The 40881-nt window shown below is 38.4% G+C and carries 37 protein-coding genes and 1 pseudogene (1 of these 38 cut by a window edge); 17 read left to right on the top strand and 21 right to left on the bottom strand.

Translation table 11 applies throughout. The features are described from left to right. Positions 1-163 carry the end of a hypothetical protein gene (locus G508_RS0111725; RefSeq protein ID WP_026705501.1) on the top strand. The gene continues 203 nt to the left of window position 1, outside the view, so the window shows 163 of its 366 coding nt (coding positions 204-366); the start codon falls outside the window, past its left edge; it ends in the stop codon at positions 161-163. 57 nt (positions 164-220) lie between these two features. Continuing rightward, the gene (locus tag G508_RS0111730; RefSeq protein ID WP_026705502.1) at positions 221-580 is read left to right on the top strand and encodes an ankyrin repeat domain-containing protein; all 360 of its coding nucleotides are present in this window, start codon (positions 221-223) and stop codon (positions 578-580) included. Positions 581-628: 48 nt separating this feature from the next. On the opposite strand, the gene G508_RS0111735 is transcribed toward G508_RS0111730, so the two are convergent. The 8 genes from G508_RS0111735 to G508_RS0111770 all read right to left on the bottom strand — a co-directional run bounded on the left by G508_RS0111735 (position 629) and on the right by G508_RS0111770 (position 9945). Then, positions 629-1978, bottom strand: a complete 1350-nt coding sequence (locus tag G508_RS0111735; protein ID WP_026705503.1) for a DEAD/DEAH box helicase — start codon at positions 1976-1978, stop codon at positions 629-631. A gap of 86 nt (positions 1979-2064) precedes the next feature. Further along, positions 2065-2433: a response regulator transcription factor gene (locus G508_RS0111740; RefSeq protein ID WP_026705504.1), complete on the bottom strand. Its 369-nt coding sequence runs from the start codon at positions 2431-2433 to the stop codon at positions 2065-2067. Between the two features lie 13 nt (positions 2434-2446). Beyond that, positions 2447-4645: a DUF4838 domain-containing protein gene (locus G508_RS0111745; protein WP_035694626.1), complete on the bottom strand. Its 2199-nt coding sequence runs from the start codon at positions 4643-4645 to the stop codon at positions 2447-2449. Positions 4646-4648: 3 nt separating this feature from the next. Further along, complete coding sequence (locus G508_RS0111750; RefSeq protein ID WP_026705506.1) at positions 4649-5908, bottom strand: YaiO family outer membrane beta-barrel protein; 1260 nt, start codon at positions 5906-5908, stop codon at positions 4649-4651. 2 nt (positions 5909-5910) lie between these two features. Then, the gene (locus G508_RS0111755) at positions 5911-7338 is read right to left on the bottom strand and encodes a glycosyltransferase family 2 protein (protein ID WP_026705507.1); all 1428 of its coding nucleotides are present in this window, start codon (positions 7336-7338) and stop codon (positions 5911-5913) included. Further along, positions 7335-8330, bottom strand: coding sequence for a HEAT repeat domain-containing protein (locus tag G508_RS0111760; protein ID WP_157486000.1), 996 nt, complete (start codon positions 8328-8330; stop codon positions 7335-7337). The genes G508_RS0111755 and G508_RS0111760 overlap by 4 nt, the downstream gene beginning before the upstream one ends. A 188-nt stretch (positions 8331-8518) precedes the next feature. Further along, positions 8519-9283, bottom strand: a complete 765-nt coding sequence (locus G508_RS0111765; protein WP_026705509.1) for a TIGR02757 family protein — start codon at positions 9281-9283, stop codon at positions 8519-8521. Continuing rightward, complete coding sequence (locus tag G508_RS0111770) at positions 9280-9945, bottom strand: ABC transporter ATP-binding protein (protein ID WP_026705510.1); 666 nt, start codon at positions 9943-9945, stop codon at positions 9280-9282. The genes G508_RS0111765 and G508_RS0111770 overlap by 4 nt, the downstream gene beginning before the upstream one ends. A 145-nt stretch (positions 9946-10090) precedes the next feature. Between G508_RS0111770 and msrA the strand changes: the two genes are divergently transcribed. Both msrA and G508_RS0111780 read left to right on the top strand, forming a co-directional pair. Further along, complete coding sequence (gene msrA, locus G508_RS0111775; RefSeq protein ID WP_026705511.1) at positions 10091-10735, top strand: peptide-methionine (S)-S-oxide reductase MsrA; 645 nt, start codon at positions 10091-10093, stop codon at positions 10733-10735. Positions 10736-10783: 48 nt separating this feature from the next. Next, positions 10784-11080, top strand: coding sequence for a hypothetical protein (locus G508_RS0111780; RefSeq protein WP_026705512.1), 297 nt, complete (start codon positions 10784-10786; stop codon positions 11078-11080). 63 nt (positions 11081-11143) lie between these two features. Here G508_RS0111780 and G508_RS0111785 read toward each other — a convergent pair whose 3' ends face one another. The 6 genes from G508_RS0111785 to G508_RS0111815 all read right to left on the bottom strand — a co-directional run bounded on the left by G508_RS0111785 (position 11144) and on the right by G508_RS0111815 (position 17002). Then, positions 11144-11467 carry a DUF6787 family protein gene (locus G508_RS0111785; RefSeq protein ID WP_026705513.1) on the bottom strand — a complete coding sequence of 108 codons (324 nt, stop codon included), beginning with the start codon at positions 11465-11467 and terminating at the stop codon, positions 11144-11146. A 29-nt stretch (positions 11468-11496) separates the two neighbouring features. Next, a complete protein-coding gene (locus tag G508_RS0111790) occupies positions 11497-11925 on the bottom strand; it encodes a DUF6146 family protein (protein ID WP_026705514.1) in 429 nt (142 codons plus the stop codon). 119 nt (positions 11926-12044) lie between these two features. Next, complete coding sequence (locus tag G508_RS0111795; RefSeq protein ID WP_026705515.1) at positions 12045-13007, bottom strand: D-2-hydroxyacid dehydrogenase; 963 nt, start codon at positions 13005-13007, stop codon at positions 12045-12047. A 287-nt stretch (positions 13008-13294) separates the two neighbouring features. Next, positions 13295-14365, bottom strand: coding sequence for a 3-phosphoserine/phosphohydroxythreonine transaminase (gene serC / locus G508_RS0111805; protein WP_026705516.1), 1071 nt, complete (start codon positions 14363-14365; stop codon positions 13295-13297). 126 nt (positions 14366-14491) lie between these two features. After that, entirely contained in the window at positions 14492-15910 is a 1419-nt protein-coding gene (locus tag G508_RS0111810) for a T9SS type A sorting domain-containing protein (protein WP_026705517.1), read from the bottom strand. A 33-nt stretch (positions 15911-15943) separates the two neighbouring features. After that, positions 15944-17002 carry an acyl-CoA reductase gene (locus G508_RS0111815; RefSeq protein ID WP_026705518.1) on the bottom strand — a complete coding sequence of 353 codons (1059 nt, stop codon included), beginning with the start codon at positions 17000-17002 and terminating at the stop codon, positions 15944-15946. A 118-nt stretch (positions 17003-17120) separates the two neighbouring features. Here G508_RS0111815 and G508_RS0111820 point away from each other — a divergent pair, with 118 nt between their 5' ends. Further along, complete coding sequence (locus G508_RS0111820; protein ID WP_026705519.1) at positions 17121-17471, top strand: 4Fe-4S dicluster domain-containing protein; 351 nt, start codon at positions 17121-17123, stop codon at positions 17469-17471. Between the two features lie 51 nt (positions 17472-17522). Here the strand turns inward: G508_RS0111820 and G508_RS0111825 are convergent, their stop codons facing one another. Further along, a complete protein-coding gene (locus tag G508_RS0111825; protein ID WP_026705520.1) occupies positions 17523-18062 on the bottom strand; it encodes a hypothetical protein in 540 nt (179 codons plus the stop codon). A gap of 226 nt (positions 18063-18288) precedes the next feature. On the opposite strand from G508_RS0111825, the gene G508_RS0111830 reads away from it, so the two are divergent. From G508_RS0111830 to G508_RS0111870, 8 genes are all read left to right on the top strand, one after another. Next, positions 18289-19449 carry a hypothetical protein gene (locus tag G508_RS0111830; RefSeq protein ID WP_026705521.1) on the top strand — a complete coding sequence of 387 codons (1161 nt, stop codon included), beginning with the start codon at positions 18289-18291 and terminating at the stop codon, positions 19447-19449. 83 nt (positions 19450-19532) lie between these two features. Beyond that, positions 19533-20627 carry a redox-regulated ATPase YchF gene (gene ychF / locus G508_RS0111835; RefSeq protein ID WP_026705522.1) on the top strand — a complete coding sequence of 365 codons (1095 nt, stop codon included), beginning with the start codon at positions 19533-19535 and terminating at the stop codon, positions 20625-20627. Positions 20628-20717: 90 nt separating this feature from the next. Further along, positions 20718-21386 (top strand): hypothetical protein, encoded by a 669-nt coding sequence (locus G508_RS0111840; protein ID WP_026705523.1) that lies wholly within the window; start codon positions 20718-20720, stop codon positions 21384-21386. Between the two features lie 30 nt (positions 21387-21416). Next, complete coding sequence (locus G508_RS0111845) at positions 21417-21944, top strand: NADPH-dependent FMN reductase (RefSeq protein ID WP_026705524.1); 528 nt, start codon at positions 21417-21419, stop codon at positions 21942-21944. Positions 21945-21947: 3 nt separating this feature from the next. Next, positions 21948-22622, top strand: a complete 675-nt coding sequence (locus tag G508_RS0111850; protein ID WP_026705525.1) for a TIGR02117 family protein — start codon at positions 21948-21950, stop codon at positions 22620-22622. Between the two features lie 74 nt (positions 22623-22696). Further along, positions 22697-23686 (top strand): transglutaminase domain-containing protein, encoded by a 990-nt coding sequence (locus G508_RS0111855; RefSeq protein ID WP_026705526.1) that lies wholly within the window; start codon positions 22697-22699, stop codon positions 23684-23686. A 346-nt stretch (positions 23687-24032) separates the two neighbouring features. Then, positions 24033-25886, top strand: a complete 1854-nt coding sequence (locus tag G508_RS0111865; RefSeq protein WP_026705528.1) for a DNA topoisomerase IV subunit B — start codon at positions 24033-24035, stop codon at positions 25884-25886. Positions 25887-25989: 103 nt separating this feature from the next. Beyond that, the gene (locus tag G508_RS0111870; protein WP_026705529.1) at positions 25990-28695 is read left to right on the top strand and encodes a DNA gyrase/topoisomerase IV subunit A; all 2706 of its coding nucleotides are present in this window, start codon (positions 25990-25992) and stop codon (positions 28693-28695) included. A 61-nt stretch (positions 28696-28756) separates the two neighbouring features. Here the strand turns inward: G508_RS0111870 and G508_RS0111875 are convergent, their stop codons facing one another. The 6 genes from G508_RS0111875 to dinB form a co-directional block, all read right to left on the bottom strand. Next, positions 28757-29167, bottom strand: coding sequence for a hypothetical protein (locus G508_RS0111875; protein ID WP_026705530.1), 411 nt, complete (start codon positions 29165-29167; stop codon positions 28757-28759). Between the two features lie 309 nt (positions 29168-29476). After that, positions 29477-30859: an exonuclease domain-containing protein gene (locus tag G508_RS0111880; protein WP_026705531.1), complete on the bottom strand. Its 1383-nt coding sequence runs from the start codon at positions 30857-30859 to the stop codon at positions 29477-29479. Positions 30860-30890: 31 nt separating this feature from the next. Then, complete coding sequence (locus G508_RS0111885; protein ID WP_026705532.1) at positions 30891-31517, bottom strand: alpha-ketoglutarate-dependent dioxygenase AlkB family protein; 627 nt, start codon at positions 31515-31517, stop codon at positions 30891-30893. Then, positions 31504-31950 (bottom strand): DUF1810 domain-containing protein, encoded by a 447-nt coding sequence (locus G508_RS0111890; RefSeq protein WP_026705533.1) that lies wholly within the window; start codon positions 31948-31950, stop codon positions 31504-31506. The genes G508_RS0111885 and G508_RS0111890 overlap by 14 nt, the downstream gene beginning before the upstream one ends. Positions 31951-31969: 19 nt before the next feature. Further along, positions 31970-35032, bottom strand: a complete 3063-nt coding sequence (locus tag G508_RS0111895) for a DNA polymerase III subunit alpha (RefSeq protein WP_026705534.1) — start codon at positions 35030-35032, stop codon at positions 31970-31972. Between the two features lie 8 nt (positions 35033-35040). Beyond that, positions 35041-36249, bottom strand: a complete 1209-nt coding sequence (gene dinB, locus G508_RS0111900; RefSeq protein ID WP_026705535.1) for a DNA polymerase IV — start codon at positions 36247-36249, stop codon at positions 35041-35043. 97 nt (positions 36250-36346) lie between these two features. Here dinB and G508_RS19845 point away from each other — a divergent pair, with 97 nt between their 5' ends. The 4 genes and pseudogenes from G508_RS19845 to G508_RS20410 all read left to right on the top strand — a co-directional run. Then, positions 36347-37114 (top strand): XRE family transcriptional regulator, encoded by a 768-nt coding sequence (locus G508_RS19845; protein ID WP_084625969.1) that lies wholly within the window; start codon positions 36347-36349, stop codon positions 37112-37114. A 537-nt stretch (positions 37115-37651) separates the two neighbouring features. Next, complete coding sequence (locus tag G508_RS19585) at positions 37652-39310, top strand: helix-turn-helix domain-containing protein (RefSeq protein ID WP_051197586.1); 1659 nt, start codon at positions 37652-37654, stop codon at positions 39308-39310. Positions 39311-39589: 279 nt separating this feature from the next. After that, positions 39590-40075, top strand: a complete 486-nt coding sequence (locus tag G508_RS0111915; protein ID WP_026705537.1) for a T9SS type A sorting domain-containing protein — start codon at positions 39590-39592, stop codon at positions 40073-40075. 69 nt (positions 40076-40144) lie between these two features. Continuing rightward, a pseudogene (locus G508_RS20410) lies at positions 40145-40881 on the top strand (hypothetical protein); the annotation flags it as partial.

A 40881-nucleotide genomic window follows, 5' to 3' on the forward strand; every position in this document is an offset into this window, starting at 1 on the left:
TCAAAAAACTATCGACGAAGTTATTGCAGAGAATTTAAAAGTTATCGAAAGTAATCCATTCGAAACTGAATTTTCAGCAATTGAAAATCTAAAACGTCAAAAGACAGTTGAAGAAACCATTACAGAAGACCTAAAAATAATCGAAGAAATGGACTCACTGTAATTAAATCAAAATTAAAATCAAATAATCAATACTCATTAATCATTAAAATCAATCATCATGAAAAAATCAATCGTTTATTTAAGTTTGGCACTTGCCCTTTCTGTTAATGCATTTGCATCAGATTACAGTTCAACACCATTTTATGCTACAAATCCACTTGGTGTAGCCATCAGTAAAGGAGATTCTGAAACTGCTAAAAAAATCATTGAATACGGTGGAGATGTAAATCAAACCTATAACGGAATGACGCCGTTAATGATCGCTTCTCGTTACAACAATGTAGAAATGATCAAGCTTTTGCTTTCAAAAGGAGCCCGAATCGATACAAAAGATGAAAAAGGAAATACCGCTTTGAAACACGCGGAATTATCAAGTGCAAATGATGCAGTTGAGTTCTTGAAATCTTACAAGAAATAAGAAAATTTAATTGAGTTAGTTAGTTGAAGATAAAAGGTAAACGAAAGTTTACTTTTTATCTTTTCTTTTTTTATCCCTAGTCTTCAGCATGTTTCGATTTACAGAACCTGAAGTTTTCTTTTTGGTTTTTGATGGACCACCAAGATTGACCTTTTTATTCTTTTTTGCCTTTTCATGAAAAGCACCATCGCCATCAAGTTTCACTTTTTTCATTAAAAACTTGATAGGTTGCTTGTCTTTTTCAGGACCAATCAATTGAGTGGAAATTTCAACTTCTTCGGGGAAAGTTTCGATACCAAGTTCAGTATTCATCAACAATTCTACCTCAATTTTAAATTCCTCTTCTCTCGGAGTAAAGAAACTAATGGCAGTTCCAGTAGCATCAGCACGACCGGTTCTACCAATTCTATGCATATATAATTCTGGAAGTTCCGGCATTTCAAAGTTGATAACATGTGAGATATTCGAAATGTCCAAACCTCTAGCCATAATATCCGTAGTAATGATTCCGCGGAGGTTTCCTTCTTGAAATGATGCCATCGTACTCAAACGGTAATTCTGAGATTTATTGGAGTGGATTACACCAAATTCTCCTTCAAAATCAGCTTCAATTCGTTCATGAAGCATGTCGGAAATCTTTTTATTGTTGACGAAAACCAAAATACGATCCATTGTTTCATCTGTTTTCAAGAGATATTTCAACAGGTTAATTTTTGTGTTGAAATTAGGAACGTTATAAGTAATTTGAGTAATGTTCTCTAGTGGAGTTCCAGATTCGGCAAGTGTTACTTCTTCCGGGAAATCAAAATAATCATTCAAAACAGCATCCACTTCATCCGTCATGGTGGCCGAAAATAGTATGTTTTGACGCTTTCCTTTCATCATCGCCAAGATGGCTGTCAACTGTGTTCTGAAACCAAGATTTAACATCTCATCAAATTCATCGATGACTAATTTTTGAGTTTCGTCAAAGCGAATAACGGCATCCAAAGCCAAATCCATTACACGTCCTGGAGTTCCTACCAAGATATCAATTCCTTCGTAAACGGCTTTCTTTTGTGTGTTGATGTTGACACCACCATAAATTCCAAGACTTTTAACCGACATATATTTGGTCAGTTTTTCAACTTCTTCCACAACCTGAACCACAAGTTCACGTGTTGGAACCAGAATCACAATTTTTGGAGTATTGGTTGGTGTAAATTTGTATAATTTCAGCAATGGCAACAAATAGGCAAAGGTTTTACCCGTTCCTGTTTGGGCAATACCCATCATATCCCTTCCGGACATGATTACCGAAAAAGATTTTTCCTGAATTGGAGTAGGAGTAGTGAACCCTAATTCGTCAATTGCTTTTTGTACGGATTTTGGAAGATTGAATTGCTCAAAAGTAGTCATTTGCCTTAATTTTCTGCAAATATACGTTTTTTGAAAGGAACCTAAGAATTAAGTACTCCGAATGGACATTTTAGAAAAATGACTTGTCAATTAAACAATCGTTTGACTCTCAATATCAATTCGTTAGGGTTAAAAGGTTTTGCAACAAAATCATCAGCTCCAAGCTTAAACGCTTCAACAACAGTTCGTTCCTCTTCTCCCAAAGCCGAAAGTACAATTACTGGCATATTGGGGAAATTTTCCTTGATGTAGTTCACCACTTCCAGACCTGATTTGTAGGGTAGCATCACATCCGTTAAAACCATATCGGGTTCGATTATCGGAATTCGTTCTATAGCATTTAGTCCGTCTTTGGCTATAGTAAGTTGGTAGCCTTCTTTTTTGAGGACGAACTGGAGTATCTTGATCATCAGTTCATCGTCTTCTACGATTAATATTTTCTTAGGATTGCTCATTTGGGGTTTGCAATTATTTTTTTAATAATTCAATTTCGTCTAGCATTACCATTGGTTTTTTATTTTTTCGCTTTCGCCAAAATGGTAAGTCTTCCTGATTTTGAATCAAAATTCTAATTGTAGTAAACATACTAAAACTTTCACTATAAAACCCTAATTGTTTGCTATTGTTGGTATAATTTTCTGTTAAATCATTGATTTCACGTTTTTCAATTTCTTTCCATTTACCTTTATATAAACCTAACAGTGTGACTTTTTTTGGAATAAAAACCCAATGCCGTTGATCTTCTAGAAAATTAATATTCAGGTGATTAAAGTCTAAATTGTTTGTTTTTATTTCAATCTCGGGATCGGTTCCATACCATCCAATCCAGTTGATATTGAAATCTTTATACCCTCGGTTTCCATCCACTAGTCCATCACTTCCCTTTCCTTTAAACTCTTCAGCAGGTTCAGTTAAAAAAATCACTTCGAGGTTTTCACCCAAATGAGAGGTTGTGTTTTTAATGATTTCTAACCAATCTTTCAAATATTGATCTGGAGAAACCCCTTCTTCACCTAATTCATAAATTCCCAATTGATTGCATTGGGTTACAAAATCTTGAACTCTGTCGGTAAGACCATTTCGCACTTTTTTTTGTCCATTTTCATCCGTAACAAACATTCCGTGTGGATCTTTTCCATAAAATTTTGATTGTTCAAAATAAACATATTCAAGAGCCAAACGTAGCTTTGAAACTCGTTTTCTCAGTTCAACATCATCGTTAACCGCCTTTTCCGCTTCTTCAATCAATTGATCATATTGATCCATGGCTTCGGGAGTTAGGAACGTATTTCGGCTTTGAACAGGACCCGAATAAATGTCCAAGTATCTATTGGCTTTCATCTGATTTTTGGTCAAAAGAGCTAAATAGTTCCGAATCGAAGGAGCGGCTTTTCCATAAAAACCTCTTAAAAAGTCATTAGTAACTTCATCAACGTCAATGTTGACATTCCATAAAAGTTTCGCTAAAATATACTGCCTCAATTCTGAAAAATCCCCTTGAACATCGGCATAACCTTGAACGAAAAGTCCTTTTACCTCATTTTTTTTTAGGAACTTATAATTTTCAGAGAAAGTATGAAGGTTAGGGAAAGGTGATAAATAATTCGAAAATTGAACGGTATAATCCCAAAAATACAAATGAGAAGTGGTTGATTTCCAATTTTTTATTATTTTTTTGAAAGACGAATTATCGTTAAACAATTTCCCGCGATCCAATTCAATTGGGGAAAAAAGCGTGTAGATATTGGGTTCAATCTTCAGATGAATTGGAGGATTATAAGTGTGAAGATAAGCCAAAGTCGTAAATTTCGTATCAGGAAAACGGGCTGCAATCCGGTTCAAAAAATGATACAATCCCCCTTGTGGACCACCAAATTCAGCATTTATTTTTTTGCATTCTTCACATTCACAATAAATTACATCATCATTTTGACTGATGGAATAAAATTGAGCATCAGGACGTTGGGATATAATTTTAGCTATTTTTTCGACAACCAAATTAACAACGGTGTCATTGGTCATACACAATGATTCGGGTCTTCTTTTTTCTTCGTATAATGCAAAGAAGTTTGGATTTTTTTCGAAATTTTCCTTCGATGGCAAAAGGATGTCGAATGAATGTCCCCAAATCCCAAAATCATCAGGATGCCAATCTAGTTTGTGCCATTCACGAAAGCTTTCGTCAAATGCATCTGGATAGAAAAGGGCTCGGTATTCAAATGAAGGCTCATGAATTTGCCTTGTGTTTTTTGGAAAATAAAAAATAGTTTTCTCAGGTACATATTCAACCGAAGCGGTAAACTTTCGGAATCCCCATTTTTCGAGCAAAGTATAAACCCCATAACGAAGCAATTTTTCATTTTGACCATTGATGTAGAGGCTTTTCTCGTCACTTTCGAGGCTAAATGTATTTTTTTTTAAGTTTCCGTCAACTTTCAAATAGATGGCAACATTGCTGCTTTCGCCTTTCGGCAAAATAGAGATTGGGACTTTAAAAACTTTGTCCAAATAGTTTTTTAAAATCAAACCAGCATTTTCTGAATTTTCAGATGAAAGAATGATCCTGTATGCGGTATCATTGTTAGTTTCAATACTAATTTCGGATTGTGCCATCGTCTTGAAGCTTAGAAATATCAGAAAAATATATTGAAAAATTTTTTGAGGCATTTTTTAGAATTTATATTGAAACATCAAAGACAGTTCCAATTCATTCTGTTTGAGGCCTGGAGTATATTCCTGATTATTAAAAGTTGCCTGAATTCCAGTTACATAGTGATTGTTGAAAATCCTGTAATAGCCACCACCCATTCGGTAGGAATCAAGAGCTACCCTTTGATCAAATTGCCCTAGAGTTGTTCGTTCATCAGGTGAAGTTCCATAACCGGCAATCACGGTTAGATAATCAAATCGTGTGTCAAAATAGTACCGCGTCGTGAGGGTAAAAGCGGGATAGAAATCGCTTTTTTCGTTTTGAATAAAGGTTCTGAAATTAATCCAATAGGCACCTAAATATTTACCAATCCCGATAACTCCGGTCTTGAATTCCCGATTATCAGCTTTTGTAAATCGGAAACCTAAATCGGCTTCCCAACCTTTTTTGAAATTCTGAAAATAGGAATATCCTAATCTCAATTTGGGGAAAACTAGATCATCACTATAAGCTGCACCAATATAAGAATAGCTCATTTTTCCAGTAAAAATATAAGATTCTGCTTCATATTGTAGTCCGTTTGCAATACTTTCGTCAAAAGCAAAACGGTCTGCATAGTTGATTCTTCCAATCAAAGAACCCCAACTTCTTTCACGGATGTATTGGACACTTCCTAGATGCCATGGTCCATAATTGTCCCTATCAAAAGTTGTATAACTATAGTTTACACCAATTCGATCGGAGTTAATTTTAGAATCCAAAAAGAAAATGCGTTGTTTTATTTCTTCATCATTTGGAAATTCTGGTTCGATAGTTTTTAGGTAAAGTAATTCCGCTTTTTCATCATTTTTCAACTGCAAGACATTCCATTTTTTCAATTTAAAATACTTTTTTTGTGGATGGATTGCAATGGCTTTGTCTACTAAAAATTCAGCTTCGGAGTAATTTTTTTCTTCTAAATGTAGGTTAATCAGATACAAGAAGGCATCTTCATAGACTGGATTTTTGGCAATCACATGATTATAATAATATTTAGCACTGTCATTTTGCTTGTTCAATTGGTGGATTCTTCCTGCCAGAAGGTGAAAATCCAAATAATCAGGAGTCAGCTTGATGCCAAGCTGTGATTTTTTTAGTCCAGATTCAAGTTTGTTTTCTCGAACATCTTTCAAGGCTTCTACCAAAAGGCTGTCGACATCTATATTTTGGCTTAAAGCCGAAAAATTAAAGGCTAAAATAAAAAGAGTTGCAAGAGCAAAATTATAATGTTTCAGTTTCATATTTATTTTATTTTTTTGATCGTATTAAATCCTTGGCGTTGCATGTTTCCCCAAGATTGTTCTTTTTGTCTAAAGAAATGCCAGTATCCTTTTAATGAAGCATAAACATTGACAGGATGATAAACAAACGGTTCGATAATGGCCATAAAAATAAGGATTAAAAGCTCTTTTAGGTTTGCATAATTTTTATATAAAAGCTCATCCAAAAATATAGAAATTATGGTTATCGTGAGGTAAAAAAGATAAACAAGTAACGTTAGATATAAAAAAAACTCATAATTGAAATCCAAAAAGAAAAAACATGCGATAATAACGATGACGCCAATCAATTCTAATATCGGAACCATAAATTCGAAAGCAAAAAAATAAGGCAGGATTAAAAATGCTGTTTTGCCATATTTTTTTTTGAAAAACATGTTTTTATGAAGATAAAGAGTTTGAATTAATCCTCTTGCCCATCGAACGCGTTGTCTAATCAAGACTTCTTTAGTAGCTGGAACTTCGGTCCAGCATAATGATTCGGGAATGTATTTTATGGCAAATTCTAATTGGTTTTCATGCATGTGTTTTCGCATTCGCGTAATTAGTTCCATGTCTTCGCCTAAAGATTTGTGCCAATATCCACCTGCTGCAATGGCAATTTCTTTATCGAACATACCCAAACCACCCGAAACTAAAAGCAATCCGTTGATTTGACTCCAAGCCATTCTACCAAAAAGGAAAGCCCTAACATATTCCAGTTCTTGAAATCGTGGATACCAGCCACGAGGAAAATGAACTTTGACAAGAAAACCATCCTTTACTTCGCAGGAATTAGAAATCCTGATTCCGGCACCTGTTGCAATGACCCTTTTTTTATTTTCCATAAAAGGTTTTGCTAATTTGATGATCGTGTCGTTTTTCAAGATACAATCAACATCAGTACAGAGAAATAATGGATATTTCGTTGAATTTATTCCTGCATTTGAAGCATCGGCTTTGCTTTTTCCATTTTCCTTATCGACTACCAACAGCTTCGAATAAACTGGATTCGTAGATTTATAGTGTCCTCTAACGGGCTGGGTGATGATTTTTTCCTGATAAAAGAAATCAACTTTTACCATTTCAAATTCCTTAATCAGTTTTTCCAAAGTATCATCTGTACTTCCATCGTTTACAATAACAACTTCAAACTTTGGATAGGTTAGCGAAAGCAATGATTTTACATTAAAAACTACGTTTTGACCCTCATTGTAAGCTGGAGCAACAACAGAAACACCTACTACATGGTTGGATTTAACAAGGATATCGTCATGTGTGAAGTATTTTGCATTAATATGTTTTTTTATGGCAAAATAGGACAAGAACGCCAATATCATATAGAAAAAGATATATGATATGGAAAAAAAAGCAATAAAAACCTCATAATAATGCAGTACTTCTCTCATCATAAATAAGGATCTTTTACATGTCTTGTCATCTTCATGATTTCTTCATTGGTTGTAAACGAATTGTCAAAAAAAGTGCCATCAATGGCGTTGATACTGTAAACAGTAGCCAATTTAACATCCGTATCAATTGTTTCCATTATTAATTTTGAAAGAAATTTAAGGGAAATCTCACTTCCAATTTCTCCAAGTGTGGTTAATATTTCGATTCTATTATCTTTTTGTTCTTTTCCGAATTGTTGAATCAGGATACTTTCGGCATCTTCAATATACAGATTCCGTATTGCTAAGATAACTTCTTTTCGAATTGCTTTTGTGCCTGTTTCAAAGAGCTTTAGCACATCTTCTTTAGAGATTGTAAAATTATAATAAGCCATGAATTTCACACCTAGTTTCACGATAGATGGGTTTGGAGAATGAATCCACTCTGCTAAATTTGTAGGCATTGGAGGTTTTCGAGAGTGCAAAATATCCATAATTTTAATCTCGCTTGTAAGTGAAATGCTATCTGGATAATCGATCAAAAAATCTAATTTATCTGATGTCAAAGCGATTAATGCTATGTAAGCATTGGTTGATAAGGTTTTATTCTTATCGTTCAGATAGGGAATTACATATTCTTCAGCTTTAATATATCCTAAAGCCTGAAAGTGAAAAAGACCAATACTTTTAATATACCATTGCTTATTTTTAACCAAGCTAATACTGTAATTAAACAGGTCAAATCGCTCATAAATAAAATGCAAATTGTTTGAGGTTTCGCCTTTAAGATTTTGCTTTAGATTAATAATTTCGTTTAGGATGATTTCTTTGCACCATGTTTTATGGAACGGAATTCGTTTTTTAAAACGTTCAATCTCGACAGCAAAATCTTCTTCATCAAACGGACAAAAAATTAGTGATGTAAGAAAAACATCAATTTTAGATTTAGCTAATTTGATCCGAAATTTAAATGCCTCATAAATGATCCTGTTGGTAATAAGAATTATCACCATAGTAAGAAAAGTTAGGACCATAAGCGGCACCAATATATGGATAACGACATCTAGAAAAACTTCCATTTGGGGCAAAATGAATAACGATCAACAAATCTTTAGAGATTTTTTCGATCGCATTGTTGTTACAAGATACGATGTATAAGACTTAAATGTTTATTTTTTGGGTTTAATTTATGACAAAACAATTAAAAATTTTCAAAAACTCCTAGTCCAAATAATGCAAAATCATATTTAACAGGGTCATTAGCATCCAATTCACGAAGTTTTATATCTAATTCAGATAAAGCTTTACCGTCATTTTGCTTTCGCGTAAGCAATCCTAATTTTCGGGCTACATTTCCAGAATGTACGTCAAGCGGACAAGAAAGTAGTCCAGGTGAAATGTTTTTCCATATTCCCAAGTCCACACCTTTGTTGTCTTGGCGAACCATCCATCGGAGGAACATGTTGATGCGTTTTGCTGCCGAATTATTCAGTGGATCTGAAATGTGTTTTTGGGTTCTGTATTGGTGATCGATTTCAAAAAAAATCTTCTTGAATTCATGAATGCTTTTTTGCATCGAATTTTGTTCCTGATGCTTTTGGAAAACATTTTCTAAGCCATCATGATTTTTATAAATGTGCTGTAAACCTTTTATAAAACTGATAAAATCTTGTCCGTTAAATGTCCTGTGTACAAAATTTTGCAATTCTTCAAGTTGATGGTCCTGATGCGACATTACAAAATCATAAGGTGAATTTCCCATTAGTTGAATCATCCTGTGTGAATTCTTGATGATCATCTTTCTATTTCCCCAAGCGATTGTGGCACTCAGAAATCCCGCAATTTCAATATCTTGCTTTAAAGAAAAAAGATGCGGAATTTGTATCGGGTCACTTTCGATAAAATTTGGATTATTGTATAAATCTACTTTTTCGTCAAGAAATGATTTTAATTCTTCAGGATTCATAAACCACTTATCAATCCATCTACCATTACTAATTTTCTATCGGCCATATTGGCAAATTCCTCGTTATGGGTTACAATCACGAAAGTTTGGCCGAATTCTTCCCTAAGCTTAAAAAACAATTGATGTAAATTTTCTGCCGAAACCGTATCGAGATTTCCCGAAGGTTCATCTGCAAAAATAATAGCAGGTTTGTTAATTAACGACCTTGCAACGGCAACTCTTTGTTGTTCGCCACCCGAAAGTTCGCCAGGTTTGTGATTGATTCTGTGCGATAAACCTAAATATTCCAGCAATCTTTTGGCTTCTGTTTCGGTTTCTGCTTTTGCTTTTCCAGCTATAAAAGCAGGAATACAAACATTTTCTAAAGCGGTAAATTCAGGTAAAAGTTGATGAAACTGAAAGATAAAACCAAGATTGGTATTCCTGAATTTTGATAATGCTTTATCGTTCATCTTCAAGATATCCTGGCCATTAATAATCAATTGGGTTTCTTTTTGAGTGGCGGGGTGATCGAGTGTTCCAAGAATTTGAAGCATGGTTGTTTTTCCGGCTCCCGAAGCTCCAACGATGGAAACGATTTCGCCTTTTTTGATGTGTAAATCAACACCTTTTAGCACGTGAAGCTTGTCGTAGAATTTATGTATGTTTTTTGCCTGAATCATTTGCCTTCAATTTTAGCAAAGTAACAAAGATTTTAAGTATTATAAAATCTTTGAAATGTAAACTTTCGTACATCCTGTTATAAAGTTTGGTTAAAACCGAATTGAACTGATTTAATACTGCCTAAATTTGTTAAATAAAAAAAATATGAATAAAATAATTGGGATGGGATTGATTTTGATAAGTATTTCATGTCAATCGAAAGAAAAAAGAAGAATTCAGCCCGTTAAAGAACCCGTAAAAATGGAAGTAGAAAAAGAGTTTGAAGTTGCCACTTTTGCAGGTGGATGTTTTTGGTGTACAGAAGCCATTTTCTTGGAACTGGATGGTGTGAAAAGCGTAGTTTCAGGTTATATTGGAGGTTCGATTGCAAATCCAACTTATGAAGAAGTTTCGCGTGGTGATACCGGTCATGCCGAAGCCACACAAATTACTTTCGACCCAAAAAAGATTTCCTATGGAGAGTTATTAGAGATCTTTTTCGCCACACACGACCCTACAACTTTGAACCGTCAAGGTGCTGATGTTGGAACACAATATCGAAGTGAAGTTTTTTATCATAACAACGAACAAAAGAAAATCACTGAAGATTATATTGCCTTGATGACTGCTGAACGGACGTTTGGAAATCCAATTGTCACCAAGGTTTCGCCAGCACCACAATTTTATGCAGCCGAGGATTACCATCAAAATTATTATAGCCGAAATCAGAGTCAATCATATTGCAGTTATGTAATTACGCCAAAAGTAAAAAAGGTAAAAGAGCAATTCAAGGACAAGCTTAAAAAGTAAATATTTATTGGCATCAGATTTGTATAGGTATTTGAAAATTATACAATTATGAACAATCAAGCACATATAAAAACGTTAGACGATAATAAATCAAGGGATTTGATTCTTGGTTTGCTTTTCGACGCTATAGGGATGATGTCGTTTACGGTTCCGTTTATTGGCGAATTTTCAGATGTAATTTGGGCTCCAGTTTCAGGACTTTTAATGGCTTGGATGTATAAAGGAAGAGCGGGAAAAATAGGAGGGATGTTTTCCTTCTTGGAAGAGCTCATTCCGTTTACCGATATTATCCCGTCGTTTACTCTGATGTGGATTTACAAATACATTTTAAAAGCAAAAGATTAATAAAAAAGATTAATAAAAACGAAAAACCCAAAAGCAATTCACTTTTGGGTTTTCTATTTTAAGTTATTTTCCTTCAGGTTTATCTTTTGGTAAAAGAAACCCCAATCGCATACTTCGTATCATTCTTTTGCCAAAAGGAAAGAAAAATTTTGATTGCCCAAAAAGATATCCAAAACCCATCAGCATAAACGGATATAAAGGCAAAACCAAAACAAATAGGATAAAATAGTAAATAAACCAATGCGTGTTTTCATAGGTAATGCCAATCAATCCCATCAAAAACGAAGAGATTTTTGCCGAAAGCGAACCATTTATTGCAAAGACAATAAAGATGACGATAATTTGGAAATTGGAAGTAATACCCCAACGTTCTTTCAGTTTATTCATGCTAAATAAATATCTACAAAATTACGGTATTATATTCTAGCAGGGAAACCTCCAAGCGAAATATTGTTTGTTAATTGAAAATAAGTAAGATAATTATAAAGCAAATAATTTACCTCATATCCATAGTCAATATTATTTTGATAGTTGATCGACATCTCGAATAATTGAGGATTTCGACCTGCAATTACATTTTGGTTCCAGCCCGTTACCCAAGCTCTATTTCTGTTTTCCATATAGCTTTGAGAATGATAATTTCGTGGATGAGCTCTAGATAGCAACCAGCCACTAAATCCAGGATCTATGATAATGACTTCATATTGCAATTCATCATTTGCAATTCTAACAGTATCATTTTGTACAGCAGTAGTATTTTTTTCTTCTGTAAAGGTTTTATTTTTAGTACTGGAACAGCTTATGATGATTAATGCAATGATAAGGAAAGTAAAACTATTTTTCATGACTTTGGATTTTCATTAAAGTTACAAAAATATTATTGGACAATCTTTTTGATTATCATTGATTTAACAAAAAAAGCCGAACGTGATGTCCGGCTTCTAAATGTATTTTACTTCAAAAATTAAATTTCTACTTTCAACAAGCTTATAATTTGATCCGCTAATTCCGTTCCAATTCGATCTTGAGCTTCCAAAGTTGCAGCACCAATATGTGGCGTCAAGGAAATTTTTGGATGCATCAAAACCTGAACAGCCGGAGTTGGCTCTTCTTCAAAAACATCCAAACCAGCAAAAAGGACTTTCCCACTATCCAAAGCCTCAATTAAGGCAACTTCATTGATGATTCCACCACGAGAAGCATTAATAATTCCAACGTTATCTTTCATAGCATTCAACTCTGCAGTATCAATCACATAACCATTTTCTTGAGCAGGAACGTGAAGCGTGATAAAATCCGAATGTCTGAATAAATCCTCCATTGGTTCGGTAATAATTTCCACATTTATAAACTGACCGTTATAAAAATCAACTTTGATTTCGGCTTTGCCCAAAAATTTATCGGCTGCAATCACTCGCATTCCAAGACCCAAAGCGATTTTGGCGACAGCCTGACCAATTCGTCCAAAACCAATGATTCCAAGTGTTTTTCCTCTTAATTCGATTCCGTTTGCATAGGCTTTTTTCAAACCTTCAAAATTAGAATCGCCTTCCAAAGGCATATTTCTATTGGAATCATGCAAAAATCGGACACCGTTGAAAAGATGTGCAAAAACCAATTCAGCCACTGATTCTGATGAAGAAGCAGGAGTGTTGATCACGTGTTTCCCATTGGCTCTGGCATAATCCACATCAATATTGTCCATCCCGACACCACCACGACCGATGATTTTCAAGCCTGGACAATTGTCAATAATATCCTGACGTACTTTTGTTGCACTTCTCACTAAAAGTACCGAAACATCATTAGCATTGATATAATTTGCAACTTGTTCTTGTGCTACTTTTGTAGTAATCACTTCAAATCCGCCTTTCTCTAAAGCTTTGATTCCACTTTTAGAAATCCCGTCATTGGCTAATACTTTCATATCTTATAATTTAAAAAATTTAATGATTGAAACATTTAAAAATTCAACCCCTATTTAATTTTGATTTTTTTTTTAACTGAAAACTGACTGAACACTGTCTATTTTTTAGGAGCTATTCCCGCTTTCCGTTTCAAGCTCTTGTCAAAAACCTTTTTTTCTACGTCAAAAAAGATCCCGAAGCTTCGGGACCGCTGGTCGCTCTTTTTTGCCAAGAAAAAATAGGTTTTTTGCCTTCGAGGCTTTCCACTACAATCAGGGCTATTTATTATGATTGTCTTAAAAAAAACTTAAATCGATTTTTCCAATTTTTGCATCACATCCACAAGAACCTCAACACTTTCTAACGGCAAAGCATTATACATCGAAGCTCTATAACCCCCGACCGAACGGTGTCCTGGTAAACCAGAAATTCCAGCTTCTTTCCACATCTTATCGAAAACTTCAGCATGAGCCTCATCATTCAACAAGAACGTTGCATTCATATTCGAACGATCTTCTGCAACAGCAGTTCCTCTAAACAAAGGATTTCTGTCGATTTCAGCATATAATAATTTGGCTTTAGCTTCATTGATTTTTTCAATTGCAGGAATTCCGCCAAGGTTTTTCAACCATTGCATTGTTAAAAGCGAAGTATAAACCGCAAAAACAGCTGGCGTGTTATACATACTTTCAGCCTTGATATGTTTTTCATAATCTAGAATGCTTGGAATATTTCTCCCTGTTTTTCCAAGAAGTGCTTCTTTTACAACCACCAAAGTCACTCCAGCAGGACCCATATTTTTCTGTGCTCCAGCATAAATCAAATCAAATTTAGAAAAATCCAATTGACGTGAAAAAATATCCGAACTCATATCGCAAACCACAGGAACATTCGTGTTTGGAAATGATTTCATTTGTGTTCCAAAAATAGTATTGTTTGAAGTGCAGTGAAAATAATTTGCATCAGCAGGAATTTGGAAATCCTTAGGAATATGATTGTAATTTTCCTCTTTTGAGGATGCTGCAACTAGGGTTTCTCCAAACGCTTTCGCTTCTTTGATGGCTCCAGCAGCCCAAGTTCCGGTATCTAAGTAGGATGCTTTTCCATTTTCTTTTAACAAGTTATAGGGTACTCTCAAAAATTCCATACTGGCTCCACCTTGCAAAAACAAAGCCTGATAACCTTTTCCATCAAGACCTAAAAGTTCCAAAGCTAAGGCTCTCGCTTCGTCCATAACCGCTACAAAGTCTTTACTTCTATGCGAAATCTCCAAAATCGACAAACCTGAATTATTGAAATTTAAAACCGCTTGAGCTGATTTTTCGAAGACTTCCTGTGGCAAAATGCAAGGACCTGCACTGTAATTATGTTTTTTCATCCTATTTTATGGTGTAAATTTTCAAGAGCAAATTTCAGAAAATAGGAGCGAAAATTAATTTACAGTTTGATAATAATTTCATAAGGTTATTAACAAAAACGTTGTAGTTGTTCTTTGTACTGTGATTTAATTTTTGATAACCTTGTAAATTTGTGTTATTTTATCATCGATAGTAAGTTTTACAAAATAAATTCCCGGTGGAAAATTCCCTAAAGAAATTTGTCCTAAATTAGTGTTTTGCTGCAGAAGTAAACTTCCTGTAATGGAGTAGATTTGGGCATTTGTAATAGAATTATCAGGGTTACTTTTTATAAAAAATAGATTTGAAGTAGGATTTGGATAGATGTTTATACTTTCACGATCAAATTCGTTTACATCTAAAGTAACATCAAAATAATAAGCTTTACCCATACCAAGAAATCCTTCTTCGGGAGCACCAACAACAGCAAAATTTCCATCTAAAGCAATTGATGCACCAAACTTATCATCCTGAGCATTTGGACCCAAACCCAAAATGGAGTTTTGAAAAGCCCATATACCATTGATTTTTTTGTATTTTAAGACTGGAAATTTACGTTCCAATTGTAAGGTATATTCGGTACTGCCAAGAAGCATATTATCGCCAAAAACTTCAATTTTAGTATACAACTGATCTGTCTGTAGCAAGTTTTGTGAAATTGAAGAACTCCACGAATTGTCTATGTCGTCCAAAATATAGATTTTACTAACATCATCTAATTGAGATGAGACTAAGAACAATTGATTGTTAGAAAGACTAAAATCACGAAAAACTTCCTCTAAGTCCCCGAATATCTCCGAGGTATTTAGAAAAGACCAGTTACTATCATTAAATGAATAGGTTGTAAAAAAGATTCCATTTGTAGCGTTATCATTACTCAAAATAACCATTTTGTCATTTTCGGTTTCAATTTTAGCACCAAAGTTTAAGCTATTTTCGGTTGTGACTTTTTGAGAAAATACCCAAACGTTTTCTATTAATGAATATATATAAACCGAACCATTATTGGTATCTTGATTGTCAACCGTATCATCATTTTTTGCTGAAATAAACAGTTGATTGTTGTGAATTTTTACAAAACTCCCAAAATTATCGTTTGCTTGACCATCAGGTGTTGTAATTTTTGAAAGCAATTCCCAAACACCATTTGTTTTGATATAGGTATATACAGCACCAGCATTTTCAAAACCAGCATCATGATTTGGAGCTCCAATTGCAATTAGATTATCTTTTAAAGTTATTGAAGAACCAAATTGATCGGAAGTCGTTACATCGTCAGGAAAAAAAACGTCAGTTTGCTGAAATGTATTTTCAGTGATGGTAAAAAGATATGCTTTACCTGATTGAGCTCCACCTGGTAAAAAAGGGAAATCGGAACTGGATACTAGAATATTTCCATTGTCAGTTTCAACACAAGTTCCAAAATGAAGTCCACTAAAATCACTCTCTGGAAAAAAAGCTACAGGAGTTTGTGACCATAGGAAACTAGATGTAAAAGCTAAAGTTAGAAGAGTAATTTTTTTCATATTTGTTTTGTTTCATACAAATATAGATAAAAATTATATTGATTGTAAGAATTTTATTGTATCTATATTGTCTGCATAATCCCAAAGTTCAGGCTTTTGCGTTTTTCCGAAAGGAATACTATTTTCAATAATTCCTTTTGAAACAATACACTGAATTTGTTCATTATCAGCTTCTAAACGCTTTTTCAAATCTTCTAAATTTTCATAAAACTCATAGAAAACACTCGAAATAGGAGAGGCATAGCTCGTGTCTTCCTTGATCGTCAAGAATTCATTATCCAATAACTTGAAATTACTCATCAAGAAAACAGCTTTATTATAATCGTAATTATTGGCATATCGCTCATATTTAATGATATCCTGATAGGGAAAAACACCACCAAAAAAAGCATCAAAATTATAATCCTTTGGTACAAAAAGCTTCGAAACATTTCTACATCCCAAACCAAAATAGCGGAAAATATCTTCTCCAAGGGCTACTAATTCTTCCTCGCTTTCAGTTCCATTCAAAACGGCTACTGAGTTCCTGCTTTTGCGAATTATCGAAGGCTTTTCTTTGAAATAATATTCGAAATATCGTGCAGTATTGTTACTTCCCGTTGCAATAACAGCATCAAAATGTTCCAGTTTGCCTTCTACGAAATTGATTTTGGATTCCAACTTCGGCTCGACCGAAATTAAATATTTTGCCAAGAAAGGCAGTAAATGTTGGTCGTTTGAAGATGTTTTTACCAAGACGTTATGACCTGAAATCAACACTGATAAAAAATCATGAAACCCAACAAGCGGAATATTTCCAGCCAAAATTAAACCTACCGTTTTAGGTTCGATATCAGATAAATCATAGGAGGAAAGCCATTGATCCAGATTTTCTTTTGTCAAGGCTTCTGCCCATGAATTTACGGCAAAAAACACTTGTTCTGGTGTGTACCAGCCATTATGGGATTGGGAAATATGAATCAAATCTAGAAACTCATTGAAAAACAAATCGTTATGTAAAACTTTTTCATTTCTAATACTTTCATCTTCAGAAAATTGACTTAGAAATTTTCCTAGCTCTACGAAAATATTTTTTTTATGTTCTAAAGTCATATTGATTTGCTTTTGAATTGTTTTGGATGTAATTTTGCACAAAAATAAACCTTTTCTAGGCAGTAGGCAATAGGCAATGAGCTTATAGCCTAATGCATAAAGCTAAAAGCTAAAAAAAATGGCAATCATAATAACAGACGAATGCATCAACTGTGGTGCTTGCGAACCGGAATGTCCTAACACTGCGATTTACGAAGGTGCTGACGATTGGAGATATAAAGATGGAACGAAGTTGAGGGGAAAAATTATTCTTCCTGATGGAACTGAAGTGGATTCTGATGAAGCTCAAACACCTATTTCGGATGATATTTATTATATCGTTCCAAGTAAATGTACAGAATGTAAAGGTTTTCATGATGAACCACAATGTGCCGCGGTTTGTCCAGTAGATTGTTGTGTTCCAGATGATAACCATGTAGAAAGTGATGAAACGCTTTTAAACAGGCAAGCATTTTTGCACAATGAATAAAAAAAAATCCTGAAGCAATTCAGGATTTTTTTTGGGTAGTATAATCGGTTTTTATTGAGCCGATTTGGTATAAGTTTGAACCGTCACTTTATCTGATTTATCATCGTAAGTTTCTACTACTAGGTTGCCATTCGTATCAAAATACCCAATTGAAGTTGAGTTTTTACCTCTGTAAATAAAACTATTTGTAGAAGTGGATCTCAAAATTCCAATCTTTTTTTCATCCGGACCTGTGATTACATAACCTGAAGGGTCAAGAGCCAATTTATAGGTTTTTCCGTCAGCTGTATAATAAGACGATCGGTCTATATCGACTGTTCTTGTGGTTCCATCGGGATTGGTTACAGTAGTTTTTGAAGTAACTTCAACCGGAGTTTGTTTCATATCCTTGTTTAATGCTTTTGAATCTGCATTTTGAAGCTCAATATTTTGAACTTCTTGTACTTCCTGTTGCTTTACAATTTGTTTTTCGCCATCAGAATCCTTTACGGTTGTTACGGTTGTTTTGGTAACATCAGTTACATTCTTGTTTTGAGCTTGACTGTTTAGTGCAAACATAAAAAGTGCTGCTGATAAAAATATTGTTTTCATAATTTTTGTTTTTTAGTATTATAATTACAAATTTAGAGCTATATCATTGAAAATTAGTTATTCTATTATAAAGAAAGATTATAACTTATACATCTGATGTAAATCCAATTATTTTAAACTCTTATTGAATTTAAAACAATTTAATAACCAATTAATAATGATATTTGTTTTAAGTAAATTCAATATCATAGATTTAATTTGTTAATTTTGTTAAAAAAATAAAGAAGTGAAAAATAAAATTACGCTATTTTTTTTGTTTATCTTTTATACGGTTTGGTCACAAAATATCGAGAAATCTATTATTTTGAAGGATTCAGATACTAATCTTGCAATTCAAGATGCAACAGTTTATCTTTTTAAAAACAAGCAATCCTTACTGAGTAATTCACAGGGAATTGTTAGTTTTCAGTTAGTTGGAAATACAAATATCAAAATCACACATACCGCTTACAATGAAATTACCATAAAATCGGCAACACTCAAAGAGGCTGAAAATGTTATTTATTTGAAAAGTAATCTGAATGATTTGGATGAAATCGTGGTTACCCGAAAGCATCCTCAAAAAATCTTGAAAGCCTTGATTAAAAATTCGACAGATAAACTTACTGCACCTTCACGATTGAAAGTCTATTCACGGGAGTTTTTCAAGCTCAATGGAAATTATTCCTATTATACAGATGGCTTGATGAATTTTCAAATTTCGAGTGGATCAAAAGATTTCAAGTCCAATATTTTGGTTGAACAAAATCGATCGTATGGATTGGTGGAGCAGGAAATAACCGAAAATCTTCTGGGTTACAATTTCAATAATATAATGGAAAACTATTATAATTTCAAATATTTGGAACCTCTCTTGCAACCCAAGGCTTTGAAGGATTATGATTTTTCCATCAAAATTTACTCTTCTAATAAAAATTATTTTTTGATGTCGGCCACACCTTTAGAAACGTCTAAAGGTTTGCTTGATGATTTTACTATCATTTATGATCCAGAAAAGAAGATGATAGTAGAAGTTAGTTCTGTTGTTTCGCCTTCAACATTGGCTAAAATAAAAGAAAAAAATAGCAAAGGATCGAAAAATATTTACAAGTCTATTTTTAAAACGATCTACAGGATTGATGGTTCTTATTATTATTTGTTAACCTCAAAAGAGGAAATCGGTTTTGAACGCATTGACAAAAACAAAACAACCGATATTGAAGTTCGTAATTATTTTGTTACCACAAATTTTAGCACCCAAAATTTCAGTTTTACTGAAAGTGAAGTTTTTAAGGATAAGAATCTTTTCAATAGAAAAAACACCATTTTCACGGAATATTGGAATGATTCAGGACTTGTTCCAACGGATGAAGAACAGAATATAATTGAAGCAATTGGTAAATTATGATGCTAAACGATTGACATTGCTATATGCTTTTGTAACTTGGTTTTAATACGTTATATTTGCACACTTTTAAAATAAAAAACCAAATGAAAGCAGGAATTGTAGGATTGCCAAATGTAGGAAAATCAACATTATTCAATTGTTTGTCTAATGCAAAAGCACAAAGTGCGAATTTTCCTTTTTGTACAATTGAACCTAATATCGGAGTGGTGAACGTTCCGGATTCACGAATCAATAAATTGGAAGAATTAGTAAAGCCAGAACGCGTTCAGATGGCAACTGTTGATATTGTTGATATTGCAGGATTGGTAAAAGGAGCCAGTAAAGGTGAAGGTTTGGGAAATCAATTCCTTGGAAATATCAGAGAGTGTAACGCAATTATTCACGTTTTGCGTTGTTTTGATAATGACAATATCGTTCACGTGGATGGAAACGTAAACCCAATTCGTGACAAGGAAACAATTGACATCGAACTGCAATTGAAAGACCTTGAAACAGTTGACAAACGTCTTGAAAAAGTGAACCGTGCTGCAAAAACGGGAAATAAAGAAGCACAAGTTGAGCAAGGATTATTGAACAGAATCCGTGAAGCTTTGTTGCAAGCGAAATCTGCAAGAACCATCACTCCAAACAATAACGACGAAGAAGTTTTGATGGAATCGTTCCAATTGATTACGGCAAAACCAGTTTTATATGTTTGTAATGTAGATGAAAATTCAGCGGTAAACGGAAATGCCTATGTAGATCAAGTTCGTGAATTGGTAAAAGATGAAGATGCGGAAGTAATTATACTTTCGGTTGGAGCTGAAGCAGATATTACAGAATTAGAAAGCTACGAAGAACGTCAAGTTTTCCTTGAAGATATGGGATTGACTGAGCCAGGAGCTTCGGTTTTAATTCGTGCAGCTTATAAATTATTGAAACAACAAACGTATTTTACGGCTGGAGTTAAGGAAGTTAGAGCTTGGACGATCAATATTGGTGCAACTGCTCCACAAGCTGCAGGAGTGATCCACACTGATTTTGAAAAAGGATTTATCCGTGCAGAGGTAATTTCTTATGATGATTATGTGCAATATGGTTCAGAGGCTAAAGCCAAAGAAGCAGGAAAATTCAAAGTTGAAGGAAAAGAATATATAGTTAAGGATGGTGATGTGATGCATTTTAGATTTAATGTGTAATCCTTGAATCATTATAAATATAAAAGTGAAACTATTTAAGTTTCACTTTTTTTTTGAAATAAAAAAAATGGCTCAAAATTTGAAATGTTAATGAAAACTAAAATCATGAAAAAATATTTTTTATTTTTAGCAATAGTAATGCTTGTTTCTTGCAAGGAAGTTCCTCTAGAAAACAATATTTATTTTGAAGATCCACAACCTATTAATGATTCGGAACTTGCTAAAATTCCTTCTAAGTTTATTGGGGAATATTTAAATGATGATTCACTCAAGTTAAATATCACAGACGAAATAATTAGTTACACTAATAATTTTAAGATTAGTATTCATAAATCAGAATTGGACTCACTAAAAGATGAACTGGTTTATAAGGATGGCAAATTCATCGAAAAAAAGACTAACACAGTTTTAGAAAATAAAATCTTTGGAGATTCGATTGAATTTAATATAAAAGATGTTGATACAGTTTTTAAATTTTCAGATTTTCAAAAAGCAAAAAGAATCAATGGAAAATTGATATTGAGTAAAAAAGATTCCCTCTATTGGCAAATTGAAATCCTAACTTTAAACAAAAATGTTATAACGATAGAAGAATTAAGAGCCGATTCTGATATTATGGCAATTGATTCTCTTACAAAGATCAAGGCAAAAGAAATTGATAGAAATAATTATATTGTAAAACCCTCTAGGAAAGAATTTTCAAAAATTTTGAAATTAAAAAAACTAGGATATAGTTCTACTTTTAGAAAAATAAAGTAAATTACATATCAAAATAGAAAATACACATTTATGAAAATTATCGCATTCGCCGGAAGTAACAGTTCAAAATCCATTAATAAAAAATTAGCAACGTATGCTTCAAGCCTTTTCAAAAATGCCGAAGTAGAAATTTTAGATTTAAGAGATTATCAAGCACCACTTTTCAGTGTAGATATCGAAAAGGAAATTGGTCAAGCCAAAGAAGCACTTGCCTTTTTAGAAAAACTTAAATCAGCCGATATGTTGGTTATCTCATTAGCCGAAAACAACGGAAATTATTCAACAGCTTTCAAGAATATTTTCGATTGGTGTTCCCGAATTGAAAAAGATGTATTTCAAAAGAAACCAACACTTTTGATGGCAACTTCGCCAGGAGGAAGAGGAGGAAAGAGTGTCTTGGAAATAGCCCAAACTAATTTGCCTCGCTTTGGGGTAGACATAAAAGCTATATTTTCACTGCCAAGTTTCAATGATAATTTTGATGTCGAAAACAATACAATTTCAAATCAAGAATTGGATAAGGAGTTGAAAGAGATTGTAGCTAATTTGGAATTTTAGAAGTTGAAAAAAGCCTTTAAAATATTCGGAAAAATTCTTTTGGGACTCGTTGTTTTTGTAGTGCTATATCTCCTTTCGGCTTTAATTTTATCCAATATCAAGGTAAATTCAGATGATCCAGATCCAAAAGAAGAAGTCACGATTTATATCAAAACTAACGGAGTTCACACCGATATTGTAGTTCCAATAAACAATGAATTCAAGGATTGGAGCGAGAAAATACAATTTTCCCATATCAAATCACAGGATTCCACGATGCAATATATCGGTTTTGGTTGGGGAGACAAAGGCTTCTACCTTAACACTCCTGAATGGGCAGATTTAAAATTCAGCACCGCTTTTAATGCTGCTTTCTACCTCGGTACTTCCGCCATGCATGCCACTTTTTACAAGCAAATACGTGAATCCGAGAACTGTGTCAAAATTAAAATCAGCAAAGCTGAATATCAAAAATTAATAGCTTATATCGAAACCAGTTTTCAATATGACAAAGACGGAAACCCACTTCTGATTAATGCTACAACTTATGGTCAAAACGACAGTTTTTATGAAGCCAATCGAAAATACCATCTGTTTTACACCTGCAACACTTGGGCAAACAATGCCTTGAAAGCATCGGGTCAAAAAGCCGCACTTTGGACACCATCCGACAAGGGGATTTTTTGCCATTATCAATAATTTGGAAATTATAATGTTTTATTAAAACTTTCAGGATCAATTGCAATGGCAGGATTATTGTCAATTTTTCAAGAATGAAAAAAATACAATCAACCCTTCGTATCATATTTCTAACAATACTATTTCTACTAACCAATACTCTTGTTGCACAGGATTATTCTCAGGTAGATCAAATCGTTAGCAAATACCCAAAATCCTATTCAAAAGCGGAAGATCTTGCCGATAAAATCAACATAGATTTTACCAAAGAAGAGGAAAAAGCACGAGCTATTTTCTATTGGATTGCCACAAATGTCAAGTATGATGTCAAGGCCTATTTCAGTCAGCGAAACGACCGTCCGGTTGCATATTCCTTTAAAAGTCAGGAAGAAAAATTGGCAAAGCAACGCCAATTTAAACTTGATTTTGCTCTAAATGCCTTGAAATCCAAAAAAGCAGTCTGCCAAGGCTATACGGCTCTTTTTGATCATTTGGCAGCACTCACAAATCTCGAAAGCGTTACCGTGACAGGAACCTCAAAAACGAATCCAACACAAATAGGAAAACTCCCAAGAGCCAGTGATCACGCTTGGAACGCCGTTAAAATCAATGGCGAATGGAAACTCGTAGAACCCACTTGGGCTTCAGGAGTTGTCGATGGTGCAAAGCGAATTTTTATACCTAAATTCAATGATGGCTATTTTTTTACACCGCCACACATCTTTGCTTTCACGCATTTTCCAGATGATAAAAAATGGCTTTTGGGCAATTTAACAGAACAGCAATTTGCTGAATCACCTTTATATTATGGCGAATATATTCAAGCGAGCTATACCATTTTAAGTCCGAATACAGGAATTTTCGACCTTAAGAAATTTAATGTAGTACCGTTCAAAATTGAAAATCTCAACCCCGAAGATCAAGTAACGTATGTTTTCAGCCGTTTCAAAAAAGTAGAGCTTCCCGTTCTAAAACGCAATGGCAAAAACACCGAATTTAACATCCAGCTTCCCAGTAATGCAACAGGTTATCTAACGATTTATATCAATAATAAAGGCATAGCTGTTTATAAGATCATTCGTTAATTTTTAGGGCCTATTTCCAGCTTTCCATTGCAAGTCCTCATTCCAAAAGCTTTTTTTCCAAGCCACAAAAGGTCCCGAAGCTTCGGGACCGCTGGTCGCTCTTTTGTGTCAGAAAAAAATAGCTTTTGGAATTCCGGGCTTTCCATTTCTCCCGAAGCTTCGGGACTGGGGCAGCTTCGCATTCGGAAACATAATTCAAGAATGAAACCATTTTCAATCCCCAATCTAAAATCTGCAATCTAAAATCTAAAATTACTTGTCAATATCCTTCTTAATAACTTTACTATTTAGTCCTTTCATTTTTCCAGCCGATACTGTATATTAGCACAAATTCGATAGTTTTAAAATGGCAGAAGAAAATCAGTATAACGAAGACAATATCCGTTCATTAGATTGGAAAGAACACATCCGAATGCGTCCTGGAATGTACATCGGGAAGCTGGGTGACGGGTCTTCTCCCGATGATGGTATTTATATTTTGCTTAAGGAAGTCATCGACAACTGTATCGATGAATTCGTTATGGGTGCCGGGAAAGTCATCGAAGTAACCATCAAAGACAAAATGGTAACCGTTCGCGATTACGGTCGTGGAATTCCTTTAGGAAAAGTGGTCGATGTAGTTTCTAAAATGAATACGGGAGGAAAATACGACTCAAAAGCCTTTAAGAAATCGGTTGGTTTGAATGGAGTTGGTACGAAAGCTGTCAATGCTTTGTCTAATTTTTTCCGTGTAGAATCTGTTCGCGATAACCAGCAAAAAGCAGCAGAATTTTCGGCAGGAAACCTTACGATAGAAGAAGACGTTCAAGAAACAACCAAACGGAAAGGTACAAAAGTTTCGTTTGTAGCCGATGAAGCCATTTTTAAAAACTATAAATACCGAAACGAGTACATCATCAAGATGCTCAAGAATTACTGTTATTTGAATCGTGGTTTAACGATTTATTATAACGGTGAAAAATACATTTCTGAGTTTGGATTAAAGGATTTACTGGAAGAAACCATCTCAGAGGAAGACATGCAATATCCAATCATTCATCTTGAAGGAGATGATATCGAGGTTGCTGTAACTCACAGTAAGTCACAATATTCGGAAGAATATCATTCGTTTGTTAACGGACAAAATACAACCCAAGGGGGAACCCATTTGGGAGCTTTCCGCGAAGCGATTGTAAAAACCATAAAGGAATTTTATAACAAGCCTTTTGAAGCTTCAGATATCCGGAAATCGATTGTTTCGGCAGTTTCCATAAAGGTAGAAGAACCTGTTTTTGAATCACAAACCAAGACCAAATTGGGATCGACAGATATTGGTCCGAATGGTCCATCGGTTCGAACTTTTATCAACGATTTTATCAAAAACAAACTGGATAATTTTTTACATAAGAATCCAGAATCAGCCGATTTGCTGTTGCGAAAAATCCTTCAAGCCGAACGTGAACGAAAAGAGTTATCAGGCATCAGGAAATTGGCCAAAGACCGTGCGAAAAAAGCCAGTCTGCACAATAAGAAATTACGAGATTGTAGAGTGCATTTAACCGATGCCAAGAATCCGAGAAGTTTAGAAAGTACGCTTTTTATTACCGAGGGAGATTCGGCTTCGGGTTCCATTACCAAAAGTCGTGATGTCAATACACAAGCAGTTTTTAGTTTGCGAGGTAAACCGCTGAATTCCTACGGAATGACCAAGAAAATTGTCTATGAAAACGAAGAGTTCAATTTGCTTCAAGCAGCTTTGAACATCGAGGAAGACATGGGCGATTTGCGTTACAACAACATCGTGATTGCAACCGATGCGGATGTCGATGGAATGCACATCCGATTATTGTTGATTACTTTTTTCTTGCAATTTTTTCCAGAATTAATCAAGGATGGACATTTGTATATCTTGCAAACGCCTTTATTTAGGGTTCGAAACAAAAAAGAAACCATTTATTGCTACAGTGATCAGGAACGTGTGGATGCCATCGAAAAATTAAAGCCAAAACCCGAAATCACACGATTTAAAGGTTTGGGAGAGATCTCGCCAGACGAGTTCAAGCATTTCATTGGTGAAAGTATCAGGCTCGATCCTGTGATGTTAGATAAAGCCACACCAATCGAGACCTTGCTGGAGTTTTATATGGGAAAAAATACTCCCGATCGACAGGATTTTATTATTAATAACTTGAAGGTGGAATTGGATGTGGTGGAGAAATAATGTTGAATTGCAATATTCAATTTTTTAAAAATTAGACATAAAATTTAAAGTTTAGTAAGTAATACACTTTTAAACTTCTAAGCCTTAAACTTTTAAACTTTATATGAAAGACGAAGAAGACGATAACATCATCCCAAACGAAGACGAAAACAGCGAATCATTCGAAACTCCTGCAGAGGAAGCTTTTGAAGACGTAATTCGTCCTTCATCAGGAAGTCATTTTTATGAGAATAATGAAAATCCAGAAGATACCATTACCAAAGTAACAGGTATGTATAAGGATTGGTTTTTGGATTATGCTTCCTACGTAATTCTGGAACGTGCTGTTCCTGCGATTGAAGATGGTTTCAAGCCAGTTCAACGTCGGATCATGCACTCGATGAAGGAGTTGGATGACGGTCGATACAATAAAGTGGCCAATATTGTGGGACATACAATGCAGTATCATCCTCACGGAGATGCCAGTATTGGTGACGCAATGGTGCAAATTGGTCAGAAGGATTTGATTATTGATATGCAGGGAAACTGGGGAAATATCCTGACAGGGGATAGTGCCGCTGCTTCTCGATACATCGAGGCTCGAATTTCTAAATTTGGTCATGATGTGTTGTATTCTCCAAAAATTACGCAATGGGGAATGTCCTATGATGGTCGTCGAGCAGAACCTATAAATCTTCCGGTAAAATTCCCATTGCTTTTGGCCCAAGGTGCCGAAGGTATTGCCGTTGGTTTATCCACGAAAGTGTTGCCACACAATTTTAACGAACTGATTGATAGTTCGATCAAAATATTAAAGGGAAAACCTTTTACTTTATTTCCAGATTTTCCAACTGCAGGAATTGCCGATGTGTCGAATTATAATGATGGTATGAGAGGCGGAAGGGTTCGCGTTCGTGCCAAAATTGGGCAGCTCGACAAACAAACGTTAGTGATTACGCAAATTCCATTTTCGACCAATACTTCAAGTTTGATTGATAGTATTTTGAAAGCCAATGAGAAAGGAAAAATAAAAGTCAAGAAAATCGAAGACAATACGGCTGCCGAAGTTGAGATTTTGATCCATCTTCCGCCAGGTGTTTCTCCTGATAAAACCATTGATGCTTTGTATGCTTTTACAGCTTGCGAGACATCAGTTGCACCTTTGGGTTGTGTTATTGAAAATCATAAGCCGTTGTTTATTGGGGTTTCCGATATGTTGAAGATTTCGACCAATCGAACGGTTGATTTACTGAAACGCGAACTCGAAATTCAACTCGATGAACTCGAAAACAAATGGCATTTTTCTACTTTGGAAAAGATCTTCATTCGGGAAGAAATGTACATTGATTTTAAATTGTATTCTGATCGTGAATCATTATACAAATACATGTATGACCGTTTTGAACCCTTTTCGAAATCATTTGTCAGGGAAATCAATGATGATGATTTGCAGAAATTGACCCAGATTCCGATGATTCGTATTACCCGTTTCGACTCGGACAAGGCGGATGATGCGATTGCAAAACTGGAGGCCGAGATGGAACAGGTGAAATACCATTTGGATCATATCATTGATTATACGATTGATTTCTTCCAAAAATTAAAAGACAAATACGGAAAAGGTCGTGAACGTCAAACCGAGCTTAGAAGTTTTGATAATATCGAAGCTACAAAAGTGGTTTTACGAAATACAAAACTGTATGTAAATAGGGAAGAAGGTTTCTTTGGAACTGGTTTGAAAAAAGATGAATATGTTGCCGATTGTTCCGATATTGATGATGTTATTGTTTTTCTTCGGGATGGAAAAATGATGGTGGCAAAAGTCGATGACAAGAAGTTTGTAGGGAAAGACATCATCCATATTGCCGTTTTTGATAAAAATGACAAGCGAACGATTTATAACATGATGTACCGTGACGGAAAAAGCGGTCCAACTTACATCAAACGATTCAATGTTTCGGGTGTTACACGTGATAAATTCTACGATTTGACACAAGAAAAACCGGGTTCACAAGTGTCCTATTTTTCTGCAAATCCAAATGGAGAGGCCGAGGTGGTAACCATTTTGCTACGACAAGTAGGAAGTGTGAAGAAATTAAAATGGGATTTGGATTTTACTGATATAGCGATAAAAGGTCGTGCTTCGAGGGGAAATACGGTTACAAAATATCCTATTAAGAAAATCGAATTGAAGGAGAAAGGAATTTCGACTTTACGTCCTCGAAAGGTATGGTTTGATGATACGGTTCAACGACTCAATGTGGATGGAAGAGGGGAACTGTTAGGTGAATTTAGGCCAAATGACCGACTTCTAATTATCAATCAATCGGGAAAATTGAAAACGATTATTCCAGAATTGACTACGCATTTTGACGAAGATATGGTAGTTTTGGAAAAATGGATTCCGAATAAGCCAGTTTCTGCGATTTATTTTGATGGTGAAAAAGAGAAGTATTTTATCAAACGATTCCTGATTGAAAATGAAAATAAGGAAGAGATTTTTATAAGTGATCATCCAAAATCACAGCTAGAAATTGTTTCTACGGATTATCGTCCTGTTGCCGAAGTGATTTTTGCAAAAGTAAAAGGCGTTCAGAAAGAAAATCAAGTTATTGATTTGGAACAATTTATAGCTGTAAAAGGGATAAAAGCGATTGGAAACCAATTAACAGCCGATAAATTGAAGCAGATCAATCTTTTAGAACCACTTCCTTATGATCCGCCTGTAGAAGTTGTTCTAGAAGAAATTCAAGTTTCGGGCGAAGTGAATCTTTCGGATGACGATATTCAACTTGATGACGATGGTCAAATCACATTGAGTTTAGATTAATAAAAAGGGGGAATGTACAATTTTATACATTCCCCTTTTTTTTGCTATTAACTTCCAAATTTTAATAAGAATTTGATGGAAGACGGTGCCTGACAAGCGAAGATTTCATAAACATTCTAATAATTACTTCCTCTTTGGGGTTCCATTCTAAGATGATGGCATTCCTATCATGGGGATCGCTCTGTTGGCTTTCCCATTCGATGACATAGCATCCTGCCGTATTTTTTTCTTCCTTTAATTTATCTGCAAGGATTGCAATGGTTTCTAAAGTAGAAGTAGGGAGGAGATCATTTTCAAGACTGTTCAATTCGGCAAAAAGGAGGTCGTTTAGTTTTGAATGGTATTCATGATAGCCTGCTGTCCTAAATTTTTCTACAATTTCCGATTGTCGCGCTTCATAGGAATACTCTTCTTCGGGGCTGCAACTGATGAGAAGGAATAAAAATGCTGCAAATGGAAATAGGGTTCTCATGATGGGGTATTTTCAATTGGAATGCTTTCGGGATGCCTAGATCTTGATACACTTTAATTGCCTTTTGTTTGAAAAGGCCGGCACCAACAAATGGAGCAAGCCAGCAACTGATAGCGATAGGAGTAGGGGTGAAAGCATATGCTGTAGATTTTTGATGGATGATTTTAGTTAGAACGCCAAACTTTGCAAATTGTTACATGGGAATTGTATTTTTCTGAAACCCTCCCATTTTGGACATTAGGGTGGCAACAGGGTAGCACGGAATAGGTGATAGCGTAGAAAGCCTGTCGATTGGCTGCCGGCAAATAGCTATTGGGGGCTTGCCTTTTTATGGTGCACTACCTTTCTCGGATTTTTTTCCGCATAGGCACGGATCAGCTGCATGATGTAGTGGTTGCTCTTGTATCGGATGAGCTGCTCCCTCAGTTCCAGGGGCCCCGAAAACCCGATAGCGGTGTCAAAATATCCCATCCCGAAGAATGCCCCTTCTTCAACCCAGATGCAGCTTCTTTCCTGGGGATGGCGTCCCTTGTCGATGATATGGAAGTTCGGCCGCTCCTCCAAGAGGAACTGGATGGCATTCTCGACCTGTTCATTGTGCTGTTCGGGGTCTGGTAGCGCAAGGTCGGCATTGGCAGCCGCAAATATCCCTTCTGCTGGCAGCCCATACTTGCAGAACCTGTAATCGATGTTGAACTTTTCCGCAAGCCCCCTCAATGCGTTGGTGCCTTCGTATTCATTGCTGAAGGTCTGGAGGCAGTTCTGGAACTTGCCCAGTTTCCCTATGGCAAGGTATTGGTAACCGTTCCTTGCTTCATAGCGGTAGAGTCCGAATTTGGCTTCATGGCGTTTCAGGGCCCTGTTATATTTTGGCCACAGTTTCCTTATCTCGGAGCATTCCAGCAGTAGTGCCATCAGTTCGGTGCCACAGGTCTCGAAGGAAATGGCATGGATGTCTTTTAAAAAATTTTGCCTTTGCTGCGTTACACTGTTGCCACTGAAATGGGAGGCAACCCGTTTTTTGATATTGATGGCTTTCCCCACATAGATTACGTTGCGTTCCTGGTCGTAAAAATAGTAGATGCCGGGTGTTTCGGGCAATCGCTCGAAATCTTGCGGAGGGAGGTTGGGAGGCAGGCGTTGGTCCTGTGCCGTCTTCTTGATCATGTTCTGAATGTGGCCTTCCCTGTCCGCTTCCAGCAGCAGGCCAAACAATACGGCCGTAGCATCGGCATCACCTCCGGCACGGTGCCTGTTTTCAAGGTTGATCCGCAGCGAATGGCAAAGCTTGCCAAGGCTGTAGGAGGCATGGCCGGGCAGGATCTTCCTTGCGGCACGCACGGTACAGAGTTTCCTGGCGGTCCAGTTGAAACCGGATTCCTTCAATTCGTGGCGGACGAACGAATAGTCAAAATTGACATTGTGGGCTACGAAGACGCGGTCGGAAAGGAGCTCAAGGACCTTCTCAGAGATGCTTTCAAAGATGGGGGCATCCCGCACCATCGCATTGTCGATGCCCGTCAGGGCAAATATGGCCGGAGGTATGTCCTTTTGCGGATTGACGAGTGATTCCCAGCGGTCGATGACCCTTGTGCCATCGTGGATAAGGATGGCAATTTCGGTAATGCGGCTTCCGCCTGCATGGCCGCCGGTGGTTTCTATATCTACTATTGCATACTCCGCTTTTCTCATGTTGCTGTATAACGTGGTACCATGGTTATTATTATTGGGAACGGTTCACTTTTCGGAACGTCAGATTGATCCTGGGCAGGATGTCTCGCGCTGTCTTGGGTACCTGGTGCTGCCAGAAGCTGTTTGTGGTACCTGCCATCAGGAGAAACGAGCCATGGTGCAGGGGAATCGTTACCTGCTGCAAATCTTTCCTGTACTTGTGACGGAGACGGAACAGGCGGGTTTCGCCAAAACTGACCGAAGCAATGATGGGATCTGGTCCCGATTGGTCTGTGCGGTCGCTGTGCCATGCTACGCCATCTTTGCCGTTGCGGTACAGGTTCAGCAATACGGCATTGAATTCAAGGCCCGTTTCTTCCTCGACCTTCTTCCGGATGGCCAATAATTCGGGTGTCCAATCTGGACCTTCTGGGTTGGCACCTGTATTGCACTTGTCTTCATACCACGCAATCATGCGGGGTGCCGTAACGGTCTTGTCGAAGATTTCCATCTGGTATTCCCGCCATGGGGTCGTGTGCAGGAACGTGCTGTAATAATGGTCGGATGCTTCCTTTGTGATAAAGTCGTCTGCCAGCATCAGGTCGGCATCGGGAAGGTCGAATGTTTTCTTGCCTCCCTTGCCTGATGTAAACAGTTGGGTGTCTTCAAATAATGTCATGCCCTGGCTTTTTTCGTGATAGCAATTTTAGTGTCCTTTCATCCTCTTTTCCGTCAAAATACCGTTCCAGCACGGCAGTAAAGACAGGATGGGCCTTTTCGGTCTGGGCAAATAATGTCATGGAAGACCTGAGCTTCAGGTCATCCGGATGGCCCAATACCTCCTTGGCGGATACCGTGGGAGTGCTCAGGAGTGCTTCGCTGATCTGGACAAGGTGCCTGCCTAGGACAGGATGTGCCAAAAATTCGGCAGCTTCTTGCAAATCGGCTAGGGCATAGAACTTTGAGGTCTCGCTTTGTCCCAAACCTTCCAGTTGCGGGAAGATGAACCACATCCAATGGGTTTCCTTTCGGCCTTTCTTGATTTCCGCCAATGCCGTGAGGTACGTCTGATTCTGTGCATCCAGAAATCGTTTAAAATGATATTCTTTCATGTTTTCTTGCTAAGGTTAATCAAATTTGTTTATTCATCTTCTGCCTTGGCAGGTTGATCTCATGTTCCTGTGGATAGGGTTTTCGCTGTGTCATGCTGATGTCCTCCCGTATCTGTTGCTGTGCTTGGAAGCGCTTTTCATCGGTGGCGGAATAGCGGGGGTCAGGAATGAACGGCATTTTTGCCATTTTTGATATGGTAACGGTAGGGAAGTGGTAGTCCACTTCGACATGGCCCAATAGCAGATAGCAGCCTCCTCCCTGGAAGGGATATTTCGTTAGGCAGTCGGCAAAATGGGCCGTATCGAAGAACTCCCCCTGCGCATCGATCCAGGTTCCGAAAAACATGTCGCCCATTTTTGTAGGTACGTGCTTTCGGGAAATAAGATAGGCTAGCATCCTGACGGTTTTCTTGTGGTGCCTTTCCAAATCTTTCGCCATCACATCTCCTCTGTAAGGGGTTTGCAATAGGTTGAATGGCGTAACGGAAACAGGGAAATTCAACAGCTCAATTTCGTCAAACGCATCTTCAAATGGAGAACGTTCCAATACAGGCAATTTGTATTCCTTGACGGGTTCTTGCAATAACAGCATCGAACGGTTTTCGGGTTTGAAATTGACCATGATCAATCGGGCTATGATGAGCAATTCGTTCTTTCTTTTTCCTGTAAAGCGGAAGGCTCCAATGAAAATTAAGGTCTGTATCCCTTCAATCCCTATGGGTATCCTGTTGATGAAATCTTCCAATGACTGGTATGCGCCATGCTCTTTCCTTTCGCTTTCTATATGCAGGGCTACTTTTGCTTCCAAGCTTTTCAGATGCTGGAATCCTAGGTAGATGTTTTTTCCGTATAATGTAGTCTGGTAGTCGCTTGTGTTGACACACGGATTGTGAATTTTTCCACCTGACATTTTTGCTTCGTGTATATAGACCTCTGTCCGGTAGAAGCCACCAAAGTTGTTGATTACTGCCACCATAAATTCCAAAGGGTAATACGTCTTCAGGTAAAGGCTTTGATAGCTCTCTACTGCATAGGAGGCAGAATGTGCCTTGCAAAACGAATAGCCTGCAAAGGATTCTATTTGTCTGTAAATTTCTTGGCTCAGCGGTAACGGATGTCCCTGTTTTTCACAGCAGGCAAAGAAGTTGTCCTTTACTTTTTGCAAGGCCGACTTGGAACGACCTTTGCCGCTCATGGCTCGTCGTAAGATATCACCGTCGGTGGCAGCAACGCCCCCATAATGTAAGGCTATTTTTATTACATCCTCCTGATACACCATGATACCGTAGGTTTCACCCAACTGCTCCTTGAATACGTCATGGAAATAGTCGAACCTGTCGGGATGATTGTGCCTGAAGATGTATTCCTTCATCATTCCCGATTGTGCAACTCCTGGACGGATGATGGAGGAGGCCGCTACCAATACCTTATAATTGTCACATTTCAGCCTTCGAAGCAGGCCTCGCATTGCAGGACTTTCGATATAGAAGCAGCCGATAGTCTTGCCTTGGCTTAAAAGCGCGTTGCATTTGCGCTCGTCTTTTGATAGGGAAGTATCACGAATATCGACCTCGATGCCCCGATTCTTTTTAATGAGCTTTACGGTATCATCAATATGCCCAATACCACGCTGGCTCAGGATATCGAATTTGTCAAAGCCGATGTCTTCTGCCACATGCATGTCAAACTGTACGATGGGAAATCCTTTCGGTGGCATTTCCAGGGCCGTAAAATTGGTGATGGGTTCTTCCGAAATGAGGATGCCGCAGGAATGCATGCTTCTCTGGTTGGGGTATTTTTCGAGCATCATGCCATATTTCTGGACCAGTTGCACCACCCCGTTCCTGTGATGCGTCTTCATCGGATTCTTGGCCAATTCATCCAGTTCTTCCTTGGGCAGGCCAAACACCTTTCCCACTTCACGGAAGATGGAGCGGTACTTGAATTCCACATTCGTCCCGCAGAAGGCAACATGGTCCCTGCCATATTTTTCAAAGATATAGGTCAGGATGGTGTCCCTTTCCTTCCAGGACCAGTCGATGTCAAAATCGGGAGGGGTCTTGCGGTTCAGGTTCAAAAATCGCTCAAAATACAAATCGAGTTCTAAAGGGCATATGTCGGTTATGTCAAGACAATAGGCAATGATGCTGTTGGCACCGCTTCCCCGGCCGATATGCAGGAAGCCTTGGCGGATGCTGTATTGCACAATATCCCATGTGATAAGGAAATAGCCGCTGAATCCTAATTCATCGACTACCTTGAGTTCTTTTTTTACCCTTGCCCTTGCTTCTTCATTATCAGGACCATAACGGCGGATCATTCCTTTATGGGCAAGCTTGGTCAGTAACCTTATATCCTCTTCCTTGTTGGCTGTATAATGTTTCTTGTTTTTGGGCGTATCAAAATCGTATTCAAAATTGCACTCGCTTACGAGGGTTTCCGTGTTTTGGATAATCTGTGGATAAGGACTGAATCTTTTGAGGAGGCTTTCATTTGGAAACATTATATCCGATAGTTTGCAATGGTCGGCTTCCTGAAGCTTTGAGCCTATGATATTGAGGTCAATGGCCCGCAGTATCTTATGGAGATTGAATTCCTTCTTGCTTCGATAGGTAACGGTTTGCAGCATCACCATCTTGCACATCCTATTTTTCCAGGCAGGATGGTAGAGCGTGGGTAACTGTTCGGCAGTTATTCCGATAAATTCATTTTCTTTTAAACTTTCAGGTACATTGTCAAGAGGATATAGGATCATCACATTTTCAAAAACAGGGGCATGTCCTGGAAGCGGGGTATCTTCAAAGTTGTGATGGGTGAGGAGGCGGTTCATTTCCCCGATTCCTTTCCTGTTTTTGGCCAGGCCAATATACAATTGTTTCCCACTATTGCGGAAGTCGATCCCAGCCAGTGGCTTTATGTGGACGCTTTCACAGGCCTTTGTAAAATCATAGATGCCAGTTACGGTATTGATATCGGTCAACGCCATGGCCTTCACGCCAAATCTAACAGCCTGTGCCACCAACTCCGTGAGTGGAATCGTGCCGTAGCGGAGCGAATGGAAGGAATGGCAATTGAGATACATGGAATTTGTTATTTGTTATTTGGAATTTGTGATTTGGAATTTGGAATTTGTGATTTGGAATTTGGAATTTGTGATTTTGAATCTAGTCCTCCGCAACGCATAACGGCATCATACCCGAAGCGGTTCTTGATCCTGTCCATCGCCTGGTACAGGGCGATCATCTCTTCCGTATCCTCGAACAGGTTGATCTGATACGTTCCCCTTGCCAACCCTGTAAAGGAAACACCGACCAGCCTGATACGCATACGGCGATTGTACAATTTATGGAACAGTTCCAAAGCAAGCTTTCCCAAAATGTGATCACAGGAAGTATAGGCAACCTTCCGCTGCTGGCTTTCCGTGTCAAAATTGGCATACCGGATTTTGATGACCAGCGTAGAAACCAGCCATTGTTCAGAACGTGCCTGGTAGGCAAGTTTCTCTACCATTCCCAAAAGGAGGGAATGCACCTGCTTGATATCGATGGTGTCTTGCAGGTAGGTATGTTCGGTTGAAAGGGATTTCCTTTCGGTGTAGGGTTGTACGGGCGTATGGTCGATCCCGTTTGCCTTCTTCCACAATTCCAATCCGTTTTTCCCAATGATGCTTTGCAGTACTTCCGCTGGCGTTTCCGATAATTTTTCAATGTTCCGGATGCCCAATCGCGATAGTAAGTTAAATGTTACCTCTCCAACCATCGGGATCTTTCGAATAGATAGCGGATTGAGAAACGGTTGTACCTTGTTTTGGGGAATCTCTAGATTTCCTTTGGGCTTTCCTTCTCCTGTAGCAATTTTCGAAACCGTTTTGTTTACAGACAAGGCAAAGCTTATGGGCAATCCGGTTTCTTTGGTAATGGTCCGCATGAGCTCGCTGGTCCATTTGTAGCAGCCATAGAACTTGTCCATTCCTGTCAGGTCCAGATAGAATTCGTCAATGCTGGCCTTTTCCACCAGGGGGGAATTCTCTTCGATGATCTGCGTCACTTCATGGGATTTCTTGGAAAACAGCTCCATGTCGCCCTTTACGATCTTCGCCTGTGGGCAAAGTTGCATAGCCATACGGATCGGCATGGCAGAGCGCACGCCAAAATAGCGGGCTTCATACGAACAGGAGGCAACGACGCCCCTTTCGCCTCCGCCAACGATCAGGGGGATCCCGTTCAGTTCCGAGTGCTGGAGCCTTACGCAGGAAACAAAAAAGGTATCCAGGTCCATGTGTACGATCGAGCGTGTCATGAGTGGTGAATTTTGGGATGGAAATATAAGGTGCAAAGTTAGGACGGATACGCACAGTTTTATGTATATTTGTTGTGACAAATACGCACATTAACTTATGTCTCTATTTTCTGAAAATTTGAAGTACCTGAGAATCAGGAAGGATGTTTCGCAGCAGGTCGTTGCCGATGCAATTGCCATTCCGCGTCCGCGCTATGCAAAGTACGAGGACGGGAAGAATTTTCCCCCACCCGATACCCTGCTGGCGCTGTCGCGCTATTTTGCCATGAGCATTGACCTCCTGCTTTCGGTCGACGTCCGGAAGATTCCTGTAGGTGATCTGCTCAAGCTGGAAAACAACAGGCTCCTGCTCCCCATAACGGTCGATAGCCACGGCAATAACCTGATCGAGGTCGTGACGGAGAAGGCCAGGGCGGGTTACTTGAATGGCTATGCCGATCCCGAATATATCGAGAACCTCCAGCAGGTGGCATTGCCTTTCCTCGGGCCTGGCAAGCACAGGGGCTTTCCCGTGGAGGGGGATTCCATGCCGCCCCACGAACCCGGTTCCATCATTGTCGGCAGGTATGTCGAGAGGCTGGGGGATGTCATGGACGGCCGTACCTATATCCTGATCACCCGGAACGGCGGTATAGTCTACAAGAGGCTGAACAGGAACAGGAAGAATGTGCTGGTGCTGGAATCGGACAACGGCTTCTATCCGCCCTATGAGGTACCGGTCTCCGATATCCTGGAAATATGGGAATACGAATGCAGCATCGGCAGGAGCGATAGGAAACCCGCACCGGCAGGGGACGGCGATCTGAGGGGAATGCTGATGGAATTGAAGCGCGATATGGAGGACGTGAGGAAGCGTCTGGGCTAGGATTCCTCTCAGGCTCCGTTCAGCCTCTTCCCCTTCGGCTGACCCTTTCATCGTTTTCCCTCCTTCACGATTCTGGTACCGCTTATCTTTTATCTGGCGGTAGGGGTTTGGATGGCAGGATAGCCAACTGCAGCATTGCTTCATGGGAAGCGCACCCTAAGCCAGGAAGGGTACGGGAGGTAACGTCAAAAGTAAACACTAAGCAGGGTTTTAAGCAAAAGATTATGAATTTAAATTTAATAGGGAATATAGTTTAAATAATTATTTTTTTTCCTTTTTTTTATTCAATTCGCTAATATTGTAAGTATTTTACTTAGTTTTGTTTTTTCTAACCCCCTCTATGCAGCTCAGCCCCCAAGAGACAAGGTAAATAGTACTTTGATTCTGGAGCCGCACTAAGCCGTATCTGAATACTCTTCTGCTGATAGCCCACGAATCCAACAAGATGGGATTGACAATTATGTGGAACGATTGGATGAATGCGGAGCTGTTAGGATAAGAGTAGGATTTTGCCCCAATTCTGAAACATACACAAAGATGATTAAACAATTGCCCCTGTTTATAGCGATCCTGCTTTCCCTCAATGCAGCAGGACAAGCTAACGCTGTCCATAAGAAAATGTTTGACACTGCCAAGGCATATGCTATGGCAGGCGATATGCGGAAGGCAGAAATGGCAGCAAACGGATTGCTGGAAAGAAGCCTCAAGGAGGATAATGATGAGTATACCGCAAGGTCTTATTTTCTGTTGGGCTACATTAAATATTATGATTCCCGTTACTATCTTTCTAATGAATATTATGCCAAGGCATTGAAATCCAATTTTTCAAGGAAGGATATCCAATTTGCGGAAGCCTGCTATAACAACAGAGGGTCTAATTTTGATTATTTGAATCAGTTGCCAGAAGCCATACAGGAATATCATGCATCGCTGAAGATTGCTGAAAGAAGGGGCGATTCCACCAGTATAGGGCAAACATGGATAAACATTGCATTGTTGGATGCGAGGGCAAAAAGATATGAGGCCGCCGAAAGCCGGACACGCCAGATGTTGTCGTATTTCGGCCGGAAGGGGGATACCGTCAACATGGCACTTTGCTATCAGAACCTGGCCCTGTTTTATAAGGACCAGGTAGAATCACAAAATTCGTTAGGAAGTGGATACAAGGCATTGCAGCTTTATAAGGGGAGTAACAATCAATATGGTGCAGTCAACACCCTGTATACGATTGCCGAAGCCTATCACCAGCTTGGCCGCATTGCCGAATCGAATACGGCACTCGCTGAGGCATTGCGTATCTCACTGGGCGCCAATATGGAAATGGAAGGCATTACCTCCTATATATATTTGCATCTGGCGAAAAATGATATCAGGAAGGGACGCTTTGAAAGTGTCGATGGATACCTTGAAAAGGCCCATGGGCTGATCAGTAGCAGTGGGGTAAGCAATGCCATGGACGAATACTATGTGGTTAGGGGGCAGTACTATGCCAGGATAGGCGATTTCGACGCATATATGCAAAATCAGGAAGCCTATTTGGAGTATGCTGAGCAAATGGAAATCAGTTCTTCGACAGCAACCTACAGGGAACTGGAAACCCTCTACGGATTTGAACGGAAAGAAGCCCAGATAAGGCAGCAAAGGCTGGAAATCACTGGAAAGGATAGGCAAATGTGGGTGTTGGTGATCCTGCTCGCCTTTATAATAGTTGCCTCCCTTATCATTACCTATTACTATTTTAGGATGCGCTCCTATGTGAGAAAGCTATACAGGGCAAGTAGCGAAGACGTGCGTGATGCAATTTTTACCCCCGTAGAGGAGGATGCTACCAATAAATTGGCCAATCTGTATAACAATATCCTGCCTCTCATGGAAAGTGGGCTGTATCTGAAGCCCGGCTTGAATATTGCTGACCTCAGCAAGATCCTGGGGACAAACGACAAGTACATTTCGCAGGCGATTAATAGTTATAGCAATAGCAACTTCAATATATTCCTTAACAGGTACAGGGTAGGCCATGCAAAAAAAATGTTTATTGAGAAGGGAAGTAAGGTGCCCGTTAAGGTGGTAAGCATGGAATCAGGTTTTAGCAGTTACGCCACCTTCTACAAGCAATTTAAAGACCTTACAGGACTTACTCCAAGCCAGTTCATGGAAATGAGCGAGGAGAACCTTAAAAAGGACAATCATTTTTAGTCCAAATACTCAAGGTTAATGATTTGATAGTTAGGTTTTTACTTAATTCTAAAGGTGCTTTTCAGGTTTTGAGAGGCACTTTTTTTATGGCACACAGTTATCTTTTGTTAATTTACTAGGTAGTTCATCTCACTTTTCCTTTGGAGGGTAATCAACTGCAAGCGGATCAAGATGGGGATTCAGGCAGATGAAGAATTCAAGAAAAGAAACAACAGGCAAAATGAATTGATACCCCCAATATCCCCCCCAAACTGCGTAACCAAATAATACCTACTATAAATGAAAAAAAAGTTTACCCTTCTGATTTTTTTTATCGCGACACTGCAGGCACAATCGCTGCACGCACAACAGGGCACGGTAGCCGCCGGAGGTGAAAGCACCGGAAGCGGAGGATCTGCCTCGAATTCGATCGGAGTGCCGGTCTACACTGCCATCAGCGGTAGTGGGGGCGAAGCCACCCAGGGAATCCAGCAGCCCTACGAGATCTATGTGCTCGGAACTGATGAGTTTGAATCCATCAGGCTTTCCGTAAGGGTCTACCCCAATCCCACCGTTTCCACTGCCTACCTCAGTTTTGATTCGCTCGAGTTGGAGAATATCCGCTTTGAGCTCTATGATCTTAACGGAAAATTGCTGAAAGGGCAAAAGGTGACGTCGAGGGAAACACCGATTGCCATGGACCGAATGCCCTCCACAATGTACCTTTTGAAGGTCTATTCAGGGAACCGGACACTAAAAAGCTTTAAAATTTTAAAAAGAGATTAAATGAAAAATATAACTACACTAATCGCATTACTGTTTGCTTCGGTGGTTTTTGCTCAGGCACCGCAAAAGATGAGCTATCAATCCGTGCTGAGAGACGCGGAAGGGGAACTGATTGCCAACAGTCCGGTCGGAATAAGGATAAGCATATTGCAGGGATCTGCTACCGGCACGGCCGTATTCCAGGAGACCCATCTTGTCGGTACCAATACGAATGGTCTGGCAAGCATCGAAATAGGCGTGGGGATTCCCATGGTCGGAACCTTTGGCTCGATCAGTTGGTCCGAAGGCCCTTATTTTATAAAGACAGAAATCGATCCCGATGGAGGAAACAGCTATGGCATCTCGGGAACCAATGAACTCATGAGTGTGCCCTATGCACTGTATGCTGCCAATGGACCTGTGGGGCCTCAGGGTATCCAGGGACCGCCTGGCCTGGATGGTCTTGACGGTCTTGACGGAAACGATGGTCTTGACGGAGCAACGGGTCCAATGGGTCCGCAAGGTCCAGCAGGATTGAACGGAGCTGACGGTAACGACGGTCTTGACGGAGCAACGGGGCCAATGGGTCCACAGGGTCCAGCGGGATTGAACGGAGCTGACGGAAACGACGGTTTGGACGGAGCAACAGGCCCGATGGGACCACAGGGTCCAGCAGGAAACGACGGTCTTGACGGAGCAACGGGTCCAGCAGGAAACGATGGTTTGGACGGAGCAACAGGTCCTATGGGGCCACAAGGTCCAGCAGGAAACGATGGTTTGGACGGAGCAACGGGTCCTATGGGTCCGCAGGGTCCAGCCGGATTGAA

The organism is Flavobacterium soli DSM 19725 (genome assembly GCF_000422705.1).
Lineage (GTDB): Bacteria > Bacteroidota > Bacteroidia > Flavobacteriales > Flavobacteriaceae > Flavobacterium > Flavobacterium soli.

Bases quoted from the DNA above. Each gene is read 5' to 3' on its own strand.
- G508_RS0111730 (WP_026705502.1), top strand. From the start codon at position 221: ATGAAAAAATCAATCGTTTATTTAAGTTTGGCACTTGCCCTTTCTGTT.
- G508_RS0111735 (WP_026705503.1), bottom strand. From the start codon at position 1,978: ATGACTACTTTTGAGCAATTCAATCTTCCAAAATCCGTACAAAAAGCA.
- G508_RS0111740 (WP_026705504.1), bottom strand. From the start codon at position 2,433: ATGAGCAATCCTAAGAAAATATTAATCGTAGAAGACGATGAACTGATG.
- G508_RS0111745 (WP_035694626.1), bottom strand. From the start codon at position 4,645: ATGCCTCAAAAAATTTTTCAATATATTTTTCTGATATTTCTAAGCTTC.
- G508_RS0111750 (WP_026705506.1), bottom strand. From the start codon at position 5,908: ATGAAACTGAAACATTATAATTTTGCTCTTGCAACTCTTTTTATTTTA.
- G508_RS0111755 (WP_026705507.1), bottom strand. From the start codon at position 7,338: ATGATGAGAGAAGTACTGCATTATTATGAGGTTTTTATTGCTTTTTTT.
- G508_RS0111760 (WP_157486000.1), bottom strand. From the start codon at position 8,330: ATGGTGATAATTCTTATTACCAACAGGATCATTTATGAGGCATTTAAA.
- G508_RS0111765 (WP_026705509.1), bottom strand. From the start codon at position 9,283: ATGAATCCTGAAGAATTAAAATCATTTCTTGACGAAAAAGTAGATTTA.
- G508_RS0111770 (WP_026705510.1), bottom strand. From the start codon at position 9,945: ATGATTCAGGCAAAAAACATACATAAATTCTACGACAAGCTTCACGTG.
- msrA (WP_026705511.1), top strand. From the start codon at position 10,091: ATGAATAAAATAATTGGGATGGGATTGATTTTGATAAGTATTTCATGT.
- G508_RS0111780 (WP_026705512.1), top strand. From the start codon at position 10,784: ATGAACAATCAAGCACATATAAAAACGTTAGACGATAATAAATCAAGG.
- G508_RS0111785 (WP_026705513.1), bottom strand. From the start codon at position 11,467: ATGAATAAACTGAAAGAACGTTGGGGTATTACTTCCAATTTCCAAATT.
- G508_RS0111790 (WP_026705514.1), bottom strand. From the start codon at position 11,925: ATGAAAAATAGTTTTACTTTCCTTATCATTGCATTAATCATCATAAGC.
- G508_RS0111795 (WP_026705515.1), bottom strand. From the start codon at position 13,007: ATGAAAGTATTAGCCAATGACGGGATTTCTAAAAGTGGAATCAAAGCT.
- serC (WP_026705516.1), bottom strand. From the start codon at position 14,365: ATGAAAAAACATAATTACAGTGCAGGTCCTTGCATTTTGCCACAGGAA.
- G508_RS0111810 (WP_026705517.1), bottom strand. From the start codon at position 15,910: ATGAAAAAAATTACTCTTCTAACTTTAGCTTTTACATCTAGTTTCCTA.
- G508_RS0111815 (WP_026705518.1), bottom strand. From the start codon at position 17,002: ATGACTTTAGAACATAAAAAAAATATTTTCGTAGAGCTAGGAAAATTT.
- G508_RS0111820 (WP_026705519.1), top strand. From the start codon at position 17,121: ATGGCAATCATAATAACAGACGAATGCATCAACTGTGGTGCTTGCGAA.
- G508_RS0111825 (WP_026705520.1), bottom strand. From the start codon at position 18,062: ATGAAAACAATATTTTTATCAGCAGCACTTTTTATGTTTGCACTAAAC.
- ychF (WP_026705522.1), top strand. From the start codon at position 19,533: ATGAAAGCAGGAATTGTAGGATTGCCAAATGTAGGAAAATCAACATTA.
- G508_RS0111840 (WP_026705523.1), top strand. From the start codon at position 20,718: ATGAAAACTAAAATCATGAAAAAATATTTTTTATTTTTAGCAATAGTA.
- G508_RS0111845 (WP_026705524.1), top strand. From the start codon at position 21,417: ATGAAAATTATCGCATTCGCCGGAAGTAACAGTTCAAAATCCATTAAT.
- G508_RS0111855 (WP_026705526.1), top strand. From the start codon at position 22,697: ATGAAAAAAATACAATCAACCCTTCGTATCATATTTCTAACAATACTA.
- G508_RS0111865 (WP_026705528.1), top strand. From the start codon at position 24,033: ATGGCAGAAGAAAATCAGTATAACGAAGACAATATCCGTTCATTAGAT.
- G508_RS0111870 (WP_026705529.1), top strand. From the start codon at position 25,990: ATGAAAGACGAAGAAGACGATAACATCATCCCAAACGAAGACGAAAAC.
- G508_RS0111875 (WP_026705530.1), bottom strand. From the start codon at position 29,167: ATGAGAACCCTATTTCCATTTGCAGCATTTTTATTCCTTCTCATCAGT.
- G508_RS0111880 (WP_026705531.1), bottom strand. From the start codon at position 30,859: ATGAGAAAAGCGGAGTATGCAATAGTAGATATAGAAACCACCGGCGGC.
- G508_RS0111885 (WP_026705532.1), bottom strand. From the start codon at position 31,517: ATGACATTATTTGAAGACACCCAACTGTTTACATCAGGCAAGGGAGGC.
- G508_RS0111890 (WP_026705533.1), bottom strand. From the start codon at position 31,950: ATGAAAGAATATCATTTTAAACGATTTCTGGATGCACAGAATCAGACG.
- G508_RS0111895 (WP_026705534.1), bottom strand. From the start codon at position 35,032: ATGTATCTCAATTGCCATTCCTTCCATTCGCTCCGCTACGGCACGATT.
- dinB (WP_026705535.1), bottom strand. From the start codon at position 36,249: ATGACACGCTCGATCGTACACATGGACCTGGATACCTTTTTTGTTTCC.
- G508_RS19845 (WP_084625969.1), top strand. From the start codon at position 36,347: ATGTCTCTATTTTCTGAAAATTTGAAGTACCTGAGAATCAGGAAGGAT.
- G508_RS19585 (WP_051197586.1), top strand. From the start codon at position 37,652: ATGATTAAACAATTGCCCCTGTTTATAGCGATCCTGCTTTCCCTCAAT.
- G508_RS0111915 (WP_026705537.1), top strand. From the start codon at position 39,590: ATGAAAAAAAAGTTTACCCTTCTGATTTTTTTTATCGCGACACTGCAG.